Origin of the sequence: Oceanobacillus sp. FSL K6-0118 (assembly GCF_038006665.1) — a bacterium.
Taxonomy (GTDB): Bacteria; Bacillota; Bacilli; order Bacillales; family Amphibacillaceae; genus Oceanobacillus; species Oceanobacillus caeni.
This window is the reverse complement of sequence record NZ_JBBOVR010000001.1, coordinates 3,080,999-3,138,669: the sequence shown is the minus strand read 5'-3', so window position 1 is coordinate 3,138,669 and position 57,671 is coordinate 3,080,999. Positions and strand designations below refer to the sequence as shown.

Annotated in this window: 48 protein-coding genes and 4 pseudogenes (2 of these 52 running past the window's edge); 38 read left to right on the top strand and 14 right to left on the bottom strand. The window is 35.3% G+C overall.

All coding sequences use genetic code 11. From position 1 onward, the window contains the following. On the bottom strand, positions 1 to 165 hold the start of the coding sequence (locus MHI02_RS15880; RefSeq protein ID WP_047184152.1) for an MFS transporter. 1,011 nt of this gene lie to the left of the window's left edge; the window shows 165 of its 1,176 coding nt (coding positions 1–165); its start codon is at positions 163 to 165; the stop codon falls past the left edge of the window. A 398-nt stretch (positions 166 to 563) separates the two neighbouring features. On the opposite strand from MHI02_RS15880, the gene cyoE reads away from it, so the two are divergent. Both cyoE and MHI02_RS15870 read left to right on the top strand, forming a co-directional pair. After that, on the top strand, positions 564 to 1,466 hold the full coding sequence (gene cyoE, locus MHI02_RS15875) for a heme o synthase (RefSeq protein WP_204797875.1): 903 nt from the start codon (positions 564 to 566) through the stop codon (positions 1,464 to 1,466). Positions 1,467 to 1,842: 376 nt separating this feature from the next. Next, positions 1,843 to 2,713 (top strand): annotated as a pseudogene (locus tag MHI02_RS15870) (cation diffusion facilitator family transporter). Positions 2,714 to 2,889: 176 nt separating this feature from the next. Here the strand turns inward: MHI02_RS15870 and MHI02_RS15865 are convergent. After that, positions 2,890 to 3,192 (bottom strand): DUF1259 domain-containing protein, encoded by a 303-nt coding sequence (locus tag MHI02_RS15865; protein WP_341166051.1) that lies wholly within the window; start codon positions 3,190 to 3,192, stop codon positions 2,890 to 2,892. 360 nt (positions 3,193 to 3,552) lie between these two features. Here MHI02_RS15865 and MHI02_RS15860 point away from each other — a divergent pair, with 360 nt between their 5' ends. After that, the gene (locus MHI02_RS15860) at positions 3,553 to 4,005 is read left to right on the top strand and encodes a CBS domain-containing protein (RefSeq protein ID WP_047184148.1); all 453 of its coding nucleotides are present in this window, start codon (positions 3,553 to 3,555) and stop codon (positions 4,003 to 4,005) included. Positions 4,006 to 4,156: 151 nt separating this feature from the next. Here MHI02_RS15860 and MHI02_RS15855 read toward each other — a convergent pair whose 3' ends face one another. Then, entirely contained in the window at positions 4,157 to 5,851 is a 1,695-nt protein-coding gene (locus tag MHI02_RS15855) for a methyl-accepting chemotaxis protein (protein ID WP_204797872.1), read from the bottom strand. Between the two features lie 481 nt (positions 5,852 to 6,332). On the opposite strand from MHI02_RS15855, the gene MHI02_RS15850 reads away from it, so the two are divergent. From MHI02_RS15850 to nagE, 5 genes and pseudogenes are all read left to right on the top strand, one after another. Then, positions 6,333 to 6,767: a PaaI family thioesterase gene (locus MHI02_RS15850; RefSeq protein ID WP_052771634.1), complete on the top strand. Its 435-nt coding sequence runs from the start codon at positions 6,333 to 6,335 to the stop codon at positions 6,765 to 6,767. A 128-nt stretch (positions 6,768 to 6,895) separates the two neighbouring features. Then, positions 6,896 to 7,630, top strand: coding sequence for a glucosamine-6-phosphate deaminase (nagB, locus tag MHI02_RS15845; protein ID WP_060669254.1), 735 nt, complete (start codon positions 6,896 to 6,898; stop codon positions 7,628 to 7,630). 221 nt (positions 7,631 to 7,851) lie between these two features. Continuing rightward, positions 7,852 to 8,442 (top strand): annotated as a pseudogene (locus MHI02_RS15840) (SIS domain-containing protein); the annotation flags it as partial. Between the two features lie 111 nt (positions 8,443 to 8,553). Next, on the top strand, positions 8,554 to 8,697 hold the full coding sequence (locus MHI02_RS15835) for a hypothetical protein (RefSeq protein WP_204797871.1): 144 nt from the start codon (positions 8,554 to 8,556) through the stop codon (positions 8,695 to 8,697). Further along, the gene (gene nagE / locus MHI02_RS15830) at positions 8,669 to 10,132 is read left to right on the top strand and encodes an N-acetylglucosamine-specific PTS transporter subunit IIBC (RefSeq protein WP_204797870.1); all 1,464 of its coding nucleotides are present in this window, start codon (positions 8,669 to 8,671) and stop codon (positions 10,130 to 10,132) included. Before MHI02_RS15835 ends, nagE begins: the two co-directional genes overlap by 29 nt. Positions 10,133 to 10,394: 262 nt before the next feature. Here nagE and MHI02_RS15825 read toward each other — a convergent pair whose 3' ends face one another. Further along, the gene (locus MHI02_RS15825) at positions 10,395 to 11,123 is read right to left on the bottom strand and encodes a GntR family transcriptional regulator (protein WP_047184142.1); all 729 of its coding nucleotides are present in this window, start codon (positions 11,121 to 11,123) and stop codon (positions 10,395 to 10,397) included. A 190-nt stretch (positions 11,124 to 11,313) separates the two neighbouring features. Between MHI02_RS15825 and nagA the strand changes: the two genes are divergently transcribed. Beyond that, positions 11,314 to 12,486: an N-acetylglucosamine-6-phosphate deacetylase gene (gene nagA, locus MHI02_RS15820; RefSeq protein WP_060669252.1), complete on the top strand. Its 1,173-nt coding sequence runs from the start codon at positions 11,314 to 11,316 to the stop codon at positions 12,484 to 12,486. 184 nt (positions 12,487 to 12,670) lie between these two features. Here nagA and MHI02_RS15815 read toward each other — a convergent pair. Next, a pseudogene (locus MHI02_RS15815) lies at positions 12,671 to 12,778 on the bottom strand (pentapeptide repeat-containing protein); the annotation flags it as partial. 231 nt (positions 12,779 to 13,009) lie between these two features. On the opposite strand from MHI02_RS15815, the gene MHI02_RS15810 reads away from it, so the two are divergent. Next, the gene (locus MHI02_RS15810) at positions 13,010 to 13,111 is read left to right on the top strand and encodes a YjcZ family sporulation protein (protein ID WP_083452650.1); all 102 of its coding nucleotides are present in this window, start codon (positions 13,010 to 13,012) and stop codon (positions 13,109 to 13,111) included. A 28-nt stretch (positions 13,112 to 13,139) separates the two neighbouring features. Continuing rightward, positions 13,140 to 13,289 (top strand): YjcZ family sporulation protein, encoded by a 150-nt coding sequence (locus MHI02_RS15805; protein WP_083452649.1) that lies wholly within the window; start codon positions 13,140 to 13,142, stop codon positions 13,287 to 13,289. Between the two features lie 214 nt (positions 13,290 to 13,503). On the opposite strand, the gene tkt is transcribed toward MHI02_RS15805, so the two are convergent. The 3 genes from tkt to MHI02_RS15790 form a co-directional block, all read right to left on the bottom strand. Beyond that, positions 13,504 to 15,498, bottom strand: coding sequence for a transketolase (tkt, locus tag MHI02_RS15800; RefSeq protein WP_341166050.1), 1,995 nt, complete (start codon positions 15,496 to 15,498; stop codon positions 13,504 to 13,506). A 521-nt stretch (positions 15,499 to 16,019) separates the two neighbouring features. Next, a complete protein-coding gene (locus tag MHI02_RS15795) occupies positions 16,020 to 16,187 on the bottom strand; it encodes a hypothetical protein (RefSeq protein ID WP_157851563.1) in 168 nt (55 codons plus the stop codon). A gap of 133 nt (positions 16,188 to 16,320) precedes the next feature. Further along, positions 16,321 to 17,325 (bottom strand): LacI family DNA-binding transcriptional regulator, encoded by a 1,005-nt coding sequence (locus MHI02_RS15790; RefSeq protein ID WP_047184139.1) that lies wholly within the window; start codon positions 17,323 to 17,325, stop codon positions 16,321 to 16,323. 344 nt (positions 17,326 to 17,669) lie between these two features. On the opposite strand from MHI02_RS15790, the gene MHI02_RS15785 reads away from it, so the two are divergent. The 10 genes from MHI02_RS15785 to MHI02_RS15740 all read left to right on the top strand — a co-directional run bounded on the left by MHI02_RS15785 (position 17,670) and on the right by MHI02_RS15740 (position 28,071). Beyond that, positions 17,670 to 18,665 (top strand): TRAP transporter substrate-binding protein, encoded by a 996-nt coding sequence (locus MHI02_RS15785; protein ID WP_047184138.1) that lies wholly within the window; start codon positions 17,670 to 17,672, stop codon positions 18,663 to 18,665. Positions 18,666 to 18,689: 24 nt separating this feature from the next. Further along, complete coding sequence (locus MHI02_RS15780; protein ID WP_047184137.1) at positions 18,690 to 19,211, top strand: TRAP transporter small permease; 522 nt, start codon at positions 18,690 to 18,692, stop codon at positions 19,209 to 19,211. Then, positions 19,208 to 20,476: a TRAP transporter large permease gene (locus tag MHI02_RS15775; RefSeq protein WP_047184136.1), complete on the top strand. Its 1,269-nt coding sequence runs from the start codon at positions 19,208 to 19,210 to the stop codon at positions 20,474 to 20,476. The genes MHI02_RS15780 and MHI02_RS15775 overlap by 4 nt, the downstream gene beginning before the upstream one ends. A 173-nt stretch (positions 20,477 to 20,649) precedes the next feature. After that, a complete protein-coding gene (locus tag MHI02_RS15770) occupies positions 20,650 to 21,486 on the top strand; it encodes a transketolase (RefSeq protein ID WP_047184135.1) in 837 nt (278 codons plus the stop codon). Then, on the top strand, positions 21,486 to 22,430 hold the full coding sequence (locus MHI02_RS15765; protein WP_047184134.1) for a transketolase family protein: 945 nt from the start codon (positions 21,486 to 21,488) through the stop codon (positions 22,428 to 22,430). The genes MHI02_RS15770 and MHI02_RS15765 overlap by 1 nt, the downstream gene beginning before the upstream one ends. Before the next feature lie 20 nt (positions 22,431 to 22,450). Further along, entirely contained in the window at positions 22,451 to 23,209 is a 759-nt protein-coding gene (locus tag MHI02_RS15760; RefSeq protein WP_047184133.1) for an SDR family NAD(P)-dependent oxidoreductase, read from the top strand. Between the two features lie 145 nt (positions 23,210 to 23,354). Further along, the gene (locus MHI02_RS15755; RefSeq protein ID WP_047184132.1) at positions 23,355 to 24,065 is read left to right on the top strand and encodes a FadR/GntR family transcriptional regulator; all 711 of its coding nucleotides are present in this window, start codon (positions 23,355 to 23,357) and stop codon (positions 24,063 to 24,065) included. 147 nt (positions 24,066 to 24,212) lie between these two features. Continuing rightward, positions 24,213 to 25,619 carry a four-carbon acid sugar kinase family protein gene (locus MHI02_RS15750; protein WP_445668986.1) on the top strand — a complete coding sequence of 469 codons (1,407 nt, stop codon included), beginning with the start codon at positions 24,213 to 24,215 and terminating at the stop codon, positions 25,617 to 25,619. Between the two features lie 21 nt (positions 25,620 to 25,640). Further along, positions 25,641 to 26,330 carry a ribose 5-phosphate isomerase A gene (gene rpiA / locus MHI02_RS15745; protein ID WP_047184130.1) on the top strand — a complete coding sequence of 230 codons (690 nt, stop codon included), beginning with the start codon at positions 25,641 to 25,643 and terminating at the stop codon, positions 26,328 to 26,330. A 430-nt stretch (positions 26,331 to 26,760) separates the two neighbouring features. After that, the gene (locus MHI02_RS15740; RefSeq protein WP_047185367.1) at positions 26,761 to 28,071 is read left to right on the top strand and encodes an ISL3 family transposase; all 1,311 of its coding nucleotides are present in this window, start codon (positions 26,761 to 26,763) and stop codon (positions 28,069 to 28,071) included. Between the two features lie 592 nt (positions 28,072 to 28,663). Here the strand turns inward: MHI02_RS15740 and MHI02_RS15735 are convergent. Then, positions 28,664 to 29,866 carry an ROK family transcriptional regulator gene (locus tag MHI02_RS15735; protein WP_341166048.1) on the bottom strand — a complete coding sequence of 401 codons (1,203 nt, stop codon included), beginning with the start codon at positions 29,864 to 29,866 and terminating at the stop codon, positions 28,664 to 28,666. Between the two features lie 229 nt (positions 29,867 to 30,095). Between MHI02_RS15735 and xylA the strand changes: the two genes are divergently transcribed. The 12 genes from xylA to MHI02_RS15675 all read left to right on the top strand — a co-directional run bounded on the left by xylA (position 30,096) and on the right by MHI02_RS15675 (position 43,989). Next, on the top strand, positions 30,096 to 31,421 hold the full coding sequence (gene xylA / locus MHI02_RS15730; RefSeq protein ID WP_047184128.1) for a xylose isomerase: 1,326 nt from the start codon (positions 30,096 to 30,098) through the stop codon (positions 31,419 to 31,421). A gap of 27 nt (positions 31,422 to 31,448) precedes the next feature. Then, positions 31,449 to 32,945 (top strand): xylulokinase, encoded by a 1,497-nt coding sequence (xylB, locus tag MHI02_RS15725; RefSeq protein WP_047184127.1) that lies wholly within the window; start codon positions 31,449 to 31,451, stop codon positions 32,943 to 32,945. A 347-nt stretch (positions 32,946 to 33,292) separates the two neighbouring features. Then, complete coding sequence (locus MHI02_RS15720) at positions 33,293 to 34,570, top strand: extracellular solute-binding protein (protein WP_052771633.1); 1,278 nt, start codon at positions 33,293 to 33,295, stop codon at positions 34,568 to 34,570. Positions 34,571 to 34,642: 72 nt separating this feature from the next. Beyond that, entirely contained in the window at positions 34,643 to 35,635 is a 993-nt protein-coding gene (locus MHI02_RS15715; protein ID WP_341166047.1) for a carbohydrate ABC transporter permease, read from the top strand. Next, on the top strand, positions 35,632 to 36,453 hold the full coding sequence (locus tag MHI02_RS15710; RefSeq protein WP_047184126.1) for a carbohydrate ABC transporter permease: 822 nt from the start codon (positions 35,632 to 35,634) through the stop codon (positions 36,451 to 36,453). The genes MHI02_RS15715 and MHI02_RS15710 overlap by 4 nt, the downstream gene beginning before the upstream one ends. 86 nt (positions 36,454 to 36,539) lie before the next feature. Then, a complete protein-coding gene (locus tag MHI02_RS15705) occupies positions 36,540 to 37,190 on the top strand; it encodes a ThuA domain-containing protein (protein WP_047184125.1) in 651 nt (216 codons plus the stop codon). 25 nt (positions 37,191 to 37,215) lie between these two features. Beyond that, positions 37,216 to 38,316 carry a Gfo/Idh/MocA family protein gene (locus tag MHI02_RS15700; protein WP_341166046.1) on the top strand — a complete coding sequence of 367 codons (1,101 nt, stop codon included), beginning with the start codon at positions 37,216 to 37,218 and terminating at the stop codon, positions 38,314 to 38,316. Positions 38,317 to 38,339: 23 nt separating this feature from the next. After that, complete coding sequence (locus MHI02_RS15695) at positions 38,340 to 39,308, top strand: sugar phosphate isomerase/epimerase family protein (protein WP_047184124.1); 969 nt, start codon at positions 38,340 to 38,342, stop codon at positions 39,306 to 39,308. Between the two features lie 23 nt (positions 39,309 to 39,331). Then, on the top strand, positions 39,332 to 40,459 hold the full coding sequence (locus tag MHI02_RS15690; protein WP_047184199.1) for a Gfo/Idh/MocA family protein: 1,128 nt from the start codon (positions 39,332 to 39,334) through the stop codon (positions 40,457 to 40,459). Positions 40,460 to 40,703: 244 nt separating this feature from the next. Continuing rightward, positions 40,704 to 41,744, top strand: coding sequence for an aldose epimerase family protein (locus MHI02_RS15685; protein WP_047184123.1), 1,041 nt, complete (start codon positions 40,704 to 40,706; stop codon positions 41,742 to 41,744). A gap of 1,168 nt (positions 41,745 to 42,912) precedes the next feature. Further along, entirely contained in the window at positions 42,913 to 43,671 is a 759-nt protein-coding gene (locus tag MHI02_RS15680) for a DeoR/GlpR family DNA-binding transcription regulator (protein ID WP_047184122.1), read from the top strand. Between the two features lie 180 nt (positions 43,672 to 43,851). Next, the gene (locus MHI02_RS15675) at positions 43,852 to 43,989 is read left to right on the top strand and encodes a hypothetical protein (RefSeq protein ID WP_157851561.1); all 138 of its coding nucleotides are present in this window, start codon (positions 43,852 to 43,854) and stop codon (positions 43,987 to 43,989) included. A gap of 70 nt (positions 43,990 to 44,059) precedes the next feature. On the opposite strand, the gene MHI02_RS15670 is transcribed toward MHI02_RS15675, so the two are convergent. Continuing rightward, entirely contained in the window at positions 44,060 to 44,917 is an 858-nt protein-coding gene (locus tag MHI02_RS15670) for a TetR/AcrR family transcriptional regulator (protein ID WP_047184121.1), read from the bottom strand. Between the two features lie 93 nt (positions 44,918 to 45,010). Between MHI02_RS15670 and MHI02_RS15665 the strand changes: the two genes are divergently transcribed. From MHI02_RS15665 to MHI02_RS15650, 4 genes and pseudogenes are all read left to right on the top strand, one after another. Next, positions 45,011 to 48,094 (top strand): efflux RND transporter permease subunit, encoded by a 3,084-nt coding sequence (locus MHI02_RS15665; RefSeq protein ID WP_047184120.1) that lies wholly within the window; start codon positions 45,011 to 45,013, stop codon positions 48,092 to 48,094. Positions 48,095 to 48,514: 420 nt separating this feature from the next. After that, positions 48,515 to 49,978, top strand: coding sequence for a CoA-acylating methylmalonate-semialdehyde dehydrogenase (locus tag MHI02_RS15660; RefSeq protein WP_341166045.1), 1,464 nt, complete (start codon positions 48,515 to 48,517; stop codon positions 49,976 to 49,978). Beyond that, positions 49,979 to 50,062: pseudogene (locus MHI02_RS15655) on the top strand (5-deoxy-glucuronate isomerase); the annotation flags it as partial. A gap of 42 nt (positions 50,063 to 50,104) precedes the next feature. Beyond that, the gene (locus MHI02_RS15650; RefSeq protein WP_341166044.1) at positions 50,105 to 51,040 is read left to right on the top strand and encodes an aldo/keto reductase; all 936 of its coding nucleotides are present in this window, start codon (positions 50,105 to 50,107) and stop codon (positions 51,038 to 51,040) included. A 172-nt stretch (positions 51,041 to 51,212) separates the two neighbouring features. On the opposite strand, the gene MHI02_RS15645 is transcribed toward MHI02_RS15650, so the two are convergent. The 4 genes from MHI02_RS15645 to MHI02_RS15630 all read right to left on the bottom strand — a co-directional run bounded on the left by MHI02_RS15645 (position 51,213) and on the right by MHI02_RS15630 (position 56,869). After that, the gene (locus MHI02_RS15645; RefSeq protein ID WP_047184117.1) at positions 51,213 to 51,599 is read right to left on the bottom strand and encodes a hypothetical protein; all 387 of its coding nucleotides are present in this window, start codon (positions 51,597 to 51,599) and stop codon (positions 51,213 to 51,215) included. 1,325 nt (positions 51,600 to 52,924) lie between these two features. Next, entirely contained in the window at positions 52,925 to 54,178 is a 1,254-nt protein-coding gene (locus MHI02_RS15640) for a C40 family peptidase (protein WP_240473207.1), read from the bottom strand. Between the two features lie 190 nt (positions 54,179 to 54,368). Beyond that, positions 54,369 to 55,442 (bottom strand): CynX/NimT family MFS transporter, encoded by a 1,074-nt coding sequence (locus MHI02_RS15635; RefSeq protein WP_341166120.1) that lies wholly within the window; start codon positions 55,440 to 55,442, stop codon positions 54,369 to 54,371. A 206-nt stretch (positions 55,443 to 55,648) separates the two neighbouring features. Continuing rightward, on the bottom strand, positions 55,649 to 56,869 hold the full coding sequence (locus MHI02_RS15630; protein ID WP_047184115.1) for an EAL domain-containing protein: 1,221 nt from the start codon (positions 56,867 to 56,869) through the stop codon (positions 55,649 to 55,651). Positions 56,870 to 57,018: 149 nt separating this feature from the next. Between MHI02_RS15630 and purU the strand changes: the two genes are divergently transcribed. Beyond that, positions 57,019 to 57,671: the 5' portion of a formyltetrahydrofolate deformylase gene (gene purU, locus MHI02_RS15625; protein ID WP_060667747.1), read on the top strand. 247 nt of this gene lie beyond the right edge of the window; the window shows 653 of its 900 coding nt (coding positions 1–653); the start codon lies at positions 57,019 to 57,021; its stop codon lies off the right edge, out of view.

Below are 57,671 nucleotides of genomic sequence, written 5' to 3'. Positions count from 1 at the left end.
AATCAATTGCATTAATGAATAAACTGCCATCAATAGCCCTAATTCGGTTGGCGAAGCACCCAGTTCCTCCGCATAGAAGGGGATGACAGGGATAATAATTCCGAAACCAACCATCACGAGAAACATGACGGCAAACAAGATAGATAACGCTTTATTTGTACTCAACATAGGTCACTCCATTATAGTAAGCTGTTTACTAGAGACAGAAGGACAGGTCTCTTGTCCCGCTTCATCATTAATTATTAGGAAACGGGGCCTGTTCCCATGGCTCTCCCCTTAAAATAATATAGGAAAAGTTACATATTTGCGAGAGCTAACCAAAAAGAAATAGTGAAAAAAGTGTGAAGATAGGATACGACATAACTGTAATCAAAGTGGAAAAACAATGACTTTAACAAATACTATATGGTATATTTAAGTCTGTTTAGTATTATCAACATATCTTTATGGAAGAGGTTGTTCAAAAAGTCCGGTGAAAATGTCACTTCGACTTCATCCTCCTTTTTGAACAAGCACTCGAAGTAAAAAATCATAACTTATCAAGAAAAAGGAAGTGAACATAAATGGGGGAGGTAGAAAACCTACCTTTGTCAAAAATCTTGGCTCAAACCATTAAAACCGGGATCATTAAATCAAATCTAATCCCTATGTTTGCAGGGTTAACATTGTCGTTATACACGTATCAAATTAGTATTTTTGAGAAATGGCCTGAAATTATATTTGCTTTTATTGGTACTATTTTGGTCATTGGAGCGGCAGGAGCTTTTAATAATTTATATGATCGAGACATCGATTCAATCATGCAAAGAACCCAAAGCAGACCAACAGTAACAGAAGAAATAAAACCTAGTACAGTACTATGGCTTGGTATCTTCATGTCTATTTTTGGAATCATATCTCTAGCATTAACCACTCCATTAGCAGCATTTCTAGGTTTCCTAGGATTATTCTTTTATATTGTCCCATATACGATGTGGAGTAAGAGAAGAACAGTTTACAACACGGAGATAGGAAGTATTTCTGGAGCAATGCCACCTCTCATTGGATGGGCTGCTATTTATCCAGACATCACACATCCTGCCATCCTTGGACTGTTTGTCATCACAATTATTTGGCAAATGCCGCATTTTTACGCTATAGCTATTAGGAGACACGATGAATATAAGGCAGCAAAAGTACCGATGTTGCCCGTAGTAAAAGGGATTAAGCGGACGTATGTACAAACGAATATTTACTTAATTGTATTAATTGCAATCAGTTTTCTCTTTGGTTCGTTAAGTATCGGATTAATGTTAGTGGCACTTCTTTTAGGTATTATTTGGCTTGTTTTAAGTATGGTTGGTTCTAAGAGGATGGATTCGGAAAAATGGGCAAAATCCATGTTTATTTATTCCTTAATCTATATGACCATTCTTTTTTCAACTGTTATTATCTATTCACTTATGGGTATTATCTTTGATCTTTGATTTACCCCATTTAAAATGAGTAGAAAACAAGGGAAATTCCTAATAATAGCAAATAACATTACGCACACGCTATTTTATATTATAAATAGCGTGTGTATTTTTGTGAACGTCTAAAGATTTTACCATGATTGTTGAACTTTGTAACCTCACTACCCTTCAATGTGCAATTAGCAATTTTGTCTTCGGGTAATAATGTTCGTGAATGGTCAAGTTTTCAAGACGATGGGAGTTTACACGCCTAATTACGATTGATTGTTTACCTCATGCAATATATATTCTCATCTCTTACTTTTGTAGAAGTATACAAAAAGGTTGCTATAGACACACCAACTTTTAAGTTGATATTCTATTTACATACTTTGTTAGGAGAAGAAGAATGGAAGAACAAAAATATAAAGACCTAAAATTAGGTGAACGTGGTGCAACCATTAGTATATTAGCCTATATTTGTCTATCTATTATAAAGCTAATTGTAGGATATATGAGTGACTCCGCAGCCTTAAAAGCAGACGGATTGAACAATACAACTGATATTATTGCATCAATTGCCGTACTGGTTGGATTAAGGTTAGCACAAAGGCCTCCTGATAAAGATCATGGCTATGGTCATTGGAAAAGCGAAACAATTGCCTCCATGATAGCCTCTTTTATTATGGTTGTTGTTGGTATACAGGTGTTGATAGATGCTATAACATCCATGGTTGAAGGTGGGAAAGAGTCACCTGACATAATGGCGGCATATGTGGCTGTGTTTTCTGCAATAGCTATGTATTTTGTTTACCGTTATAATAAAAAGCTTGCAACCAAGATTAATAGCAAGGCGGTTATGGCAGCTTCTAAAGATAACATTTCAGATGCTTGGGTTAGTATTGGAACAGCGATAGGAATATTTGGTTCCCAATTAAACATGCCTTGGCTAGATACTTTTGCAGCTATAATGGTTTTGATTACTAATATGTAAAACAGCTTGGGATATATTTAGACAAGCTTCCCATGATCTATCAGATGGATTTAATGAAAATAAAATTCAACTATATCACGATGTAATTACCAATGTGGATGGAGTTAAAGGTGTAAAAGAAATTAAAGGAAGAAACTATGGAAATAATGAAGTGATAGATGTTGTCATCCTTGTTAATTCTAGGTTAGATATAAATGAAGCTCATGAGATTTCAACCTATGTAGAGGAAATTATGATTAAAGATTACGGAGTATACAGCGTTCATGTTCACGTAGAGCCAAATTAAATGAAAAAGTTGATGGGGTTGATGTATATGAAGCATCGCCCCATATAAAAAGAATATGAAAAAAGACCCTAATAAAGGGTCAAAAAAACATATGGCTCGCCTTAGAAAAGACCTGCTTCTTTTGCTGCCCCAAAACTTCTTCTAGCAAACTCAAACGGATCCATTCCAACATTCTCTCAATGCATATACATTAACCGTGGTTCGTCAAACAGCCAGTGGTTATGAAAGGCTGTTACGATAAGTCCTCTTTTTCGTAATGCATCAAGCATTGGATTAACTTCTCTTTGAAGAAGTACACTTTCACCTAGGTTAAGACCATTATTTTCAAAGGATAACATAAACGGAAGTGCCAATGGAGAACGAGTGCGGCGGCCTAAAATAGTTGCTCGAATATTTCGAAGTCGCATGATGACACAAACAGGAGTCGATTGAATAACTTCACCACCGATTATATCCGCAAGTCTTTGACAAGTTGACAAGTTTATTCCTCCTCCTTTCATTATATTTACTACAGCGTATGAAAAATTTGAAAGCTTGTATAGGTAGATCAAATAAAGAAAAACAATAAAATATAGAATAGATAAAACATCTAAACTTCAATGTTAATACGATAATGGTATGAATGTAGGTAACTGGTAGAAGAACTATTAGAACATTATTAAGAAACTGTTTGAAGAGAATGATTTAAATTCAAAAGCATCAGCGGAAGTAATGAAAAACCTCGGCTTACGGTACAAAAGATATGTATTAGTCAAATTTAAAAATACTTGGAAATTAAAGTTATGATAAAATAAACCTACAAAAGCTGCGTGCGGCTATACAACAGAGAGGTGTCGACAATGAATGTAAGAGATTTTATGATTACGAAAGTTTATACAATAAAACCATCCAATACGGTAAAGGACTTACTAAATATACTTAAAACCAATCGAATTGGTGGTGTGCCTGTAGTAGATGATAGAGATCAATTATTAGGAATGGTATCTGACGGAGATGTATTACGTTATTTATCTCCCACACCTATGGGAATTGCCGGGCTTGTTTATATTATAGAAGTTGGGGAAATGGAAGATGTATTAAGGGAAAAATTAAATACACCTGTGAAGGAAATTATGACGAAACGAAATCTTATATATGTATCTCCCACCGAAGAATTTGAAACGACGATTCGCTTATTATCTAAACATCGTCTCAAAAAGCTTCCTGTTGTTAATGGTGCTGGCCGTGTTGTAGGTGTACTTAGCAGGGGAGATATAATCAATAATATCTATGAACAAATTATCGATAATTAAAAAAGAAATAATCCATGATGAATTATTTCCAAACTAATCTAAATTCGAACCGGTTCTGTTGTTTTTACCATAGCTTGGAATTTTTCTATTACATCGCTTGTTTTTAGAATAGATAAAAAGGATAGTTCCCCTCAAAGAACTATCCCCCACCTTACAATTTAAAATTACTTACCAATCCGTTTAATTCCTCAGCAAGTTTTGATAATTCATTTGCACTCCCCGCAACTTCTTCCATAGCACTACTTGTTTGTTGGGAAGAAGCAGAGGTTTGCTCAATACCAGCTGCGGATTGTTCTGAAATAGCTGCGATTTCATAAATGGAACTGTTCATTTCTTGACTACTTGCCGCGATGTCTGCCATGTTCGTATTAATAAAATTAATGCTATTAACTGCTTCTGAAATAGAGTGCTGGATCGTGCTGAATTTCTCATTTGTTAAGCGGATTTGATTTGTACCTAGTTCCACTTCTTTGTATTCATCGTTTAAGGAATTTGTAACTTGATTAATTTCGTTCTGAATGGAACCAACAATAGTTGAAATATCGGTTACGGAATTTCCGACCTGTTCTGCAAGTTTTCTTACTTCATCTGCCACAACTGCAAAACCTCTACCTTGTTCACCAGCACGAGCCGCTTCGATTGCTGCATTTAACGCTAGTAAGTTTGTTTGGTCTGCTATATCCTGAATAACGACAACCAATTTGGATATTTCACGTGATTGTTCATCAAGATCTTGAACTTTCTCAACTGAATCTTGAACAATTGAATCAATGTTTTCCATTTGTTTCATAGAAGCATTCATTAACTCAGTTCCTTCATCTGCTAATACAAGTACTTGATTGGATTCATTCGTTGCTCGTTCCGTATTTTCTGTTGTTTGTTCGATTTTTTCTGTGTAATCTTTCATCATGGTCGATAGATCCGTTGTCATATTTGCCTGTGATTCAGATCCGGTAGCTAATTCTTCCATTGTTGTAGAAATTTGCTCCGTTCCAGAACGTACCTCATTAGCTGATTGTGTTAATTCTTCACTATGGGCAGAGACAGTGGCGGTAACTTCACTAATGGTTAACATAATGTTGCGCATACTATTATTCATTCCATTTGTTGCGTGAATAAGTTGTCCAAGTTCATCTTTGGAATCGGTATGTAGTTCATCATTATTTAAGTTACCACTTGTGATTTTTTGCATTTGTTCCATTACTGTTTTAATAGGATTCACAATTGATCTAGACGTAATAAATGCCGTAATAACCCCTAAAATAAGTACCACAATAAAAGTTATGATGCTAGTTATGATAATTTGTTTACCATTTTCCTGAATATTGTCACCTAACTTTTCAATTTTTGCTTCCCTATTTTTTGCTAGGTCATCGAATTCGGTAATTAATGTTCTACCAAGTGGACCCACTGTTGTTTTCATAATTTCTAAAGCTTCTTCTTTATTCCCTTTACTATACTCTGAAAAAACTTTATCCGTTAACTGTTCCCATTCTACTTTTTGATTAATTAATTCATCTAATTTTGTGGAGTCACTAATTTCACGAGCTTGTTTTACTAGATCCTGACTTTGAACGGTCCCAGCTTGGAATTCGTCCATAAAACTTTTTTCGTCAAATAATAAATATGCCCGAATCAATCCTGTTCGGCTGGCCATATTACTAGCTAATTGTTCATCTAAAATTAATAGTTCTAATTCGTTATTGATTAAATTTTCTACTTGTTTATTGGACTGATTCATAGAGTTAATAGTTAGAACACTTAATAGTAGTGTAAGAACGATAACAATAGAGAACCCGAAAATAATCTTTGTTCGGACACTTTTAAAGTTAAATAGCTTTTTCATGATGAATACACCTCGCTAATATGTAATTTCAATTTTCAAGTACTTTTTTATTGATGCTGCACTATCTGTAATTAATGATAAGGCTCCTTTCTTATCTTATATTTGTGTCTAAGGCATTCGCCCAAAAGCTTGAAAAAACCAAGTTTTCATAAAGGAGACTTCCATCCGTGGGGGTTTTCCTTCACCCCACACGGATGGTTAGTCACACTTATATAAGACCTTTACGAGTAGTTGATCCCCCACCTACCTTCTTTGTATCCTCAGAAGCTTTAGGTGGAAGTTTTACTGCCCGTAAAGGTGGGATAAAAAATAACGAAGTACAATGTTAAGCATTATATTATTTATATCGGACAAATTTCCTGTATGTAAAGTACTAGAATAGGAATCTAAAAAGAAGGCAAATATCTAGGTTTCCCACTCTCTAAAAGACTTTTCATTATGATATGATAAAAGAGAAAGATGACAAGGGGGTAGGGGATTTATGATGGAAAAAAAGGAGTTTATGGGGTTAGTTGAAAAGGCCTTCGATGAAAGAAATTTTAATCCAGAGAGTATTTTTTTATTTAAACTTTTTCAATTTGATTTTCAATATGATGATGAAAATAGAACGTGTACGATTACGTGCCCCATATCAGAAGTGATGCTCAACCCAAGCGGAATAGTTCATGGGGGAGTTTACACGTTTTTGACAGATACAGCAATGGGGCATTTGAATTTTCGCCTAAAGGACGCCCCGTATGTATCACTAGAATTGAAGACTTCTTATTTTAAAGCAGCATCTACTGGGAATATTACCGCCACAGCAAGATATACAAAAGAAGGGTATAAAGTATGTTTCATGGAATGTGAAGTACATAATGAAGAAGGAGATTTATTGTGTAAAACCTCTGGAACGTTTTACAGATATCAAAAATAAATTGGTGAATTTGAAAGTAAAGATACTATGAAAATTAGGTAAGATACGGACATTTTCCTTCTTGATGGTCTGCTTCCTATTAAGTATACTATTTCTTGCAAAGTCGTTTCATAAAAAGGAGAATAAAGATGAAAATAATTCAAGTGAAAGATTATCAAGCAATGAGTGAAAAAGCATGTGAATTAATCGTAGAAAGAATGCAAAAACTGGAAAACCCCGTATTAGGACTTGCAACTGGTTCTACTCCGGAAGGCTTATACAAATGTTTAATTAAAAAGAATAAAGAAGGCAAAGTTTCCTTTAAAAATACGACGACATTCAATTTAGACGAATATGTTGGAATAAGTAAGGAAGATCCAAATAGCTACGTTTACTTTATGAATGATAAATTATTTGATCATGTTGATATTGCAAAAGAAAATGTTCATATACCAAGTGGATTAGAAAAAGACATGGATCAAGAATGTGAAAATTATGAGCAAATGATCCGTAACGCAGGTGGAATCGATGTTCAAGTATTGGGAATTGGAGTGAATGGTCATATTGGATTTAATGAACCCGGAACACCATTTACAAAACCAACGCATGTTGTGGAATTAACGGATTCTACTCGTGAGGCGAATGCAAGATTTTTTGCTTCTAAGGATGAAGTGCCAACCCATGCTATTTCAATGGGGCCTAAAACGATTATGCAAAGTAAAGAGATATTATTACTTATTTCCGGTGAAAACAAAGCCGACGCAGTTGCACAATTAATCGAAGGCGATGTAGATGAGCAAATGCCAGCATCTATCTTACAAAAACACGATCATGTCACGGTTATTGCAGACGAAGCAGCATTATCTAAGACGAAGAATAAATAAAGTAATTTTGAAAAGAGCAGCCTATGTAAATGGGTGCTCTTTTAGTGTTGGACTGGATAATTATTCTGTGTTGGTGCAAAAAGTTAATATTATGTTCAATAAACTGGTATAGACATATATACAATAGGCTGTTATTATAAAAGTAAGCAATTACATTGTCTTCATATCTAGATAAACGATGAGTAAAGAAAGGAAGATAATTTTGTTTAAAAAACTATTCCGGTCATTCACATATATTAACAGAAGAGGTCTATTATCGGGCTGGAGGGCTTGTCCCCATTCATCCAATTTTTCATGAGCCATTAATGCTACATGAAGGCGCGATCTGTTCATCGGAATTGGAGCGGAAGAGCGGCTATGCTAAGACATTTATGGAAGAACAAGATATTCGTGAAAATGACGTGATGATTGTGATATCCACTTCTGGAAGAAACCCTGTTCCTATTGAAACTGCTCTTTTATCCAAGGAAAAAGGAGCGTTCGTAATTGGCCTATCATCCCATGTCTATGCAGAAGGGCAAACATCAAGACATGTTAGTGGGAAGTTTTTACATGAAGTTGTTGATGTAGGAATTGATAACCATATTCCAGTGGGGGATGCCTTGTTAACGAATGAAAATGTATCCGTTGGTTTTGCTCCAGGATCAACCACTGTTGGTGCGTCTATTCTTAATGCGATGATGGCAGAAGCGATATCCCGTATGGTAGAAAAGGGAATAACTCCGCCAGTATTTTTAAGTGGGAATGTGGACGGGGCTGATAAGCATAATCACGTATTAATGGAAAAATATAGCCACCGAATTAGATTTTAAACAAATAGCACATAAAGTGGTATAGACAACTATATATAAGGCGTGCTATAATTTTGATAAAAAAAAGAAGGGCTTTAGTTCTTGTCGACAGAATTAGGAGGAGTTTCTTTCTTGCATAAGTGGAATGAAGATATTTGTTCTAAAGTGGCGAATGCCAAGTTTTCTAAAAAGAGAATTGAGATCGATTTATTAAATGTTTATCAAGTAAAAATAGGAGGTTTTTACTATGATGAAATACTTGCAAAATCTAGGTAAGTCATTAATGCTTCCTGTTGCCGTATTACCTGCAGCTGCGGTATTAGTGGGGATTGGTTATGCAATTGACCCTGAAGGTATGGGTTCTGGGAGTATCATTGCGGCATTTTTAATTAGCGCGGGTAATGCAATTTTAAACTTTATTCCGATTTTATTTGCCGTCGGTGTCGCAATAGGGATGACAAAGGCAAAAGATGGTCCAGCAGCACTTAGTGGCCTGGTTGGTTATTTGGTTGTTACAACTGTTTTAGCAACAGATAATGTAGCCAACTTGTTACAAATTAAAGTTGAAAGTGTCAATATGGCATTTGAAAATATTGATAATGTTTTTATTGGTATTATTTCTGGACTGATTGCGGCTGCACTATATAACCGCTTTAGTCATGTGAAATTACCTGAAGCACTTGCATTCTTTAGTGGAAAACGATTGGTACCAATTTTAACAGCAGCAACCATGCTTGTAGTTTCCATGATCTTATTATTTGTATGGCCAGCTGTATATTCCGCATTGGTTTCATTTGGGGAAGCAATTAGTAGTCTAGGGGCAATTGGTGCTGGACTGTATGGATTCTTTAACCGTATTTTAATTCCGACTGGTTTACACCACGCATTAAATAACGTGTTCTGGTTTGATGTTGCGGGTATTAATGATATCGGTAACTTCTGGAATGGAGAAGGAACGCCAGGTATTACTGGTAGATATCAAGCAGGTTACTTCCCAATCATGATGTTTGGGCTTCCGGCGGCAGCACTTGCCATGTATCATACAGCGAAATCGAAAAGGAAAAAACAAGCTGCGTCCTTACTAATGGCAGTAGCGTTTGCATCTTTCCTTACCGGTGTTACGGAGCCGCTTGAATTTTCATTCATGTTCTTAGCACCAGTGCTTTACGTGGTACACGCAGTGCTAACAGGTATATCGTTGTTCATCGCAGCAACATTCCATTGGACAGCAGGATTTAGCTTTAGTGCTGGTCTTATCGACTTTTTATTAAGTTCACGACTTCCACTAGCGAATAATCCATATATGCTCATTCTTTTAGGTCTTGTGTTTGCGGTTATTTACTACTTCCTATTCCGTTTTTTAATTATCAAATTTGATTTCAAAACGCCTGGTCGTGAAGATGATGATGAGGAGGAAGTGCTAGTTGGAGAAACTGCACCGAATACTACTGGAAAAGATAAGTATGCAATGATGGCAGAGGCAATTTATGAGGGGCTTGGCGGAGATGAGAATGTAATATCCGTTGATAACTGTGCGACCCGATTACGTCTTGAGGTAAAAGACATGGACGCAGTGGATCAGAAGAAAATCAAAGCAACCGGTGTACCTGGAATAAATGTCGTTGGAAAACATAGCATACAAGTTATTGTAGGGACACAGGTTCAAGCCGTAGCTGATGAAGTACACAAATTAAGAAAAAAAGATGAATAAAAATGGGGGAGGCTGGTATTCTTAAGAAGGATATTGGCCTTTTTTAGCAGGTAGGAAAGTATAAAAATCTTTCCCGTCTGGGGCTCCGATTACTCGCCCCATCATAAAGATTTGCATAAGTGCAACTAAGGCATTCGCCAACTTAAAAAATAAAAGCTACGAGAAATATGGAGAGATAAGGTTTTTTCTATTGGTCTATAATCTAAACCGAAGCAATGTTAAAATAAATTTTGGGAAATAACAGGATCAACAAACAGCGCTGTTAATCCCGTTTCATTTGCATTTTGAATTTATATTTATCGGAGCGGTAAATGGATTTGACATATTCAATTGGCGTTTCTTGGTCGTTTTTCAAGAAGCTTGTCCGGTGCATGACGAGAACAGGATCTCCCTTTTTGATATTTAAATACTGGGTTTCTTCTTCGTGAGCTAGGGATGCTTCAATCGTTTGATTCCCATAAGCAATTTCTAAATTTAATTTTTTTTCAATGTAATCGTAGAATGACATAAAAAGGTCCTTGTCACTGATTTCACCAACTAAATGTTTCGGTGTATAAATAGTTTCTAAAGCAAGTGGTTCGTCGTTAGCCATTCGGATTCGTTTGACTTCATAGATCTCATCGGTTGGTTCAGTTTTTAGTATAGAACTTATCCAAGTATGACCTGAAATGACATGAAAACTAAGTAGTTTATTAGAAGGAATCAATCCACGGTTCTTCATGTCCTCACTAAAGCTAGACAGTCCGGATAGGTCCTGTTCAAATTTTCTTTCTGCAACAAAGGTACCTCGGCCTTTTTGACGATAAATCAACCCTTCTTTTACAAGGTTTGTAATTGCTTGGCGTACGGTCATTCTGCTTATGTCATATTTTTCTGCATATTCACGTTCGGAAGGCAATAAATCACCAGGTTTCAACTGATCTTGAATCATGCGTTTTATCTCTTCTTCTAGTTGATAATAAATAGGGATAGGAGAATTTTTGTCAATCATGTGTATTCCCTTTCATTGCCCGTTTTCAGTGCCACAGCTGTCAGCGAGTAATATTCAACATTTATTTTTGCCAACGAGGACACTACGGTTTTCTTTAATTTTATCAAAATAATGATTGTGTGTACACAAATATATTAATGACTAGACAACTATAGGTTTAACATCTTAAATGTGAAAGGAACAGTGAGCTATGAATACATCTATATATATTAAAAACATCCATATTCTCTTGGAAGATGAGGAATTGTCTAATGGGGGAATATTAATAGAAAACGATAAGATTAAGAAAATTTTTAGGGAAAATGAGCAACCGAATCATCTCCCTGAAAATGTAGAAATATTGAACGGTGCCAATCTAACCGCCATTCCAGGGTTCATCGATGGTCACATACATGGTGCGAACGGTGCCGATACGATGGATGCTACAGAGGAAGCGTTGGATGCGATGGCATACTTGCTACCGAAAGAAGGGACAACTAGTTTTCTAGCAACAACCATCACCCAGTCTCCGGAAAATATCGAGAAAGCTTTAAAGAACGTTGCAAAATATAAAAATAAAGCCAAACACGCAGAAATGATTGGTGTCCACTTGGAAGGACCATTTGTTGAAAAGTCGAAAGCTGGTGCGCAACCTATTGAATACATTATGGAGCCCAATTTGAATCAATTTTTAAAATGGCAGGAGCTTTCAGGGAACAACATTCGAACGATTACCATGGCACCAGAGCATGATGTGGACGGTACATTTATTGGGTATTTAAATAAAAATGGTATTAACGTATCTGCTGGACACACAGATGTTGGATTTGAAGGTATTAAAAAGGCAGTTGGAGAAGGGGTTAGCCAATTAACTCATTTATGTAATGCGATGAACGGGATTCATCATCGTGACATTGGAGCGGTTGGTGCGGCATTCCAATTGGACGATCTTCGTGCGGAATTAATTTCTGATGGCGTACATGTTGTAAAAGAAATGCTACAACTGATTTATAGTAATATCGGTAGTGAGCGACTCATTTTAATTACGGATGCGATGCGGGCAAAAGGTTTACCAGCGGGTGATTATGAGCTTGGTGGACAACCTGTAAAAGTTACGGAAGATCGTGCGGTATTAGAGGATGGTACACTTGCTGGTAGTATTTTAAAAATGGATAAAGGAGTGCAAATGATGCTCGGATTGGATGGTGTAACGTTAGGTGATGTTGTACAAATGGCTTCCGTCAATCCTGCAAAACAAATCGGTATATATGATCGAAAGGGAAGTATCAAAGAAGGAAAAGATGCCGATATTTTACTTGTTGATGATGCGTTGAATATACAATACACCATTTGCCGTGGTGACATTTCATTTATGCGAGCGTAATGGGCATATCGTTTTTAATGAACTAGGAAGCATTTATCGGACCTTTAAGGAAGTTGATCTCCCACCTACCTTCTTTGTTTCCCAAGAAGGTTTAGGTGGGATAGATTCCTCACTATCAGTTTTGAAGATGTGTTCCACGTAGTTAAGATTACTTTTGAATCCTCTGTTTTTCACACTTTAGCGCTTATAACAGTTGTATCGCTTGAGACGTTGATACTTTGTATCCTCTTAACTTCACTATTGAAACAGTTAAAGAATCAAAATCAGATGTGTTTATATCAGTCCCTTTTAATCATGTTTCTTCAAATCTTACGCCAAGTTGAATAAAGAAAGCTATTGAATTGAACTTTTAATCTAATTTATACAAGCGAATTTTAATTCTAGTCGATCATCCGAATACACATTAAAATAAGGGATGTTCTGTCAAGCTCGTAAAAAAACCCAAAAACTAGGATTTTATCCATGTCGCCATGAATTCTCCTAGCATATAGTGACTATATAAGGCTTAAGGAGGTGTATTGTAATGAGTGATGGAAGAGGATACGGTGATGGTTTTGCGTTGATCGTTGTGTTGTTTATTTTGTTAATTATTGTAGGTTCTGCATATGTTGGATTTGGTTATTAATAATAAAATTTTTGTAAGGAGTGTTATTATGGGATTCGGATTTGGTAACTGTGGATATGGTGGATATGGATACGGTGGAGGAGTAGCAGGAGCAGGATATGGCGGAGGTAACAGCTTTGCGTTAATCGTTGTTCTGTTTATCCTTCTAATCATCGTTGGCGCAGCTTGGTATTGCTAAGTCTTTCTAATGGAAGAAACCTTTTTTAAAAGCTTTCCTCATGTCTTTAATAAAGACTATTACCTCCTCTAAAGCGGTTATGGGGTAGCTAGAAATTTAGCTACCCTCTTCTTATTTGTATTGGTTTATCGAGATAGATGGGGATTATTTGTGATTTAAAGGATTAAGAAAAAATGCGGAGCCTATAAAAGGCTTCGCATTTTTTGGATAAATATTATGCCAATACTTCTTCCACAGTTTTCACTACATTTTCAACTGTAAATCCGTATTCTTCAATCACTTTGTCTCCTGGTGCGGATGCGCCGAAACGATCGATTCCTAGTACTTTACCGTCTAGACCTACATAGCGTTCCCATCCAAGTGTTGCACCCATTTCAATAGCTACGCGAGCTCTAACTTCTGATGGAAGAACAGCTTTTTTGTATGCTTCGTCTTGTGCTTCGAAACGATCCCATGATGGCATACTTACGACACGTGCATCGATACCTTTTGCTTTTAATTCAGATTGAGCTTGTACAGCTAATTGTACTTCAGAACCTGTTGCTAAAAGGATTGCATCTGGGGTTTCTTTTTCAGAATCTACTAATACGTAGCCACCTTTTTGTACTCCTTCATAACCAGTACCTTCTAATGTTGGAAGGTTTTGGCGAGTTAGAACAAGTGCAGTTGGTGTGTCTGTAGATTCTACTGCTAATCTCCATGCTGCAGAAGTTTCATTTGCATCTGCTGGACGGATAATAGAAAGACCAGGCATGGCACGTAATGCTGCTAAATGTTCGATTGGTTCGTGAGTTGGGCCATCTTCTCCAACAGCGATAGAATCGTGAGTTAATACATACGTAACTGGTTGATTCATAATCGATGCAAGACGAATGGATGGACGTAGGTAGTCATTAAATACGAAGAATGTACCACCATAGACTTTTAATCCACCATGAAGTGCCATACCATTTAGTGCAGCACCCATCGCATGTTCACGAACACCAAACCAAATATTACGTCCTGCGTAATTTTCTTTAGAATAGTCTTCTTCTTTATTCATCATGGTTTTGTTAGAACCTGCTAAGTCCGCACTTCCACCAAAGAAGTTAGGTACAGCATCCGCAATAGCATTTAACACTTTTCCGGAAGATGCTCTAGTTGCTAATGTATCTTCACCAGGAGTGAATTGAGGTAATGCTTTTTCCCAACCCTCAGGAAGTTTGTTGTTAATTGCTGTTTCTAATTCTTTAGCAAGTTCAGGGTATTTTTCTTTATATTGATTAAATAGCTCATTCCATTGTGCTTCTTTTTCCGCACCGTCTTTAACAACTTTTTCGTAAAAATCAGCATAAACTTCTTCCGGTACATGGAAAGCTTCATGTTCCCAGTTATAGAATTCCTTTGTCAATTTCACTTCATCTGTACCAAGCGGAGCACCGTGAGCATCAGATTTAGCGGATTTATTAGGTGATCCGTAACCAATTACTGTTTTAATTTCAATAAACGTTGGTTGTTCTGTATTGTTTTGAGCTGCTTTGATTGCGTTTCTGATTTCATCTAGGTTATTTCCATCTTCTACATAAAGAACTTGCCAACCATATGCTTTGAAACGTTCTTGTGCATTGTCAGAATAAGATTTATTTAAATCTCCATCTAAGGAAATATCATTCGAATCGTAAAGAACGATTAATTTTCCTAAGCCTAAGTGACCAGCTAGAGAAGCTGCTTCATGAGAGATACCTTCCATTAAGTCACCGTCACCGACAAGAGAGTAAGTATAGTGGTCAACTACATTTAAATCATCTTTATTATATTTGGCAGCTAAATGACTTTCAGCCATCGCCATACCAACTGCCATTGCAATACCTTGGCCAAGTGGACCAGTTGTAGCTTCCACACCATCTGTATGGTTTACTTCTGGATGTCCTGGAGTTTTAGAATCCCATTGACGGAATGATTTTAAATCATCCATGGATAAATCGTATCCTGATAAGTGAAGTAAACTATATAAAAGCATGGAACCATGGCCTGCTGAAAGTACAAAACGGTCACGGTTGAACCATTTAGAATGTTTTGGATTGTGATTCATGAAATCAGTCCAAAGTGTATATGCCATTGGTGCTGCCCCCATTGGTAAACCAGGGTGACCAGAATTAGCTTTTTCAATCGCATCAATTGCAAGAGTACGAATAGTATTTACTGCTAGCTGTTCTACATTATTTGACATTGTCAAACTCCCTCCGAATAAAGTAATTAATAGTATTACTATATACTAGTATAATAGAAAACGAGTGGGAAACAAACGAAAAACAATTAAATAATTGTAATTTAATAAGTAAGTTTGTCGTTTTTCGTTTATAATGAGTTTAGGAAAAGGTTTACACTTTTGGGAGGAAAATATAAAAATTTCTTACCTGTAAATTAACTGAGATGTTGGCAATCTAATAACGAATACAAGTTTTCTAGTATAATAATTTAACTAAATTTTAGCTTTCTTATACTTATTTATAATTTTTCGCAGCTTCTAGATCTTTATCGTAATCTGGATGGTTATGACGTCATTTACATATTCCACGTAAGTTACCTTATTGTCTGAATCTACAACAAAACTTGCTCTTGTTAAAAGCCATAACTCTTCAATTAGTACACCATATTTCTTTTACCAAATCAGAATCTCGGTGATCAGAAAGAGCGTCTAAATTTTTAATACCATTTGCAGCACACCACCGTGTTTGTGCAAAAGTAAGTTCACACTAATGGAATGGATAGTACTTGCGTATTTGAAAGTTTATCCGCCTCTTTGTTGAAACGCATGGTTTCTTTTGAACATACTCCAGTATCAACGGATGGTACTGGAGCAATTAATTTTACTTTTCCGTTATAATCATCACATTTAGTTAAACTATTAACCTGCATTTGAAATTTTCTATTAAATTATAACGTTATACTATATTTATAATTTTAATACATATAAGTTAATCAATTTACTTGAAGATAACACTAAGGGGGGCGTACAATTCGATAAAGAAAAAAATTCCCCTTATCCCTTTTAACATCCACAAGATTTACGAATGTTCATGGATGGTGGTAATTCGATATGGCTCATGTAATTTGGGTTGTTTATTTTATTTAATAGTACATCAAATGCAGTTTTTCCGATCGTTTTTGGTGGAAGAACGATATTGGTTACGGGAGGGTCGATAATATGGGATGTTGAAAATTCCCCAAAACCAATAAGTGCAATATCATCCGGTATGGTTAAACCTAATTCTTTAATCTTTCCGATAGCACCAATAGACATTAAATCATTTTGTACGAATAAGGCGGTCACATCTTTTTCTTTTTTTAATAATTCTTCTACCGCAGCTTCTCCACCTTCAACAGTTGCATATCCTTGTACGATTATGTTTTCGTCAAACGGAATTTCGAACCTATTTAACGCATCTTGATAACCTCTTATTCTATCTTCTGTTGTGGATACATTTTTAAAAGAATATATAAATCCTATCTTTTTATGTCCGTGTTTAAGAAGGTGTGTGGTTGCATCGTAGCCTAATTGATAGTTATCCCCCGTTACACGAGGGATATTGGTAATTCTTCGGTCATAACGATTCACCATGACAATCGGAAAGTGATTCTCCATATATTTACGTAAATAATTGATGTCACCTGAAGTTGGAGAGAGAATAATACCATCTACTAATTTGGAATGAAGTAAATTAATCGTTTTTTCCTCATAACCGCTATCTTCATTTGTATTAACTAGTAATAAGTTATACTCCTTTTCTTTTGCACGTTCTTCAATACCAAAAATCATCTCTGTAACAAAGGAATCAGGGAAGCTCGAAACAACTAAGCCAGCCGTTTTCGTGGATTGCTGTCTTAAGTTCTTTGCCGCTGAGTTAGGCACGTAATTATACTTATTAACAACTTTTAGTACTCTGTTTCGTGTAGCTTCTGAAATATGCTTTGTATTGTTAATAACGTGCGAAACAGTGGCAACAGATACATTTGCTTCCCTTGCAATATCTTTCATCGTGACTTCATTTTTCATTTTTAATTACTCCTAATTTAGACCATTAACTTCTATTTCAAATTATTGTTATTATAACAGATTTACCGTGTTTTCAATAGTTTCAGTAGTGGAAGGTTATAAGATAACGGTTGACAATGAATACCTACAACCTTTAATACTTTTGGTTCAAATAGTTAAAGGATTTACCTTGAGGATGAGTGAATTTGTAAAGTAAAAAAGAAAATTCAAGGATAACATTACTAGTGGGTATTGATAAGATTAGGTTTTCTATAGTATTATTTTTTGTCGAAAAATCATTGACAAGGAAATCGCTTCCAATATATAATTTTGTTTAAACGATTAACTAATTAGGAGGAAAAGGGATGAAATCGTTACGGAATATCACAGTATTATTAATTTCTATATTAGCAGTTAGTATAGTTATTGTTTTTTTCACAACTAGTAATGCATTGTCTCAGGATACGAAAGTCATCCGTTTTGGACATGGTCAACCAGAGACCAATGAACGACATATTGCTGTTATGAAATTTAAAGAATTAGTGGAAGAACGTTCAAAAGGAACGATTAAAGTTGAAGTATATCCTAACGAACAATTAGGTTCCGAACCGGTCATGATTGAAAGCGTATCATTTAATGACCTACAAATGGTTGCAGCGAGTGCATTCAGTCAATACGATCAAAGGATAAGTGTCTTCGAATTACCATATCTTTTCGATTCATTTGAGGAGGCATGGAGTGTCCTAGATGGTGAAATTGGTAAAGAAATTGCAGAACCGTTTTTGGACCAAAATTTAAGAATTATTGCGTATTTTGAAAACGGATTCCGTCATATCACTACTAATAAGCCTATTGAAACTCCAGAAGACTTAGAAGGTGTAAAAATTAGAACTCCAGAATTTCCGATATCAGTTAGTACGTTTTCAGCATTAGGTGCTAACCCTACTCCAATGGCTTTTGGTGAGTTGTATATGGGGTTACAACAAGGGGCAGTGGATGCTCAGGAAAATCCAGTTGCTAACTCATACGCAAGTAAATTTAACGAAGTTCAAGATTACCTAATTATGTCAAACCATCAATACATGCCATTACCAGTGGCTATTAGTGAAGAGTTTTGGCAAACATTAACACCTAAGGAACAAACCATTATCGAAGAAAGTGCCCAAGAAGCTGCACAATTCCACCGTGATTTGTTAAGAGAAAACGAAAGTAAAATGATTAAAGAGCTAGAAGAAGCTGGAATGGAAATTATTTATCCAGACACAGCACCATTTAAAGAAAAAGTAGATGGTGTGTATGATTCTTTCAGAAATTTATACGGTGATGAGATTGTAGATCGCATATTGGAAGCAGCAGAATAATTTAATTGAATGGGAGGATTCTATATGAAAATCATAAAGTGGTTTGACGAACATTTTGAAGAATATATCCTCGTTTTTTTGAGTGCGTTTACAGTGGTGGTTATTTTCCTTCAAGTTGTCATGCGCTACGTGTTCGGTAGTTCACTCACTTGGTCAGAAGAGATAGCAAGATACGCATTTATTTGGATGATTTATCTCGGTGTAAGCTATGGTGTGAAAAAGAAGAAACACCTTGGTGTAGATGCACTAAATATGTTATTTAAAGAAAAAGGACAAATTATTATAAGTATGATTGCAAACGTATCATTTCTTATTTTTGCAATAGTGATCACTTATTATGGATTTGATATAGTTTTACGGGTTACTAGAGCATCGGCTGCAATGCAAATACCTATGGAATGGGTATACGCTGCACCAGTAGTAGGACTAGCCTTAACAGCGATTCGCCTTTCTCAAAATTTAATTAAAGAATATCAACAGTTAAAGAAAATAAACAATAATCAAGAAAATGATTACATTATTGAAGAAAGGGGTGATGTAGTGTGACAGCAGTTATTTTATTCGGTACATTTTTCATGTTCATGGCGCTAACTGTCCCAATAGCTATTGCATTAGGACTCGCCGGTCTTGTTACAGCCTTGTATTCAACAAATATAACGGTCACCTTTTTATCGCAAAGTTTAGTGACGTCCACAGATAACTTTGCACTAATGGCTATCCCATTCTTCATCTTGGCTGGTGAGATAATGGGGAAAGGTGGAATTTCAACCAAATTATTTGATTTAGCTAATGTATTTGTTGGTAGATATACTGGTGGTTTTGCCATGGCGGCCATTATTACTTGTATGTTTTTCGCTGCTATTTCAGGTTCTGGTCCAGCTACTGTTGCTGCGGTTGGTGGAATTATGATACCAGCCATGGTTGCGCAAGGTTATGATAAGAAGTTTGCAACCGCTGTTATTGTTACAGCAGGTTCACTAGGAATTATTATCCCACCAAGTATTCCAATGGTTCTGTTTGGTATCTCATCAAGTGAGTCAATCGGAGATCTATTTATCGGTGGAATTCTACCGGGTATATTTATAGGAATATGTCTGATGGTTTATGCATATTTTCATTCCAAAAAAATGGGGTACAAAGGTACAGGCGAGAATTTTTCATTTAAAAGATTGCTTTCTGCCATTAACAAAGCGAAATGGTCTTTGCTTGTTCCAATTATCATTTTAGGTGGAATTTATGGGGGTCTTTTCACTCCAACCGAAGCTGCGGTTGTTGCGGTAGTATATGCTTTGATAGTTAGTCTTTTCTTGCACAAAGAATTGAAATTTAAAGATTTACATGGAATTTTCAGAGATGCTACTTTAAGTTCTGTTGCCATCTTAATTATTATCGGAACTGCTAATGCTTTCGGTACAATTTTATCAATGGAGCGAATTCCACAAGCAGTTGCAAATGCATTCTTAACCGTATCGGAAAATGGATTTGTTGTATTATTGATGATTATTTTACTGTTACTATTGATTGGATGCTTTATTGATACATCTGCTGCTGTTATAATCTTTACACCAATTTTATTCCCAGTAGCATTGCAAATTGGCATGGATCCGATTCATTTTGGTGTCGTAATGATTGTTACATTGGCAATTGGTTTCATTACTCCACCACTAGGTGTAAACCTATTTGTAGGATCGGGAATATCGGGAGTAAGTATGCCAGCACTGGTGAAGGCGGTGATTCCATTCTTCATAGTTATGTTGGTAGCAGCACTCATAATAGCGTTCGTTCCACAACTAACACTATTATTCTTGTAAACTAGCAAGCTATTTGAGTCGGTTCACATAAAACCACTAGGTGTAAAAGAACTGACTCATTTTTTATATTTAGGTATGGACAATAAACTCTTATGATTGTATACTTACATTGTAATTAACTTAGTAGACAAGTATACAACAGAATGGATTTAACTACTAAAGGGGTGGCATAAATGAAAAACATATCAATTGAAGAATTAAAAAAACAAGCAACCGAATTAAGAAAAACAGCGGTGACAATGGTATATAAAGCACAATCCGGTCATCCGGGTGGATCCTTATCTGCTGCTGATTACGTAACCGCTTTATATTTCAGAGAAATGAATGTCGATCCTAAGAATCCGGATTGGGAAGATCGTGATCGTTTCGTTTTATCAAAAGGTCATGTTGCGCCAATCCAATATTCTGCTCTAGCAACACTAGGTTTTGTACCTTATGAAACGATTCATACATTAAGAGAATACAAATCTCCATTCCAAGGTCATCCTGACTCGAAGAAATGTCCCGGTATTGATATTTCAACAGGTTCGTTAGGACAAGGACTTTCTTGTGCAGTAGGAATGGCATTAGCTGGAAAGTTAGATGAGAAAACCTATCGTGTATTTGCTGTCCTAGGTGATGGTGAATGTCAAGAAGGCCAAATTTGGGAAGCAGCTCAATCGGCAGCAAAATATAAATTAGATAATTTAGTAGTCATTGTAGATGACAATGGTTTACAAATCGATGGTCCGACAGAAGAAATTATGCCAAACGGTGATTTAGAAGAAAAATTCAAGGCATTTGGTTTTGCTACAAAACGTATTGATGGTCATTCAATGGAAGAAATCGTTGCAACATTGGATGAAATACGTGATGTTAAAGACGGAAAACCAAAATGTATCGTATGTAACACGGTCAAAGGTAAAGGTGTTTCTTATATGGAAAACGTTGTTGGTTGGCATGGTAAAGCTCCTAACGAAGAGCAATACAAACAAGCAATAGAAGAGTTATCAGCAGGGGGTGTAAACTAATGACTGTATTAGCGAAAGAAGTAGTAAAAAAGGCAACTAGAGAAGCATTCGGTGATGAGATAGTAGAATTAGGAAAAGAAAATAAAAACATCATGATTGTGGATGCAGATATCGGTGGATCTTGTAAAACAACAAAATTTATGAATGAACTTCCAAAACAACATGTAAACGTTGGGATTGCAGAACAAAATGCAGCAGGTGTTGCAGCAGGTCTTTCTACTACTGGTAAGATTCCTTTTGTCAGTACGTACGCAGTGTTCGGATCCTTAAGAATGGCTGAACAAATTCGTCAAGAAGTTTGCTATCCTAATTTAAACGTTAAGATTGCATGTTCACATGGCGGTTTAACACCGGCAAATGATGGCGGAAGTCACCAAGCGATTGAAGACATGGGAGTTCTAAGAACATTTCCAAATATGACAGTAATTATGGGGGCAGATTATCATTCTACTCGTAAATTAATTCGTCAAGCGTCTGAAATGTATGGTCCTGTTTACTTACGATTTACGAGAGATGCGATTCCTGTGATTTATGATGAAAATGAAGATTTCGAAATCGGCAAAGCAAAACAAATAAAAGACGGAAAAGATGTTGCGATTATTGCAAATGGGGATACCGTTCGTTTAGGACTTGAAGCTGCTGAAAAGTTAGAACAACAAGGGATTTCCGTTAAACTTCTAGACATGCATACCATAAAACCAATTGATAAAGAGGCTATTTTACAATGTATCGAAATCGGTAACATCGTAACAGTAGAAGATCACAACATCTTAAATGGCTTAGGAAGTGCGGTTAGTGAAGTAGTGGCAGAAGCAGGAAAAGGAAAAGTGCGCCGAATTGGTGTTCAAGACCAATTTGGACAATCTGCACCATATGAAAAACTATTAGAGATCAACGGTATCACAGTAGAAAATATTGTAAACGCAGCAAAAGAAATGCTTTAAAACTTAGGGGGAAATAACATATGTTTAAACTAGACGATAAAGTAGCAATTGTAACAGGTAGTGGATCACTAAAAGGAATCGGACGTGAAATTGCGTTAGCATTGGCAAAACAAGGTGCAAGTATTGTAGTAGCTGATTTAAATAAAGAAGGTATTGAAAGTACTGTTCAAGCTGTACAAGAAGCAGGTGCAAAAGCTTTAGGTGTTGAACTTAATGTAACAAATAAAGAATCTGTTGACACTATGGTGGAAAAAGTTCTTGCTGAATTTGGAAGAATTGATATCCTTGTTAACAATGCGGGTATTTCCCAAAAAGTAACAGTAGAAGATATGACATTAGAAGATATCCAACGAGTATTCAATGTCAATATGTTTGGTTTATTCCTAACGACACAAGCAGTTTTAAAACCAATGAAAGAACAAAAGTTTGGTCGAATTATTAGTCTTTCATCTGTATCTGCCAAACGTGGTGGAGGTGTATTTGGTGGCGCACACTACTCTGCTTCAAAAGCTGCTGTATTAGGTTTTTCTAAAAACTTAGCGCGAGAGGTGGCAACAGACGGAATAACAGTTAATTGTGTAGCACCTGGTCTAGTCAACACTGAAATTTGGAAATCGCTACCTGAAGATGACGCTAGAAAAGTGATTGATGGCATTCCTATAGGGCGACCTGGTGAAACAGCTGAAATTGCAACAACCATTGCTTTCTTAGCATCCGAAGAAGCTTCTTATATAACCGGTGAAGATATTGATATTAATGGTGGCTCTCACATGGACTAATCTTTAAGAAAATTTATACGGTTTGTACAGGCATACTTTAGGGTATGCCTGTATTATTTAAAAAGACTTTCTATGTTAAGCTTTTAAATATATAATGTGAGTATATTTATATTGACTGAAATAATCATAGAGAGAAGTGAATCTAATGGCATTTAATCCAGTTTCTAATAAAAAGTTATATATACAGATTTATAGTCAAATCCTTTCTGAAATACAGCAAGGGTCTTTTAAGGTAGGAGATAAATTACCTACTGAGAGGGAACTATGCGAACAGTTTGGAGTAAGTCGAGCACCTGTTAGGCAAGCTCTAAGTGCTTTAGAATTAAATGGCTATATTTACTCTAGGCAGGGTGAAGGTGTCTATGTTCAAAATAATAATGTGGACACAGAAAATAATAGATCATCCATTATATTAAATAAAATTGCACCGGAGGATATCGTAGAGGCAAGAATGGAGATCGAACCTCTTATTGTTAAATACGCAACAATAAGGGCGAACGATGAAGATATCAATGCACTTAAGTCTATCTTGGAAAAAATGGAAAAGGAAACAAGGAATGGGGAATATGTACCTCAAACAGATGAGGAACTTCATACACGAATCGCACAATCCACTCATAATGATTTATTTATAGGCTTTATGGCTGATATCGTTAATGCGATGAAACAACAGGAAATGTGGGATTTTATCCGTGACCGTACGGTTACCCGCCCTGACTATAGGGACGTTAACTTTGAAGAGCATAAATTAATTATTAATGCTATAGAAGAACATGATGGAGAAAAAGCAGCTAAATTAATGATGAATCATATGCAGAACCTGTATGATAGATATTGGAAGAATTCGCTTATATAGGTGATTTAATAAAGAGAGTTGATCCAGCTTTTGGTAGGTTTAAAAGAGTGACCTTGCCACAGTAAATGATTTTAATGAGGAAGGATCAATTGTTAATATTTAATTATTTTTAGATCTACTAAACATCCAAACACTTAGTGGAGGAGGATGTATATGGATATATCAGTATTAGATAGGTATAAAAATTATAATGAAATTGAATTACAGCAACAATATGATTTAAAAATGAAAAACTTTAAACATAAAATTATTATTTTGGATGATGACCCAACAGGTGTTCAAAAAGTACACGGAGTACATGTATATACAGACTGGAGCGAATCTAGTATTTTAGATGGCTTTCAGTCTAATGAACAAATGTTTTTCATTTTAACAAATTCTAGATCCTTTTCTGAGGAAAAAACAATAGAAGTTTATAAAGAAATTACCGAAACAGTTGAAAGGATATCAGAGCAAAGCAATCTACCTTATCTCCTTATAAGTAGAAGTGACTCTACCCTTCGTGGTCACTATCCCCTGGAAACAGAGGTCATTCATGATACAATGAAACGCTCTGTCGAAGGGGAAATTATGATTCCCTTTTTCAGAGAAGGTGGACGGTATACAATTGAAAATGTTCATTATGTTGAAATAAACGGGGAACTTGTACCTACTGCGGAGACAGAATTTGCAAAGGACCGCACATTTGGCTTTTCTAAAAGTCATCTAGGAGAGTACATTGAAGAAAAAACAAGTGGTGCGTTTAAGAAGGAAGAAATGGTGTATATTCAATTAGATGATTTACGTGAATTACGAATAGAGAAAATAGTAAATCAGTTAATAAATGTTTGTGATTTTAATAAGGTTATTGTCAATGCTATTTCAGACAATGATTTGAAGGTATTTATGATCGCATTAATTAAAGCTATTCATTATGGAAAGCGCTTTTTATTTCGGACGGCTGCAACTTTCACAAAGGTAGTAGGAAATATACCAGACAAAAGTCTATTAAATATAGACGAGATTGTACAAAAAAACAACCCTGCTGGTGGACTAATTATTGTTGGGTCTCATGTGAAGAAAACAACTCAACAGTTAAAAGAACTGCTAAAATTAAAGCATGTAGCACCAATAGAATTTAATAGTGATCTTGTTTTAAATGAGGAGAAATTCAAAGAAGAGATCCAATATTGCATTCGTGAATTGGATGAAAAGTTAGGTAAAGGTGAAACTTGTGTCATCTATACAAAGCGCAATCGATTGGATTTAGGTGAAGGGATGGCGGAAAAGGAATTAATGTTATCTGTTCAAATATCCATTGGTCTTACACAAATCATTGAAGCCTTGACTTGCAAACCAAGATATATTATAGCCAAGGGAGGAATAACATCATCGGAAATTGGCGCAAAGGCATTACATGTTAAAAAGGCGCTTGTAATGGGACAAGTTTTACCAGGCATACCTGTCTGGAAAACAGATGAGGATAGTAAATACCCAAATATAGCTTATATTATTTTCCCGGGAAACGTGGGAAAGATAACAGATTTATATCATATCGTAAAAGAATTATGTTGAAGACACAAGGAGGATACCGGTTTGAATAAAGTCGATGAAACAAAACAATTAGTTGGTGAAGAAGTAGTTAAATATGTAAAAGATGGAATGAAAGTTGGATTAGGGTATGGTTCAACGATGTATTACGCTGTGAAGAAACTAGGCGAACGTGTAAAAGAAGAGGGGCTCAATATTGTAGGAGTACCTTCAGCTAATAAAACAGCGGAATGGGCGAAAGAATTTGGGGTTCCTCTTACTGATTTTTCAAAAGTTCAAGAGCTTGATATAGCCATTGATGGAGCAGATGAAGTAGACTCTAATTTACAATTAATTAAAGGTGGCGGTGGTGCGTTATTCCGTGAAAAAGTAGTGGCGGCAGCGGCTAAAGAATTCTATGTCATTGTCGATGAAACTAAAATGGTAAATCATTTAGGTGCATTCAAACTACCAATAGAAGTGGTCCCTTTTGGTTGGGAAGTAACGGCCAGTAAAATTGAAAAGTTTGGTTGTGAACCGGTGCTAAGAAAAAAAGATGGGAAAGTATTTATTTCCGATAATGGAAATTACATATTAGATTGCGATTTCCAAAAGATTACTGAACCGGAAAAACTACATAATGAACTTATTGGAATCGTTGGTGTGGTGGAGACAGGATTGTTTGTAAATATGGCTGATAAGGTTTTGGTAGGGAAGAATGGAAAAGTGGAAGTTGTTGGGAAAAAGGTTCTGTAAAATATTTTAGAGGAGTACTTAACTAAAACTTTAGCAAAGGGAAATTAACACATCAAGGCATTAGTAAAAAGGCATCAGGCGAAGAAAATATTGGTCAGAGATTCCTTCTGCTGAGGAAGATGAAGTTTTTGTTAAAGTTCATGCCATAGGGATTTGTAGTACAGATGTTCACATTATTAAAAAATACCGTAAAATGTAATTATTGTATAATTGTAGTAACTATATGCAGTTATACAGGTTATTTGTAAGCGAATGGAAACAGAAAAACCTCTCTTTTGTCTATTATTGAAAAGAGGGGTTTTTGGTTGTACAATAAATGACGTTGGTGGGAAAAACTCACCTACGTCATTTTTGTGTTTATAAATAGAAAACAAGTGAGATTCCCTGTAGAATTAAAGTCGCTGAAAACCATTCCTAGGAGGGAACTCACTTGTCTATATCAAATGATATTAGAAATATGTTAGATATTCAAGATAAAAATATTTATATGAGCGAAAATGCAGTAACGTATGGCAAACATAAAGGGAAGTCTTGTAAATTTATTAAGGCGAAATTAACATATGATGCAGATCAATGCCCAAATTGCCAGGTGGAGAAAGTAGGCTCTTCTATTTATAAAAACGGAACACAATTATCTCGTATTACCATTCCGACCATGGGAGTTTATCCAACATATTTATTATTAAGTAAGCAGCGTTTTATGTGTAAACATTGTGGTGTTAGTTTTACTGCACAAACAAATATCGTAAAGCGTCATTGTTTTATATCCTCAAATACAGAAGCCCAAATCATGATTAAATCAGCTGGAGCGCAGTCCGTTAAAGATATTTCCCAGGATTGTGGTGTATCTGAGGCAACTGTTCAGAGAATCATTAATAAAGAAGCAAATAAATATAAACCGCATTATAAAGCCCTACCTAAGCATCTATCGTTTGATGAATTTAAGTATGCCAAGGGCAAGATGGCTTTTGAATATATCGATGTTGAAACGGGTGACATCTTAGACATTTTAAATAGTCGTGATAACCGGTCTATTACAGATCACTTCATCACAAATTATAGCTTATCAGCTAGACAACGAGTAGAAACCGTGACAATCGATATGAACGCAGGTTATGTAAGTTTGATAAAAGAGATGTTTCCAAATGCAGATATTATTATTGATCGTTTTCACTTAGTTCAACTCATATCAAGAGCGATGAACAAAACGCGTGTTAAAATCATGAACCAACTCAGAACATCTAATGGGGAAGATCAGAAAAAGTATCGCCGCCTTAAACGTTATTGGAAGCTTTTACTGAAAAAAAGATCGAGTTTATCTTATACAGAATATAAATATTACGGCTTATTTGGCCAACGTCTTGAAAGTTCAATAGTGCAAGAAATGTTGGATTATAGTGAGGAACTTAAAGTCAATTATGGTATATATCAGGACCTGTTGGAGGCAATTGACGAAAAGGACTATCATGCATTAGAGAACACATTAAACAAAAAGTGTCCAACCCAGTCATCAACCTATTTAAGAACAAGCATTAAAACATTAAGAAAGCACTTGCCCTATACGAAAAACAGTTTTCAATATACGTATAACAATGGGCGAATTGAAGGTATTAACAATAAAATCAAGGTACTCAATCGGATTGCATATGGCTATCGGAATTTTAAGCATTACAAAAACCGAATAAGATTACATTTTAAACTGAAACCCGTAGTAAACAAATCACACTCTAGAGTAGCATAGCTTCCCTAGAGTGTGATAATCAAATACATATTAAAAGTCGACTAAAATACAGTACCAACGTCACTTGACGTAGAGCCGGGTTTTTAGGGCATATAACAGAAGGAAAGCTATGTAACATCTTCAACACAACTATTCCTGTTATTCTACTCTAGGCGTACACGTATTTAAAAATTGATAAGTTTAAAATGAATTGTAGTGCCGTTTCAAAATGTATTTATAACATTAAGTTAGATCTAATGTAAACATCATAGACCTCTTATAACCTTTTGGAAATCATATCAATGTTGATTTTTTTCTGTTCTAAATGGAAGGATAAACACTTATCTGTTAATTGTACTAATGGCACTATTAGTGTTTACCTAAATAAGTTGGATGTAAGAGTTCTAGGTGATTTCCAAACTTCTTGAAACGAGAAACCCAGTACCAATGCCAAGTGTACTCACCTTCATTGCTTTTTTATTGGAAATAGATTGGAGGGTTGTGCCTTCCAAGTGCTATAACTTAATTGTCTTGAAAACAGCTGGAAACACTTAATCATCTAATATAGGAGGAATTTAATCCAAGTTAGTACTTTTTGGTACTTTAATATTACTCACACTTGAACTAATTTAGTTTCAGTAATTTTCATCTTTGACAAGAAATCAGTAATTGCGAAAGAATTTGCTCCAAGTGCGGTTGAATAGTTTCCTAGTACAGAAAAGCGAATCTCTGTTTTGGATTTGTGAAAAATCGATAGTCGTTCATCAAGGATGCGTTCGATTGGGTTTTTAATCCAATTTTTAAATTGTGCAATTCGGTTTCCAATAATAACAATTTCCGGGTCAAATGTATTAATAATATTAATAATCCCAATACCAATGTTTTCGCCAAGCGTATTTAATAATTGTATAACCTTTGGATTTCCTTGTTTAGCTTGATCAAGAAGGAAGTCTAAATCAATTATTCGGCTATTATCAAATATTCTTTGTTCCTGCGCAGCATTTAACAATGCTTTTTCCGAGGCATACAATTCCCAACATCCACGGTTGCCACAAGAACATTTTCTCCCATTTGAATCAATCGTAGAGTGTCCCATTTCACCGGAAATACCAGTTGCCCCCTTATAAAGTTGGTTGTTAATAACGATGCCTGTTCCGATACCTATACCGATACTAACATACACTTGGTTTGAAATGTTTTTACCTGCGCCATATAATTTTTCGCCGTGTGAACCAGCATTGGCCTCGTTTTCAATTTTGGTAGGAATATGAAAATAATCCTCTATCATTTCTTTAAGTATTACGTTTTTCCACTTCAAGTTTGGTGCGAAGAGCACCTTACCATACTTATTGATTTGTGCTGGTACTCCAATACCTATTCCGACAATACCATATGTACTTTCTGGTGATTTTTTAATAAGCAACTCGATGATGGAGTGAATCTCTTTTATTATTTCATCTGTTTCTATTGAAATAAAATTAATTGTTTCTTTATAAACTATATTTCCGCTTAAATCTGTTAGAATCCCCAAAATATAGTTAACTCCTAAATCGATTCCAATTGAGTAACCAGCATGTTGATTAAAAAAAAGCATGACTGGTTTTCTTCCTCCACTTGATTGGCCTTCTCCAATTTCATGTACAAACGATTCTTTTACAAGCTCAGTGACCATAGTTGATACAGTTGCCTTATTTAATCCAGTTTCTTTTGATATTTGAGATCGAGACAAAGGCCCTTTATTTTTTATCGTATTAAAAACGATTGATTTATTTATTTGTTTAACGAGGTTTTGATCACCTGTTCGTAATGATTTCATTACTTCTACTCCTTACAAGTCGTCTACTAAAGACTATTCGATAATTGTTTCAAGTTCACTTTTAATTATAAGATAATTTAAAACCTAAACAAAGTAAAGGGAAACGAATATTTTAAATTAATTAATATTATGAAAAATTCATACTTTGGTGAATTTTTTGTTGACGACGCTTTCCTGTAGTGTTAAACTTAATTTAAACATTAAACAAAGATTAGGGGGAGATCGCTATATGAGTTATTTTGCGAATGTGGATAAAATTAAGTATGAAGGGCCAACATCAACGAATCCATTGGCATTTAAATATTATAATCCAGATGAAAAAATCGGCAATAAAACAATGGAAGATATTTTACGCTTTGGTGTCGCTTACTGGCATACATTTACAGAAGATTTGTCTGATCCATTTGGGGTAGGGATAGCAATTCGTCCATGGGACAAATATACAGGAATGGATCGGGCAAAAGCTCGTGTAGAAGCTGCGTTTGAATTCTTTGAAAAGCTAAATGTTCCATACTTTTGCTTTCATGACGTCGATATTGCTCCAGAAGGAAGTACATTAAGAGAATCCAATAAAAACTTAGACACGATTGTTGCAATGATTAAAGATTATATGAAGGATAGCAAGACTGAATTACTTTGGAATACAGTAAATAGTTTTACTCATCCGCGTTTTGTACATGGTGCCGCTTCTTCTAACAATGCAGATGTTTTTGCCTATGCAGCTGCAAAAGTTAAAAAAGGTTTGGAAGTTGGTAAAGAACTTGGAGCTGAAAACTATGTATTCTGGGGCGGACGCGAAGGGTACGAAACGTTATTAAATACTGATATGAAACTAGAATTGGATAATTTAGGTCGTTTCTTCCACATGGCGGTTGATTATGCGAAGGAAATCGACTTTGATACACAATTCTTAATTGAGCCAAAACCAAAAGAACCAACAACTCATCAATATGATTTTGATGTAGCAAGTGGTTATGCATTTCTACAAAACTATGATCTCCAAGAAAATTTCAAGTTTAATATAGAAGCAAATCATGCAACATTAGCCGGACATACATTTGAACACGAACTTTACTATGCACGTATCCATGGTATGTTAGGTTCCGTTGACGCAAATCAAGGACATCCATTATTAGGGTGGGATACAGACGAGTTCCCAACCGATTTATATACAACAACTCTTGCCATGTATGAAATTTTAAAAAATGGTGGTCTTGGGCGAGGTGGGTTAAATTTCGATGCGAAAGTTCGTCGGGGTTCATTCGAACCTGTAGATTTATTCGAAGCACATATTGCTGGAATGGATAGCTTTGCAGTTGGATTGAAGGTGGCTCAAAAATTAATCGATGATAAAGTCTTGGAAAGTGTTCTAGAAGATCGTTATAAGAGTTATTCAGAAGGGATTGGTTTAGATATTGTAGAAGGGAAAACAGACTTCCATAAATTGGAGGAATATGCGTTAGAACTATCCGAAATCAAAAATGAATCTGGAAAATTAGAACGAATTAAATCAACAATTAATCAATATTTATTGAATGCGATGGTAAATAAATAGAGATTTCCTCATAGGAGAAGTGGTTATATGAAATATGTAATTGGTGTCGATTTAGGAACAAGCGCTGTTAAAATTTTATTAGTTAATCAACATGGTGATGTGACCGAAGAGGTTTCCAAAACCTATCCATTAATTCAAGAAAAATCAGGATATAGTGAACAGGATCCGAAGGACTGGGTGGAACAGACAATAGCGGGATTGTCTGTTCTCCTCAAAAACTTTAATGGGAACCCAAAGGATATTGAAGGGATTAGTTTTTCCGGACAAATGCACGGCTTGGTATTACTCGATGAAAACTATGAAGTTTTACGTAATGCTATCCTTTGGAATGATACTCGAACAACAGAAGAATGCTATGAGATTTACTCAAAAGTCGGGAGACAGCGCTTACTTAAAATTACAAATAACCCGGCCCTTGAAGGATTCACATTACCTAAAATCTTATGGGTTAAAAACAATGAACCTGAGATTTTTAACAGAGCGAAGACATTTTTATTACCTAAAGATTATGTCCGATATAAATTGACAGGAAAAATCCATATGGAATACTCAGATGCTGCTGGTACACTCCTACTTAATGTGACAGAGAAGAAATGGAGTGATGAGATTTGTAATCTCGTTGGGATTGATGTAGCTTTTTGTCCGCCATTGGTTGAATCATGTGATGAAGTTGGTAGCATTACTTCAGATGTTGCAAGAATAACAGGTTTATCGTCAATTACTAGTGTTTTTGCTGGTGGTGCGGATAATGCATGCGGAGCAATTGGTGCCGGTATTCTAGAAGAGGGAAAAACGTTGGTAAGTATTGGTACTTCCGGTGTTGTTTTAACGTTTGAAGAAAGAGAAAAAGACTACCAGGGAAGAATCCATTACTTTAATCACGGAGAACCAAATGCGTTTTATTCAATGGGAGTAACCCTTGCTGCTGGGCACAGCTTAAAATGGTTTAAAAACACATTTGCTAAAGATGAAAATTTAATTCATATATTAGCTAATGTGGAAGACATCCAAGTGGGATCAAATGGACTATTATTTACACCCTATATTGTTGGTGAGAGAACTCCTCATGCCGATGCAACAATAAGGAGTAGCTTTATTGGAATTGACAGTTCGCACCAAAGGGAGCATTTTGTTCGTGCTATATTGGAAGGTATTACTTTTTCCCTTAATGAATCAGTGGAAATTTTCCGTGAAAATGGAAAGCAAATTAACGAAATTATCTCCATTGGCGGTGGAGCGAAAAATGAGGCCTGGTTACAAATGCAGGCAGATATTTTTAATGCAAAAGTTGTGAAACTAAAAAGTGAACAAGGACCGGGGATGGGAGCGGCGATGCTTGCTGCTTATGGTTGTGGATGGTTTAATTCATTGCAAGATTGCGCTCATGAATTTTTGAAAGAGGATAAAATTTATTATCCTGACAAGGTGAATGCTGAGAAGTATAAGGATTTTTTTAATTTGTACAAAATGATTTACTCATCCACAGCTTTTTTAAATAAAGAATTAATGCAGTATAGGGGTTAATAAATCTTAATGAAACTACATTGAGAGAAGATTCATCGCCAAAGTTTTTCTTGCCTAGAACATGTAATTATGTTTCTTGTTGGAAATAGAAAAATGTAAGATGATATATCTACCTTTAAAATGTAATCCTTGTTTATTAGTATTACGGGTATTAACGGATGAGTTTTCCAAAGTAATAAATAACTTAAATATATTTATTATAGTAACTGGAATTATAAAAATATTTCTGTGTAATGATGACAACTATAAAAATAAAACCTCTTCTTTAATAAGTTACAACTATAAAGTAATGAGTGTCTCTAACTATCAGATTTATAGTAATTTAATCTATGAAAGGGGATATTAGTATGTTTAGAAGACTATTAATTTTAGCAGTTTTATTTTTATCATTATTAATAATATCTGCCTGTCAAAATACAGGAGATGAGGCAAGTGTGTATGGTAACGGTGGAACAACACTTACATTATGGCATATACAGACCGGAAACTCCGAGGAAGTAATTAACAATGCAGTTGCTAGGTTTGAAGAAAAGCATGAAGGTGTCAATGTAGAAGTTATTAAACAAGAAAATGATCCATATAAAACAAAGTTAAGTGTAGCCATGGGTGGAGGAACACCTCCAGATGTATTTCACTCCTGGGGAGGGGGGTGGCTTGAAAACTTTGTGAATGCTGGACAAGTTAGAGAACTTACAGATGAAATTGATACCAGTAACTATTTAGATGCGGCTCTTTCTCCATTGGTTTTCGATGATAAAGTGTATGGTGCGCCATTAGGAATTAAAATTGTGCCAGTATGGTATAATAAGGATATTTTTTCGGAGTATGGTCTCCGAGAGCCGGAAACTTACGAGGAGTTGTTGTCCATCATTGATACATTAAAATCAAATGATATTACTCCATTTGCTTTAGCGAATCAAACTAAATGGCCAGGTGCCTTTTATTTAATGTATTTTGCAGAAAGAATAGGCGGACAGGATTTATTTTATGAAGCCTTTAACCGAAAAGGTAGAGACTTTAGTGACGAAGCGTATGTTGAAGCGGGTACCAAAATTCAAGAGTTAGTTGAAATGGGAGCGTTTCCAGAAGGAGTAAATGGAATGAATTATGATACCGGGCAGTCGAAACAACTAATATATTCAGAAAAGGCTGCGATGGAAATCCAAACGGATTCTTATTTAGATAACATTCGAAGTGAAGCACCCGAATTTGAGGAAAAGTTAGGATTCTTTGCTTTTCCAAGCATTGATGGGGGGGAAGGCTCTAGTAATCATTTAGTTGGTGGAGTAAGTCCAACATTTTCTGTTTCAGAAAATAGTGAACACGGTGAACTTGCTACTGAACTTGTAAAAGAGTTGACATCAATAGAAACAGCAACAGAATATTCAGATCATGGAGGTGGAGTTAGCGGAGTTAAAGGTGTTGAATACACAGACCCGTTTGTTAAAGAATTAAATGTTTTACTAGAAGAAGCTGAGTACTTACAAACCTATTATGATCAAACGCTACCACCAGAATTAGCAACATCCCATTTAGACACAACGCAAGCGTTATTTGGATTAAGCATGACACCAGAAGAAGCTGCGAAAGAAGTCGAATCAAAAGCTAAGAAAATATTAGAATAATAATAAAAACTACATTAAGAATAGGGTACCATTCTTAATGTAGTTTCCTACATAGAATTGGGGTGAGTAAATTTGATAAATAAAGTCCAAGAATCATTTAGTAACGATGAAATAATCAGAACAGAGTTGGAAAGCGTCTCTAGAGATGTTAACCAAAAGAACCGTAGAAAACCAAGGGTTAAAAAGAAAAGAAATAAAGAATTTTGGGTTGTTTTAGCATTTATCCTACCAGCCTTTATAATCTATAGTGTTTATGTTATTTATTCGATTGGAATGACATCTTATTATAGCCTATTTGAATGGTCTGGTATCGATAATAATCTCTCTTTCAATTTCTTTAATAACTATACTACATTATTAAATGACAAGGTGTTTTGGACTTCATTACAAAATAACTTTTTGCTCGTTATTTCTTCATTAGTTACCCAGTTACCTTTGGGACTGATAATGGCACTGTTATTATTTAGTCCAATTAAAGGTATCCGATTCTTTAGATCTATTTACTTTATGCCGTTCTTAATGTCAACTGTCGCAATAGGTATTTTATTTGTTTATATCTATGATGGGAATTTTGGTTTATTTAATCAGATTCTAGGTATGTTTGGATTAGAATCATCGCAAAATGCATGGCTTGGAAATGAAAATACTGCAATTTGGGCTGTAATAGCAACAATTAGTTGGCAATTTGCACCATTTTACATGATTTTATTCAGAGCATCTATTGTCGGTATTCCAGAAGAATTGTATGAAGCAGCAGACATTGACGGTGCAAATGCCTTGAGGAAATTTTCGAACATTACCTTACCACTTTTGTGGCCAACAATTATTACTTCATCAATACTTTCTATAATTGGATCATTAAAGTATTTTGATTTGATATATGTAATGACTGGTGGAGGACCTAATAATAAAACAGAACTTATGGCTACTTATATGTATGAACAAACATTTACTAATTTTAATATGGGGTACGGTAGTGCTATTTCTTTCTTAATGTTTATTATATCGTTTGTTGTAATACTACTTATCTTACTATTAAATCAAAGAAAGGAGAAAATTAAATGATAAAACAATTACGGCTAATACCAATGTATTTAATTGCAATAGTTATATTAATCTTCACAGGATTACCGTTTTTAGTAATGATAAATACATCTTTTAAAAAACAGTTGGAATTTATGACCGCTCCATGGTCCTTACCTGAAAAGTTCACCCTTGAAAATTACTTTTTATTAATAGAATCTAATTTTTTCAGCTATTTTCTTAATAGTGTAATTGTTACCGTGATTTCAGTTGTTATAGTTATTATCTTTGCTGCACTAGCCAGTTATCCATTAGCAAGAATGAAGTTCAAATTGAATCGACCTGTTTACATTCTGTTTCTAATAGGGATGATGATTCCTATTCATACAACGTTAATTCCTATATTTAAATTAACCCAAACCATTGGATTATATGATTCTATTTGGGCATTGATTGGTCCATACGTTGCTTTTGCATTACCGGTTTCTATCGTAATTTATACCCAATTTTTACAAGAAATACCAAAGGAATTAGAAGAATCCGCAAAAATAGATGGTTGTGGACATTTTAGGTTATTTTGGCAAATTTTATTTCCATTATTGAAGCCGGCGACAGCAACAATTGCAATTTATAATTTTATCCATATTTGGAATGAATTTATCTTTGCGTTAGTACTAACAAATTCACCAAGTAACGGAACACTTCCAATTGGATTAAGGGAGTTTTATGGAGAATTCTCTGTGAATGTACCAGGTATAATGGCAGCATTGACTTTGGGCAGTCTCCCACTATTATTAATTTATTTTGTAGCACAAGAGAAAATTGTACAAGGACTTGCTGCGGGCTCTGTAAAAGGATAAAAAATGATTTATATGAAAACTAGAAATGATCTTTAATTAAGAATTGAATAAAGCAATATTCAAACAATTGTAGGGGTGATGAGTCTATGAAAAAGGCCTTAATTTTTTATGGTGGTTGGGAAGGACACGAGCCAGAGCAAGTAGCACACATTTTAAAAGATATCCTTTCTGAAGAGAATTTTGAAGTAAGACTAACTGATACATTGCAGACTTTAGAAGAAGGAAATTTAAATGAATATGATCTTATCGTTCCAAATTGGACACAAGGGACTATTAAAAAAGAACAGTTACAACCTCTTATAGAAGCTGTAGCTAATGGAACTGGGTTAGCTGGATTACACGGGGGGATGGGTGATTCTTTCCGATGGGAGACAGATTATCAATTTATGGTAGGTGGACAGTGGGTAGCGCATCCAGGGAATGACGGTATTAGCTATCAAGTCAATATTATTGACCGAGATTGTCCAGTAACGCAAGGGATAAAAGATTTTACGGTTATTTCTGAGCAATATTACATGCATGTTGATCCAGCAGTAAAGGTTCATGCGACAACAAAATTCCCAATTGCTGAAGGTCCATACAAAGTTAATGGAGAAGTCGAAGTGCCAGTTGTTTGGACCAAAATGTGGGGAAAAGGAAAAGTTTATTATTGTTCTTTAGGTCATGTGGCAGAGATTGTTAGAATGCCTGAAGTTATTCAACTAATGAGAAATGGATTTTTATGGGCAAGTAGATAAGTATATTTCTAATGGAGGTAAGATTATGGAGCCAATTAAAGCTGGTGTCATTGGATGTGGAAATATTAGTTCTATCTATATGGAAAATGTAAAGAAATTTAAAACGTTCAATATTATTGCTTGTGCAGACATTGATATTACTAGAGCTGAAGATAGAGCAAAGGAATTTAATATTCCGTTAGCATGTCTTCCTGAAGAGTTATTAGAAAATGAAACCATTGATATAATCATAAATTTAACAACTCCAAATGTTCATGCAAAGATTGCAACTGCCGCTCTTCAAGCGGGCAAACATGTGTATGGAGAAAAGCCTTTTGCTATTACTCGTGAAGAGGGAAGGGAAATACTAAAATTAGCAAAGGAGAAAAAATTGGTAGTTGGTGGTGCACCTGATACTTTCTTAGGTGGGGGATTACAAACATGTAGAAAATTAATTGATGATGGTTGGATTGGTGCTCCTGTTTCGGCCACTGCCTTTATGATGAATCATGGCCACGAAAGATGGCATCCAAATCCTGATTTCTATTATCAAAAAGGCGCAGGCCCAATGTTTGATATGGGGCCATATTACCTTACAGCACTAATCTCTTTACTAGGTCCGATACGAAAAGTTAACAGTTCAAGTCGAATTACTTTTCCAGAAAGAACAATAACGAGCAATCCTCGGTATGGAGAGAAAATTCAAGTAAATACACCAACCCAAATAAATGGTGTAATTGATTTTGAAAGCGGCGCAATTGCCTCTATAATTACTAGCTTTGATGTTTGGCATCATCGACTTCCTTTTATTGAGATTTACGGGACAGAAGGAAGCCTGGCGGTTCCAGATCCAAATACCTTTGATGGGCCTGTTCTAATTAGAAGACATGATCAAGAAAATTGGAGGGAAATTCCTCTAATTAATGCATTTATTGAAAATAGTAGGGGATTAGGGATTGCGGATATGGCTTTTGCTATATTAAACAATGAGAAACCGCGGGCAAGCGGGGAACTAGCCTACCATGTACTCGATGTCATGCAAGGATTTTTAGACGCCTCCGTAGATAACCAAGCTTATAGTTTAAATAGTACATGTGAGCAGCCTAAACCACTTCCATCCTATCAATTTTTATTAGAAAACTATTAATTTAAAAGGAGAGATTATAGAATATGAAATTGGGAGTTTTTACAGTATTATTTGGTGATAAACAGTTTGAAGAAGTATTGGGTACTATTGCTGAGAGAGGACTTGATTCCATTGAAATTGGAACAGGTGGATATCCTGGTGATGCACATTGTAAACCAGAAGAATTACTAAACAATAACGATAAATTAGAGAAATTTAAAAAGGTAATTGAAGATCACGGGCTTGAAATCAGCGCATTGAGCTGTCACGGCAACCCACTTCATCCAAATCCTGAAGTTGCTAATAAACATCATGAGCAATTTCAAAATACTGTTCGATTAGCTGAAAAGCTTGGAGTAGATACGGTTGTAACGTTTTCCGGATGTCCAGGGGAATCCGAATTCTCCCATTTCCCGGTCTGGGTAACAAGTGCATGGCCAGAAGACCATCCAAAAGTACTTGAATGGCAATGGAAAGAGAAAGTTATTCCATATTGGACTGAACAAAGTAATTTTTTATCCCAACATGGGGTGCGAGTTGCAATTGAACCTCATCCTGGGTTTGTTGTTTATAATAATGAAACTGCGTTACGGCTACGTAAAGAGTGCGGAAACAACATTGGAGTGAATTTTGATCCGAGTCACCTATTCTGGCAAAACATGGATCCAATCATTTGTATTAAAGAAATTGCTAAAAATGATGCACTATATCATTTTCATGCAAAAGATACAGGAATTGATCACCAAAATACGGCAGTTAATGGTGTGCTTGATGTCAAACCATATAGTGATGAAATTAATCGTTCATGGATCTTTCGAACAGTTGGTTATGGACATGGAGAACAAATGTGGAGAAAAATAATAAGCACGCTTCAGTTGGTAGGGTACGAAGGAACAATTAGCATCGAACATGAAGACAGTCTAATGTCAGTAGAAGAGGGATTTGATAAAAGTTCTACATTTTTAAGAGGTGCATTAATTAAAGAAAAGGTTGGTGAAATGTGGTGGGCGTAAGTCAAAAAGAAATTAGAATTGGGATGATCGGTTACCAGTTTATGGGTAAGGCACATAGCCATGCATATAGAGATTTACCGTTTTTTTTTAATTCAAAAATGAAGCCTGTTATGAAGGCGATTGCTGGAAGAAATGAACAAGCCGTAATAGAAGCAGCAGAGAAATATGGTTGGGAATCTTATGAGACGGATTGGCGTAAAATTATAGAGCGTAAAGATATCGATGTCATTGACATTGTAACACCAAATCATACACACTCTGAAATTGCTATTGCAGCAGCGGAAGCGGGAAAGCATATCATAACGGAAAAGCCACTTGCATTAACAGTTGAAGAAGCAGAGAGAATGTATGAAGCTGTTCAAAAAAATAATGTACATCATATGATTTGCCATAATTATCGATTCGTTCCTGCTGTTCAGTTAACGAAAAAATTAATCGAAGAAGGACGATTAGGGAAGATATACCATTTTCGCGCAAATTATCTACAGGATTTTATTTTAGATCCAGAATTTCCTTTGGTTTGGCGTCTGAAAAAAGAAGTATCGGGCTCAGGGACATTAGGAGATATAGGCGCACATAGTATTGATTTGGCACGCTTTCTTGTTGGTGAAATAAAGGAAGTTGTATCAATGATGGAGACATTCATTAAGGAACGTCCGATTGCAGAATTGTCTGGAGGACTAGGTGGTAAGGCAAATAACAGTTTAAAGGGAACCGTAACTGTAGATGATGCCGTTGCTTTTCTTGCTAGATTCGAGAATGGAGCTATTGGTACATTTGAAGCAACTAGATTTGCTGGTGGGAATCGTAACAAGAATACATTTGAAATTAACGGTGAAAAAGGGTCCATAAAATGGGATATGGAGAACATGAATAATCTAGAAGTTTATTTCGCTGATGATGAACCAGGACTTCAAGGTTTTCGGTTAATTAATTGTACAGAGGAAATACATCCATACACTTCTGCCTATTGGCCTGCAGGACATATTATTGGCTATGAACACACGTTTATCCATTTAATTTACGAATTCTTAAATGGAATAGTAGATAATTATCAAACAGAGCCTAATTTTAAAGATGGACTAATAAATCAAAAGGTCTTAGATGCAGTTGAAGAATCAGCAAATAATAAAATTTGGATAGAGGTTTAAATTATTTTTACAAACTTTCGATTTAGTTTCTTATGGGGGACCGTCAGGAAAAGCGTATTTACAACGCCGGTATTTTTCTGATGATCCCCCCTTTTATAATTTACGCTTCACTTCAAAGAGAACACTATACTCATCATGCTTCGGAAAGGATTATTTTCTCGGAAATCTATATCTGTAAAGTTAGGTCCGATATTAAGTAACATTAATAGTATTTAAACTATAATTGATTACTGGAGATGATTATATGCAAATTAAAAGTAATAAGCTAGATGGAAAGTGGATCACTTTTGTGTTACAAAATAATAATAATATGGAAGTACATATTTTGAACTTTGGTGGAATCATTACCAAAATTCTTGTTCCCGATAAACATGGGAATTTTGAAAATGTTGTTCTAGGATATAAAAATTACCAAGACTACAAAACGGACTCCTCCAACTTCTTTGGGGCTATAATTGGGAGAGTGGCTGGAAGAATTAAGAAAGCATATTTTGAGCTTGATGGGAACAAATATGAATTAGAACCAAATGATGGAGCCAACCATTTACATAGTGGAAGTAATGGGTTCCATCGTGTCCTCTGGGATGCAGTTCCATTTGAAACGGCAACGGAAATAGGAGTAAAGCTATTTTATATTAGTAAAGATGGAGAAAATGGGTATCCCGGTAATGTGTGTGTTACCGTAACATATATGTTAAATAATAATAACCAACTTATTATTGATTATTCGGCTACAACAGATAAAGCCACCCCTTTTACGTTAACCAATCATACCTATTTTAATCTATCGGGAAATTTAAAAAACCTAATTCAGCATCACTTTGTAACAGTGAATAGTCCTTACTATTTAGAACTTAATAATGAATTGACCCCAACCGGGGAAATATTAAATACACAGAATACAACGTTCGATTTTATACAAGGAAGAACATTAAATGAAGGAATAAACTCTGATTTTAAACAAAATAAAGTGGTTGGCAATGGTTATGATCACTATTTTTTATTTGATAAAAATCAAATAGGAAAAATAAAGATTATTGAAGAGTCCAGCGGTCGAATTCTGAATATAGAGACTAACCATCCTGGAATGGTGATGTATACGGCCAATAATTTGGAAAAAGGTATTGAATTGGATAATGGCCCATCTAGAAAATATTTAGGTATTTGCTTTGAAACACAAGGTCCCCCTGCTTCCTTACACCATGAAACTTTGCCTACCATTGTATTACATAAAGATGAAATATATAATAAACAGACTATTTACTCTTTCGGTATACAGCTATGAAAGATATTTAGATAGAAACAGACGAATAAAGAAGATCAGAAATCTATCCCATAATAAATATCATTTTTCGTTAATGTTCCGTATTTTATACAATTTCGCAATGAATTCAATCGGTAATTTTCCTTTTATTGAGAGGTTCAATTAATAATCATTAAAATTTAGTATGTTAATTTTGCCGATGTAATTAAATAAGCATAATATTTACATCGGCCAGTTCCCCCAAAGGCAGGTTTACTTTACCTTGATGTTGTATCAATATACAGATGCGTAGCAATTTCTTTTATTGTAACTAGTCACTATCTCTGCAGACCAATTTGCCTTACTGCACGAGGAAAACAATCAAATTTTTCAACCCCTTTATTATACTTCGTGTAGGGACTTTTTTACCTCAACGATAATCTATATCTGTTTCTTAATTTCTTAATAACAACCCTCTCACATAAACCATTTTTTATTTTTTTGTCTATATCTTTTTCAGCATTTGTTAATATTGTAGTTCTTAATCTATTGTTATTTTATGGATAAGCGTACAATGTCAAATACTTTTTTCAAGATTTTGGGTAACTTTAATACACCTACCGTAATATGGAAGTTTTTACAAGTAGCATTTAACCAAGTTTATTAGAAAACAGGCACCATTTTCTTGATTCAAAAGTAGGTTTTCACTCGATTCTTAATCTGCATTGATGCAATCTGGCATTGAGTATAAAATAGAAAAATAACATACTGATTCGCATTTATCAATAAAAAATTTCATACCGGTTTGGCTGACCAAGAAAGTGAGGGCAGGTTCTATAGTTTCACCAAAGTAATTTAAAATCACAGCCCTTTGAAGAACTTTGAAACATCGATAGGAATAATCAACACTTTTTCAAAATCTGTACCACGAATTTCTTTTGCGAATTGCTTCGTTTGATGGGGATATCATTATATAATCAACTCTAATTTATAGGAAAAATATATAAACAGCTTACCAATCTAATAAGCGAAGTATAAAAGGTATTGTTTGTAAGCGGTATCAATGTTAAAATAGAATCATTAGTTAACCAACTTCTTCTCTTAATGAAATTATATATATCAATCACGGTTATAAACTTCTTATGTTATTTGGTTACTTGTTAAAAATTAGTGTATGATAATGAAGATTATAAAAAAGGAATGAGTGTATGTGTTAAAAACAAAACGTTTGGATTTAATCGAGGAATATATCGTTGAACGAGGAAGTGTTTCCCTGGACGAATTAGTTGAAAAATTTAAGGTATCTAAAAATACAATCAGGAGAGATGTGAATGATCTGATTGAGGGGGGAAATTTCAAGAAAGTATATGGCGGTGTTTCCGTAGATAAGTCTGCATCAACAGTTCCATCTGTAGATAGACAAATTCGGAATCATAAGCAAAAGCAGTCAATCGCAAAAGCAGCAGCTGAATTTGTTCAAGATGGAGACATCATTTTTATAGATTCCGGTACCACTACAGTGGAAATGGTGGAGTTTATCAAAGAGAAGGAATTAACGGTTATTACAAATAATGTAGATTTTATTATTATGGCGCTCCCTTATAATAATTTAAGCGTGTTTTCCACTGGTGGAATGCTAGAACGCAAAAAAAATTCGTTTACTAGTGCTGAGAATGACGAATTAATTACGTCTTATAATATTACGAAGGCATTTATTGCGTCTACTGGAATTACCATTAAGAATGGAGTTACGAATGCGCTTCCTTTAGAAAGTGGATTAAAGAGTACCGTTGTTCGAGAAAGTGCGGAAAACTTTTTATTAGTGGATTCCAGTAAATTTGATAAAGCGGCGCTAACGACATACTGTCAATTAAATGAAATCAACTACTTAATCTCTGATAGTATACCGGAGAAATATGTTCGTTATGCCAAAGAAAATAATATTGAAGTAGTTATAACGGAAAAGTAAGCAGAAATGCTTACTTTTTTTGTTTTTAATATTCATGCCAATCAACCGGAAATGGTAAGATGTTGTATTACTTTTTTGTTACTTTGGAAATATTTTATAAAGAAAATATAATTATACATACCTTTTATTAAATAATGGTTACCTTTTGGTTATTTCGTTTGTGGAAGGGAGGGAATAAAAATGTTGAAAGTTGAAAGTAACTCCACCGTCTTTAGATGGTATTCGCTTTCAACCTTATCCTTTGATGTCCATACTTTAATTATGGGGCAAGGTTTAAAGAGTCTATCCAAGCGATATCAGACCATGCGTCGGACTTAAATGAAACCGCCGTATACGGAACCGTACGTACGGTGGTGTAAGAGGTCGGCGGTTAGTCACCCCCTCTTACTCAATTGAAGTAATATTTAGCTTCGACTTGAAAATAATTACGCAGTAAATAAGAAATCCATTTACAATGTGGATGCTTTTGTATGTTTTCAAGTAATCCACTTATAATAGCTGGACTTAAATTGTGATGAAGTAGCTGCTGCTTTATAAGTATTAACGACTCCTTTATGATCGGTTCATCCATTTCATTTATTTTTTGCTCCAGTAAGTCAAGTAGTTGTTCCCGTTTCATTTCTAAATTTAACGTTTGACTAGAAACTTGGAAAAGCTCTTTTGTGACAAATGGGATACTTATATGTTTTGCTAGTAAATTTGTTTTTTCTACGAGTGAATGTGCTAGTAAATCTAAATCCAAATCTAATGTGGTGCTATTAAAGAAAAACAACTCGGAATACATCCCCATAAAACTTTTAATACAATACATAAGATCATATTTTGTATCGGTAACCTTCTCCCCGAATAATCGTTCAATCATCAATAAAATGGTGTTATCAATTAATGCGTTGTAATAACGCATCTTTACAAGTAGATCTTCATTTAAAGAATGAGTTTGCTCTTTAATGAAAACTTTAGCAAAATCTGAATGTTTATGAAGAAATTGAAAGTTCATGTAGTAAAATGAATACAAAAGCTCTTCGTTTTTTGTTGTCTTGACTATATAGTCAATATCAGATGTAATTGCTTCCATAAAGTGATCGATTAACGCAATAATCAGTTCATCTTTTGACTTGAATGATAGGTAAAAGGCACCTTTTGAAATATCGCAGTAATCTGTTATCTGCTGAACAGAAGTAGCTTCGAAACCTTGTTTAGCAAAGAGTTCTAATGCTTTATCCATAATTAACTGTTTTTTACTCATATAATCTTCTCCTGCTTTTATGATTGACAGATGACCGTTTAGTCATTAGTATAGATAAATAGAATTCATAAGTCAATTTAGGTAGGTGAAAGTGTGAAAGGTTTAGTCAATTTTGTTTTAAAAAATAAACTAGCAGTATGGTTGCTAACCATCATTATAACAGTTTCTGGTATTTATTCAGGAACACGTATGAAAATGGAGACCATCCCGGATATCTCCATCCCTTTTTTAATGGTCGCGGATGTATATCCTGGAGCAACCCCTGAACAGGTAATGGAAGATATCTCCATCCCTTTAGAAAAGGCTGTAGAAGGTTTGGAGGACGTGAAAGCTGTTTATTCTAACTCTTATTCTAACATGGCCAATATTCAAGTGGAATATGATTATGGTGTTGATATGGATGAGGCCAAGCGTGCATTGGAAGCAGCATTAGATTCAGTATCCTTGCCGGAAGATGCAGAGGAGCCAACCATTTCAGCCATTAGTATGAATATGATGCCAGTTGTTGCATTAAGTGTTAGTAGTCAGGATGAAGATATTGTTGAATTAACATCGACAGTAGAGGACATTCTTCTTCCAAAAATCGAGAAGATCGACGGTGTTGCATCTGCCACCATTACAGGTCAACATATTGAAGAAGTCGAGCTTGCTTATGATAAAGCCAAGATGGAAGAACTTGATTTAACTGAAGATGATGTCGAACAAATGATCCAGGCAAGTAATTTAGATGTTTCCCTAGGGCTATATGAATTTGAAGAAGGGGAACAAGCTGTATCTATTGACGGCAAGTTCATGACAGTTGATGAGTTAAAGGAAATGCAAATCCCAGTAACACCATCGGAAACAAATCCATCACCATTTGTGAAGCTTAGCGATATAGCTACAGTTAAGGAAGTTGGTAAAGTACAATCAATTTCACGTACAAATGGGGAAGATGCCATTGCAATACAAATTGTCAAAGGACAACAAGCAAATACGGTTAATGTTGTGAACGATGTAAAAGATTTAATAAAAGAAGAGCAGGAAAAGATAGATGGTCTCGAAATCGATATATCACTTGACCAAGGAGAACCGATTGAGGACTCGGTATTTACGATGGTTGAAAAGGCATTATTCGGTGGATTAATCGCCATCTTAATTATTCTTTTATTCTTGCGTGATTTTAAATCTACTATTATTTCCATTGTATCTATTCCAGTTTCGATTTTAATGGCTTTACTTCTACTTAACTGGTTAGATATGACATTAAATATTATGACACTAGGGGCGATGACGGTTGCAATCGGTCGTGTTATCGATGACTCTATTGTTGTAGTTGAGAATATTTACCGGCGATTGCACTTGAAGGGTGAGAAATTAACAGGTCGTGCATTAATTCGTGAATCGACCATTCAAATGTTCAAACCAATCCTATCCTCTACACTTGTAACGGTTGCGGTATTCGCACCACTTATCTTTGTTGGTGGTATGGTAGGGGAATTGTTCATGCCATTTGCATTAACAATGACGTTTGCACTGGCGGCTTCCTTAATTGTTGCGATTACCATTGTTCCAGCACTATCTCACTTCTTATTTAAGAAAAAGTTGTATAGCGAAAGAACAGAACACAGTCATAAAGAAGCTGGTAAGTTAGCTAATTGGTACAAAGGTATCCTTAACTGGGCACTAAATCATAAAATAATTACATCACTTGCAGCTATTATATTATTAGTTGGTAGTCTGGCTTTAACACCATTGATTGGTTTCAGCTTCCTAGGTAGTGAAGAAGAAAAGGTGATGTATCTTACGTATACGCCAGAAGCCGGTGAGTTAAAGGAAGAGACATTAAAAAATATTGAAGAAGTAGAAAAAGAATTATTAAAACGTGAAGACATTGATATTGTTCAATTATCTGTTACCGATAATGGCGATCCAATGGCAGCAATGATGGGCGGAGGAGGAAATGGTGGATTAATGTTCCTAATCTTTGACCCAGACATGGAAAATTTCCCAGAAGCACGTGAGGAAATTGAGGATTATGTGTTTAACATTGGTCAATCAGGCGAATGGAAGAGCCAAGACTTCTCAAGTATGTCGATGTCTACCGATGAACTCGAGTATACTTTTTACAGTGAAGATTTAGATAAACTAAATGAATCTGTGAAAATGGTAGAAGATGTGATGAAAGAGAATGATGGATTAAAAGATGTTTCCTCTAGTACTGAAGACGCATATGTTGAGTATACATTTAATGTAGATCAAGATGAGTTACTACAGTATGGGTTAACAGCAGGACAAATTGTTGGAATGCTAAGGACATCCTCGACACCAGAAGTGATTACAACAGTTGAAAAAGACGGTGACACATTGGATGTCGTTGTCCAGCAGGAAGAAGCGAAACAACCTAAGTCAATTGATGAACTACTAGCAACAGAAATACCAACAGCACTTGGCACAACAATGCCGCTTTCCGAGCTTGTAAAAGTGGAAGAAGGTACAACGTTAAATACCCTTGCACGTAGTAAAGGAGAATATTACGCAACGGTTTCAGGTACAATCCTTGATGATGATATATCAAAAGCTACATCTGAAGTAGATAAAGCAATTGAGGATTTAGAGTTACCTAAGGGTGTATCAGTTGGTGTTGGCGGAGTTGCTGCAGATATGACTGAGACATTTACACAGCTTGGTGTAGCAATGTTGGCGGCAATCTTGATTGTATACTTTATCTTAGTTGTAACGTTTGGCGAAGGTCTGGCGCCATTTGCAATCCTGTTTTCATTACCATTTACGGTAATCGGATCATTAATTGGGCTGCTCATAGCGGGTGAAACCATCTCTGTTTCTGTTTTAATGGGTCTATTAATGTTAATTGGTATCGTGGTTACGAATGCGATTGTACTTGTAGACCGGATTATTCGTATGGAGCACTCCGGCATGGGACTCCGAGAAGCGATTCTTGAAGCAGGATCAACACGTCTGAGACCAATTCTAATGACAGCTATTGCAACGATTGGTGCATTAATTCCGTTAGCAATTGGTTCTGGCGGTGGCGGTTTAATTTCGAAAGGCCTAGGCGTTACCGTTATTGGTGGTTTAACAAGCTCCACCCTATTAACGTTGATTATTGTCCCTATTGTTTATGAATTATTATCGAAGCTATTTAAGAAAAACCGTAAAGAAATAGAAGAAAACTAAGTTTAATGGAGAAGCCCTTAAGATGAATTGACATCTTAAGGGCTTCTTTGTGTGTTAGTTTTGGGGGATGTTACAAATATTGTAGCAGACCTTGTGTATGGCATATTATGCTTGTTATTGCAATGTTCCGGCTATCGTTTTATGGATTAGAATGCTATAAGCTCCAGAAAGCCCTCGTTGGCATGATTAATTCTCCAAACTTATCTATCAAACTCTAATTAAACCACATATTTTGATGAATTATGTCTAAGTTAATACAAAGTTAACAAGGAAGTTAACAAAATGTGATAATATCTATTGACTGAAAGCGATAACAGTATTATTGTATAATCATAAGTTATTTACCGAGGCAAGGCGCTTATGTTTTGCAATAGTTGTAGATTGGTATTCTACATATAAATAAACGAGGAGGAATATAGCATGGCTGAAGCTAGAAAACTAAAAAACTTTATTAATGGGGAATGGGTAGAAAGCAAAACTACTAAATATGAAGAAGTTTATAACCCAGCAACAAAGGAAATCGTTGCATTAGTTCCTATCTCAACTAAAGAAGATGTAGACTACGCTGCAGAAGTAGCTCAAAAGGCTTTTGATAAATGGAGTAAAGTTCCAGTTCAAAAACGTGCTAGAATTCTATTTGCTTACCAACAATTATTAGAAAAAAATAGAGACGAGTTAGCTCGCTTAATTACTATTGAAAACGGAAAAAACACGACGGAGGCATTAGGCGAAGTTGGACGTGGAATCGAAAACGTTGAATTCGCAGCTGGTGCTCCTACATTAATGATGGGTGACTCTCTATCAAATATTGCGACAGATGTTGAAGCTGCAAACTATCGTTATCCAATTGGAGTTATCGGTGGAATTACACCATTTAACTTCCCAATGATGGTTCCTTGTTGGATGTTCCCAATGGCAATTGCAATGGGTAACTCTTTCGTATTAAAACCATCCGAAAAAACGCCATTGTTAACTGAAAAATTAGCTGACTTACTTAAAGAAGCCGGTCTTCCAGATGGAGTATTCAACATCGTTTATGGTGCACATGATGTTGTTAATGGAATTCTTGATCATCCAGAAATTAAGGCTATTTCATTCGTTGGTTCTAAACCAGTTGGTGAATATGTATTCAAACGTGGAAGCGAAAACCTTAAACGTGTACAAGCGTTAACTGGTGCGAAAAACCATACTACTGTATTAAAAGATGCTGACGTAGATCAAGCAGTTAAGGATATTATCTCTGCTGCATTCGGTTCTGCTGGTGAACGTTGTATGGCATGTGCTGTTGTAACAGTAGAAGAAGATGTTGCTGACGAATTCATGGCAAAACTTAAAGAAGCGGCCGACAACGTGAAAATGGGTAACGGACTTGACGATGGTGTATTCTTAGGACCAGTTATCCGTGAAGAAAACCAAAAACGTACAATTAGCTACATTGAAAAAGGTTTGGAAGAAGGAGCTACACTAGTTAGAGATGGTCGTAAAGATGATTTAGAAGGTGGTTACTTCGTTGGACCAACTATCTTTGAAGGTGTAACACCTGAAATGACAATTTGGCAAGATGAAATTTTTGCTCCAGTATTATCCGTCATTCGTGTTAAAAACTTGAAAGAGGCAGTAGAAACTGCAAACAAATCTAACTTTGCTAACGGAGCTTGTATTTTTACAACGAACACTTCTTCCGTAAGATATTTCCGTGAAAACATTGATGCAGGTATGATAGGGGTTAACTTAGGGGTTCCAGCACCAATGGCATTCTTCCCATTCTCTGGATGGAAAGATTCTTTCTACGGTACGCTACATGCTAACGGTAAAGACAGTGTAGACTTCTATACTCGTAAGAAAGTTGTAACTGCACGTTACGTTGCTCCTGAATTTAACTAAAATGTAATGGCAGGCCCGACACGTATTTGGAAATTCCATAATGATCCAGACCATGAGTGGATTTTAGACCGTAGCGAATGCTAAGTTTGCTAAGTTAAGTTTTAAGTAAGGGAAGGGATGATAGGAATGACAAAAGTAAAATTAGGTAAAACGGATTTATGGGTTAACCCAATTGGACTTGGCACAAATGCTGTTGGTGGCCATAACCTATATCCGAATTTGGATGAACAAGTAGGTATTGATCTAGTGAAAGCCGCAATCAATCATGATATGAATTTCATTGATACAGCATTCATCTATGGAATTGGTCGTTCAGAGGAATTAGTTGGTCAGGCTATTAAGGAAACAGGTAAGCGTAGTGAAGTAGTACTTGCAACTAAAGGTGCTCAACGTATTTTGGATGGAAAAGTAGAAATTGATAATTCGCCAGAATTCATGAAGCAATCGGTTGAAGCTAGCTTAAAACGTTTAGATACGGATTATATTGACTTGTACTATATTCATAATCCCGATGGTAAAACTCCACTTTATGAGGCGGTAGGAGCCCTACAAGAACTAAAAGATGCTGGGAAAATTCGTGGAATCGGAACATCTAATTTAACGCCTGCACAACTTGAGGAAGCAAACAAAGATGGCTATGTAGATGTATTCCAGGGAGAGTATAACTTATTAGCTCGTGGTGCGGAGAATGACTTTTTCCCATATACGTTAGAACATAATATTGCTTTTATTCCATTTTTCCCATTAGCTGCTGGAATCTTAGCAGGGAAATATAATAAAAACACAAAATTCCCAGCTGATGATTTAAGACATAACATGCCACATCTTCAAGGTGAAGCTTTCGTACAAAACCTAGAAAAAGTAGAAGTGTTACGTAACATTGCGAATGAAAAAGATGCTGAAGTCGCTTCTATAGTTCTTGCATGGTATTTGACCCAAGACGCGATAACCGCTGTTATTCCAGGTGCGAAAAACCCAGAACAGGTATTGAAAAATCAAAAGACACTGGACGTTACTCTTACTGAGGATGAAATAGAGGAAATTAATCGTGTTTTCAGCTAAAGTTAATATTTAAACTGTGGACTAATTACTGGCCGTGATGGTCCGATAAGCGCGACTAACCATTAGTGGGGGATGAAGGAAAACCCCCACTGATGGCATTCTTCTTTATCCGCCTTAACTGGTTGGATGCCCCCTACTGAATGAGTTTCACTTTATTACGAAACAAGCCTTTTTATTTAACCGCTTTTACAGTGATTGCTTTCGTATAATTATTCGTAAGACATCCTTCGATATCACTTTTCTTAAGCAAACCTAACTCAATGGCGGCATGAATCTTTTCGCTATCTGGTGTTTTAACGATTTGAATTAAATCATTCATATTTAATTCTTCTAGTTTTTCCACGGTATCCTTCTCCGCCCACTTTTCTGTTTTCCGAACTTGTCTTTGTAGTTTATATTGTTCTTTGATTAATTCGCCTTTTTCGTTCTCCCCATACTCATTATCAAAATATGTATGAAAGATCTTCTTTAATTGGTTAATTTCTGCTTCGATTTTTTTCTTTACCAGATTTAACTCATAATATCTTTCTACCATTTCCTTTGTGATTAGCTCTTCCATTTTAACTCCTCCTTTGAAATTGTTAATAAATTCTATGGAAATGGAAGGGGGAATATGTCATAGGAATAAACTTGAGTTAATTGCTGGGAAAACATCTTCTTATGCATCTATCCAAATGCCTTGCGAATGCCAGTGTACCCATTCAAGGAAATATTAAAATAGGACATACTCATGTAGAAATGCTGCTTGAAAATAAGGATAATAAATATGATGGGATAATTAAACAATATTCACTTGATTAATATAAAGTTATCTAATCTATAAAAAAAGGTTTTTAAAAAAATCCGGTGAAGATGACACTACGATGTTTCTAGCTGGCAATAGCGCATTTAGCCGACTTCGAACCTTTTTATCCTCCTTTTTGAACACCTACTAAAAAAGTAAAAATGGAATTAAAATAATAAACTTTTAGAATTCAATTGACAATTCACTTTTATATACTATAATAAAGGTAATAGGTACTAAGGAGGAGATAAACTTACATAAAAAACAGAAAGATAGGATATTCAAACTATTACTTTAAAACTAATAATTGTCGGAATGGATGTATTGCCTCATTTGCCTCGAATGCCAGTACAGTACTGTGTAGAGTGAATGGACAATATTTCAGTATTATGACGTTACATCATTGTAACCGTCAAACCTCTGAATAAAAGATTTCTACTAATTATTCACCGTTTACTCCTTTTTAACACTTTATTCTTGGCCTTCAAAGAACAACTTCTGTCAAAATACTAAATATCCATTTCACATATTCAAACTATTCTAAGGGACCTTTTGTAAAATTAAATAGAATAATATTATTTTCATAATCATACTTATCATTTATCAATAACATCAGAAAGAATACTGGCTGATTCTATGAATTAGTTGTTATTTGTATGCGGTAAAAATAATACTTATTACCTTCGTTTCATATTTTTGGTCAAAGATGAAAAGGTGTTCCTTAGAAAGTTAGCCCACATTCTTCTTACATAACCTCCAAGTCATAAGTGAAAAAGATAGTAGTACCTAACTGCTGTCTCTTCGTTAAATAAAACAAAAGCTGTCGTCCCCCGACAGCTTTTGTTTTTTATCTTTAGTTAATGTTTTATCCCACCTAAACGAGCAGTAAGACTCCCACCTCAAACTTCTGGGGAAACAAAGAAAGTAAGTGGGAGATCAACTTCCCGTAAAGGTCCGATAAGTACGACTAACTATCAGTGGGGGATGAAGAGGAAAACCCCACTGATGAAAGTCTTCTTTACCCCAGCTAAACTGGGATTACCCAAAAGAAAAACGAACACCCTCGATCAGATACTAACGAAGATGTTCGTTTTCTAACTTTAATAAAATCGTTTAAAACTATCGAAATGCTTACTCCAATAAGGATTATCTAAACTTACAATAGATACACCGGAACTTGTACCAGCTTGGAGGAATTTATTATCTCCAAGATAGATTCCCATATGAGAAATACCAGATCGATAAGTTCCTGAAAAGAAGACTAAATCCCCAACTTGTGGATTGTTCACGTAATAAGAGCGTTCAAAATAACCATCCGTAGAAAGACGATTTATTTTCTTTCCAGCTTGATTGTATACGTAATAAATAAATCCGCTACAGTCAAATCCACTAGTAGTTGTACCGCCCCATTTGTAAGGGATGCCTATTAAACTTTTTCCAACACTAACTAGTTTGTTAACATCGTAGTCTACATTTGTATTTGTAGAAGAGCCAGTCTTTGTACTTTTTACAGAACCAGTTGATTTCTCTTTCGTAGCACCAATGCTTAATTTTTGTCCAATGTATATCATATCAGACGATAAGCTATTCCATTTCTTAAGATTAGCGACACTAACCCCATGTGCCTTACCAATTTTAGAAAGGGTATCTCCTGATTTGACCGTATATACAGAAGCTTTATTTCCATCTTGTTTACTAGCCGAAGATGATGTACTAGTTGAAGAATTGTTACTAGATTTACCAGCTATGTTTAATTTTTGACCAACATAGATCAAATCAGAACTTAGATTATTCCATTTCTTTAGATTAGCTACAGAGACATTATACTTTGCACCGATCTTAGAAAGAGAGTCTCCAGCTACAACGGAATAAACAGTAGAAGAGCTGACTTTAGTTTCTTTTTTTCCGCTTGTTTTCGTATTTTGAGATTCTTGTTTACTTACAGTTAGCACATTTCCAGGGAAGATAAGAGTAGTATCTAATCCATTCCATTTCATTAAATTAGTAAGGGATATATTATGTCTTGACGCAATTCCACTTAAAGTGTCCCCAGCTTTAACTGTATATGTATTAGAAGTGCTTTTTGAGCTTTCTTGTTTTTTCGATGCAGTATCCTTGGCTGAAGAACTTGCTGAACCTGTTTCTAGTACTTGATTTGGAAAAATCAAATCCGAGGTTAAGTTATTTATCTTTTTCAAATTCGTTACTGTTGTATTGTGTTTCTGAGCAATAGTCCAAAGTGAATCTCCGCTCTGTACCTTATGAGATGCTGCTTCAACTTGATCCGCTCCGACCATAGCCGATGCAATTGCTGCACCTGCTGTAACCGACATGATTACTTTTTTATTCGCCAATTTTCACTTTCCTCCTACTAAACTTGTCAATAATAAATCTATTATACCATTTTTTTCTAAAAATAGTAGAATTATCTAGGAGAATTTAGTATAGAATTTAATTGAAAAAGTAGAATTATAGGTTTTAGGCGATTGTACCGCACATAAAAAAGGAATCAACTAACATGTTAATTCCTTTCAATCTAAAAACTTATACATATTTATTACGGCCTGCACCTAGTCCAAATATAAGAACAATTACAGAGTCTATTAAGATGACAATTAAAGGAAGCGTCCATCCATTGGAAATATCGTTCAGAAAACCGATTAATAACGGACCTGTTGCGGCAAGTAAATAACCTAGTGTTTGAGCCATACCTGATAATTCCGCGGCTTCAATTGCCGTTCTTGCACGAAGTCCGATTAATGTTAAAGCCAGTGAGAAAGCTCCAGCTAGCGTAAATCCGATAAATGTACAACTAATAACCATCATTGTAGTTGTTGTACCTAATAAAAGTCCCCCATAACCAAGAAACGAACTAATAATGATAGAAATAACGACTCCCTGTTGATTACGAAACTTTTCTGCTATAACTGGAACGAGAAAACTTGCAGGAAGTCCTATAAACTGTGTGAAAGATAACATCCAACCCGCTGTAGCCATACTAACCCCTTGGTCATTTAAAATGGTAGGTAACCATGAAATCGTTGAATAAAACAAAAACGACTGCGTACCCATGAATATAGCAACTTGCCAAGCTAGAGGTGATTTCCACATTTTTTTATTCGTGCGGATAAACTTTCTCTCCATATGCTGGTCAGAATTTCCCTTTCGTGCCAAATAGAAAATATTAAATAGTGCAAGAAGCGTAGGTATTCCCCATATAAATAAAGCGACTTTCCAACCGAGATTTAATCCATCCGCAATTGGAACGCTGAGACCAGAGGCAGCTGCAGCAATAACTCCCATTGCTGTTGTGTATAAACTAGTCATTAAACCTATTTTATGAGGAAACTTATCCTTAATAAAACTAGGCAATAATACATTTAATACCGCTATTCCTAGTCCGACTAATAAAGTTCCTGAAAAAAGAAGGATTACAATAGAATTGGAACGTATACTAATTCCGATAAATAACATAAGTAATCCAATTAACATTGCCCATTCATTAGATAACCGATTTGCTAAACTTGGTGCTAACGGTGACATAATCGCAAATGCAATGACTGGTAAACTTGTTAATAATCCAGCACTGGAGCTTGATAAACCAACATCTGCTTGAATAGAACCAATAATAGGCCCAACAGATGTAATAGCTGGAATTTAATGCGATTAAAACAATACCACTAATTAATAAGAATGAATACACCTTATTTGTCTGCTGTTTTGAACGCTCTATCTCCATACCGAAAAACCCCTTTCACATTATTAACAATATAGCACATTCATTGAATCTTCAAAATAGATAAATGAAAAAGGGCTTTTGTTCCTCACAACAGCCCTTCTTGTTCAAATAAATAATCATATGGTATATCCATAAAAATATATTTATTCTTTGAAATTGGATAAGAATAGGTCCGAATTTGTTCATTTCGATCAATGTCCGTGTACAAGTTGGAGAGGATTCCTTTTTTCTCTACATTCATCCGTACAATACTTTCAAAAAAGTAAGGACGCCAACTCCAGTTTTTCTGTCTGCCTTCTGGATTTAATTCCCAATCACCTTCACGACTCTTTTCCGCATTAGAAGATAACTGTATTCCTTCATCATTACAAATATATACTCGGAAGGCGAAAGGACTACATGCATTTCCAATGGTAATTATAATTTCATCATGTGGTGCATTCGCATCTATATCTTGCAAGGTTTGCTTGAATAATTGCTGGATATCAGTAGTAAGTTGTAGTTGAGCTTTCATTTTTTTCTTTTCGTATTTAACAAATAGTTGAAAATCCCTCTCCATGATATCCTTATACGTATCTTTCTCTACAAATTGTGGATTTGACTTTGCCAAGTAACGACCTTGATAATATCTTCCACCGTTTCGCCAGGCATAATTAAATTGATTATACGTGGTGATCCCTTTAAAAAGTAATGTAGATCCCATTTTATGTGCTAACATGGAAATGGAATAATGGACATCATTATATAAGTGTGGCAACGCATCTTCTTTCAAAAAGCTGACATCGATTTTAATGATATTTGGTTCGAAATAAGTAAGTTTATCCAAATTCCCGCTTGTTTTTCCGACATCATCAAAAGCGATTTGGATTCCTAGAGTTTTTATGTATTTAAATAAGGAATTGAGAGAATATACTTCTTCTGTTATTTGTTTTTCCTTCAATTCTAGAACAATCTTACTTAGATCGAGCCCTTTACTTTCGTAGGATTGTAAAAGCGAAAGGATCGTCTCACCATCGTCTTCATAAAGTAATTCTGCATCGTAGCTGAAAAATAAAAGGACGGTTTTATCAGTTTCTAAATAATAATCTAGTGCTTTTTGTTGGATACAAGTAATGACTTCTAATCGGAAATCATGTGGGATGGAACTATCTTTGAAAAACCAATCTAGACGTTGTTTTTCACCATCCTCGGTTAAGTAATAAGCTTTTAATTCGTAGCCAATCACTTTACGAGTATCTGCACTTACAATAGGTTGATAATATGGAATAACGTGGTCTAAATTCATCATGATATCTAATGGATCCACTTCTAGTCCCCCCAAACTTGCAACAATTTAATAGATATTATAACAAACATAATGAACATCGTCTTGACTAGAGAACGAGAATTTCATAAAGTAATATTAGAAAGCGTTATTACGCGATCGAGTACACGGAAAATAATGAGGTATTTAATATGAATAGTTATATGCAAGATAGAATTAAAGGTTTTACAGAAAAAAATGAAAACAAAGCACGCTTTTTAATTAAATGTCCCGATCAACCAGGGATTGTTTCTACTGTTTCGGAATTTTTATTTAAACAAGGGGCGAATATTGTCGAATCTGACCAATATACAATGGATCCAGAGGGTGGACAATTTTTTATGCGAATTGAATTTGAATGTCCTAACCTTATGAAAAATGCCAATAAAATAGAAAAAGATTTTCAACCAATTGCGGAAGAATTTCATATGGATTGGAGAATTATGTATGTTAGTCAATTGAAGAATGTGGCGATTTTCGTATCGAAGGAACCACATTGTTTACTAGAATTATTATGGGAATACCAAAGTGGAGATTTAATGGCTAATATTGCATTAGTTATAAGTAATCATGATACATGTCGTGAAATGGTGGAATCCCTTGGAATTCCTTTTTACCATATTCCTGCTAATAAGGACATTCGACAAGAAGTTGAAGAAAAACAGAAGCAATTACTAAAAGAGTATGAAGTCGATTTAATTGTACTAGCTCGCTACATGCAAATTCTAACAGATGATTTTGTGAAAAATTTTAAAAACCAAATTATCAATATTCATCATTCCTTCTTACCTGCATTTATTGGGGC

Bases quoted from the DNA above. Each gene is read 5' to 3' on its own strand.
- MHI02_RS15660 (WP_341166045.1), top strand. From the start codon at position 48,515: ATGGCTGAAGCTAGAAAACTAAAAAACTTTATTAATGGGGAATGGGTA.
- MHI02_RS15755 (WP_047184132.1), top strand. From the start codon at position 23,355: ATGGCATTTAATCCAGTTTCTAATAAAAAGTTATATATACAGATTTAT.
- MHI02_RS15670 (WP_047184121.1), bottom strand. From the start codon at position 44,917: ATGAGTAAAAAACAGTTAATTATGGATAAAGCATTAGAACTCTTTGCT.
- cyoE (WP_204797875.1), top strand. From the start codon at position 564: ATGGGGGAGGTAGAAAACCTACCTTTGTCAAAAATCTTGGCTCAAACC.
- MHI02_RS15785 (WP_047184138.1), top strand. From the start codon at position 17,670: ATGAAATCGTTACGGAATATCACAGTATTATTAATTTCTATATTAGCA.
- MHI02_RS15795 (WP_157851563.1), bottom strand. From the start codon at position 16,187: ATGCAGGTTAATAGTTTAACTAAATGTGATGATTATAACGGAAAAGTA.
- nagE (WP_204797870.1), top strand. From the start codon at position 8,669: ATGATGAAATACTTGCAAAATCTAGGTAAGTCATTAATGCTTCCTGTT.
- MHI02_RS15790 (WP_047184139.1), bottom strand. From the start codon at position 17,325: ATGAAAAATGAAGTCACGATGAAAGATATTGCAAGGGAAGCAAATGTA.
- nagB (WP_060669254.1), top strand. From the start codon at position 6,896: ATGAAAATAATTCAAGTGAAAGATTATCAAGCAATGAGTGAAAAAGCA.
- MHI02_RS15825 (WP_047184142.1), bottom strand. From the start codon at position 11,123: ATGATTGACAAAAATTCTCCTATCCCTATTTATTATCAACTAGAAGAA.
- tkt (WP_341166050.1), bottom strand. From the start codon at position 15,498: ATGTCAAATAATGTAGAACAGCTAGCAGTAAATACTATTCGTACTCTT.
- MHI02_RS15780 (WP_047184137.1), top strand. From the start codon at position 18,690: ATGAAAATCATAAAGTGGTTTGACGAACATTTTGAAGAATATATCCTC.
- MHI02_RS15675 (WP_157851561.1), top strand. From the start codon at position 43,852: ATGTTGAAAGTTGAAAGTAACTCCACCGTCTTTAGATGGTATTCGCTT.
- MHI02_RS15705 (WP_047184125.1), top strand. From the start codon at position 36,540: ATGAAAAAGGCCTTAATTTTTTATGGTGGTTGGGAAGGACACGAGCCA.
- MHI02_RS15760 (WP_047184133.1), top strand. From the start codon at position 22,451: ATGTTTAAACTAGACGATAAAGTAGCAATTGTAACAGGTAGTGGATCA.
- MHI02_RS15750 (WP_445668986.1), top strand. From the start codon at position 24,213: ATGTATATGGATATATCAGTATTAGATAGGTATAAAAATTATAATGAA.
- MHI02_RS15850 (WP_052771634.1), top strand. From the start codon at position 6,333: ATGATGGAAAAAAAGGAGTTTATGGGGTTAGTTGAAAAGGCCTTCGAT.
- MHI02_RS15720 (WP_052771633.1), top strand. From the start codon at position 33,293: ATGTTTAGAAGACTATTAATTTTAGCAGTTTTATTTTTATCATTATTA.
- xylA (WP_047184128.1), top strand. From the start codon at position 30,096: ATGAGTTATTTTGCGAATGTGGATAAAATTAAGTATGAAGGGCCAACA.
- MHI02_RS15695 (WP_047184124.1), top strand. From the start codon at position 38,340: ATGAAATTGGGAGTTTTTACAGTATTATTTGGTGATAAACAGTTTGAA.
- MHI02_RS15645 (WP_047184117.1), bottom strand. From the start codon at position 51,599: ATGGAAGAGCTAATCACAAAGGAAATGGTAGAAAGATATTATGAGTTA.
- nagA (WP_060669252.1), top strand. From the start codon at position 11,314: ATGAATACATCTATATATATTAAAAACATCCATATTCTCTTGGAAGAT.
- MHI02_RS15860 (WP_047184148.1), top strand. From the start codon at position 3,553: ATGAATGTAAGAGATTTTATGATTACGAAAGTTTATACAATAAAACCA.
- MHI02_RS15770 (WP_047184135.1), top strand. From the start codon at position 20,650: ATGAAAAACATATCAATTGAAGAATTAAAAAAACAAGCAACCGAATTA.
- MHI02_RS15735 (WP_341166048.1), bottom strand. From the start codon at position 29,866: ATGAAATCATTACGAACAGGTGATCAAAACCTCGTTAAACAAATAAAT.
- MHI02_RS15855 (WP_204797872.1), bottom strand. From the start codon at position 5,851: ATGAAAAAGCTATTTAACTTTAAAAGTGTCCGAACAAAGATTATTTTC.
- MHI02_RS15810 (WP_083452650.1), top strand. From the start codon at position 13,010: ATGAGTGATGGAAGAGGATACGGTGATGGTTTTGCGTTGATCGTTGTG.
- MHI02_RS15685 (WP_047184123.1), top strand. From the start codon at position 40,704: ATGCAAATTAAAAGTAATAAGCTAGATGGAAAGTGGATCACTTTTGTG.
- MHI02_RS15710 (WP_047184126.1), top strand. From the start codon at position 35,632: ATGATAAAACAATTACGGCTAATACCAATGTATTTAATTGCAATAGTT.
- xylB (WP_047184127.1), top strand. From the start codon at position 31,449: ATGAAATATGTAATTGGTGTCGATTTAGGAACAAGCGCTGTTAAAATT.
- MHI02_RS15765 (WP_047184134.1), top strand. From the start codon at position 21,486: ATGACTGTATTAGCGAAAGAAGTAGTAAAAAAGGCAACTAGAGAAGCA.
- MHI02_RS15690 (WP_047184199.1), top strand. From the start codon at position 39,332: ATGATCGGTTACCAGTTTATGGGTAAGGCACATAGCCATGCATATAGA.
- MHI02_RS15700 (WP_341166046.1), top strand. From the start codon at position 37,216: ATGGAGCCAATTAAAGCTGGTGTCATTGGATGTGGAAATATTAGTTCT.
- MHI02_RS15650 (WP_341166044.1), top strand. From the start codon at position 50,105: ATGACAAAAGTAAAATTAGGTAAAACGGATTTATGGGTTAACCCAATT.
- MHI02_RS15805 (WP_083452649.1), top strand. From the start codon at position 13,140: ATGGGATTCGGATTTGGTAACTGTGGATATGGTGGATATGGATACGGT.